This is a genomic window from Spirillospora sp. NPDC047418, assembly GCF_040643275.1.
Classification (GTDB): Bacteria; Actinomycetota; Actinomycetes; order Streptosporangiales; family Streptosporangiaceae; genus Spirillospora.
Genome location: NZ_JBEYTW010000015.1, coordinates 1 through 56,458 on the forward strand (window position 1 = coordinate 1; position 56,458 = coordinate 56,458).

The 56,458-nt window shown below is 72.4% G+C and carries 51 protein-coding genes (1 of these 51 cut by a window edge); 20 read left to right on the forward strand and 31 right to left on the reverse strand.

The features are described from left to right. The 4 genes from ABZ806_RS12125 to guaB form a co-directional block, all read right to left on the reverse strand. A partial coding sequence (locus ABZ806_RS12125) for a serine/threonine-protein kinase (RefSeq protein WP_500216924.1) occupies positions 1 to 1,062 on the reverse strand: 1,062 nt, incomplete at its 3' end. 89 nt (positions 1,063 to 1,151) lie between these two features. After that, on the reverse strand, positions 1,152 to 2,891 hold the full coding sequence (gene glpD / locus ABZ806_RS12130) for a glycerol-3-phosphate dehydrogenase (RefSeq protein ID WP_500216925.1): 1,740 nt from the start codon (positions 2,889 to 2,891) through the stop codon (positions 1,152 to 1,154). A 98-nt stretch (positions 2,892 to 2,989) separates the two neighbouring features. Further along, positions 2,990 to 4,105: a GuaB3 family IMP dehydrogenase-related protein gene (locus ABZ806_RS12135; RefSeq protein WP_500217070.1), complete on the reverse strand. Its 1,116-nt coding sequence runs from the start codon at positions 4,103 to 4,105 to the stop codon at positions 2,990 to 2,992. 239 nt (positions 4,106 to 4,344) lie between these two features. Then, positions 4,345 to 5,841: an IMP dehydrogenase gene (gene guaB / locus ABZ806_RS12140; protein WP_500216926.1), complete on the reverse strand. Its 1,497-nt coding sequence runs from the start codon at positions 5,839 to 5,841 to the stop codon at positions 4,345 to 4,347. Between the two features lie 243 nt (positions 5,842 to 6,084). On the opposite strand from guaB, the gene ABZ806_RS12145 reads away from it, so the two are divergent. Beyond that, a complete protein-coding gene (locus ABZ806_RS12145; RefSeq protein ID WP_500216927.1) occupies positions 6,085 to 6,474 on the forward strand; it encodes a DUF5319 domain-containing protein in 390 nt (129 codons plus the stop codon). 43 nt (positions 6,475 to 6,517) lie between these two features. On the opposite strand, the gene ABZ806_RS12150 is transcribed toward ABZ806_RS12145, so the two are convergent. From ABZ806_RS12150 to groES, 4 genes are all read right to left on the reverse strand, one after another. Continuing rightward, complete coding sequence (locus ABZ806_RS12150) at positions 6,518 to 7,378, reverse strand: hypothetical protein (protein WP_500216928.1); 861 nt, start codon at positions 7,376 to 7,378, stop codon at positions 6,518 to 6,520. Next, complete coding sequence (locus ABZ806_RS12155) at positions 7,375 to 8,058, reverse strand: sigma-70 family RNA polymerase sigma factor (protein ID WP_500216929.1); 684 nt, start codon at positions 8,056 to 8,058, stop codon at positions 7,375 to 7,377. The genes ABZ806_RS12150 and ABZ806_RS12155 overlap by 4 nt, the downstream gene beginning before the upstream one ends. Before the next feature lie 227 nt (positions 8,059 to 8,285). Next, complete coding sequence (gene groL / locus ABZ806_RS12160; protein ID WP_500216930.1) at positions 8,286 to 9,911, reverse strand: chaperonin GroEL; 1,626 nt, start codon at positions 9,909 to 9,911, stop codon at positions 8,286 to 8,288. A gap of 84 nt (positions 9,912 to 9,995) precedes the next feature. Beyond that, entirely contained in the window at positions 9,996 to 10,304 is a 309-nt protein-coding gene (gene groES, locus ABZ806_RS12165) for a co-chaperone GroES (RefSeq protein ID WP_067629509.1), read from the reverse strand. 235 nt (positions 10,305 to 10,539) lie between these two features. Between groES and ABZ806_RS12170 the strand changes: the two genes are divergently transcribed. The 3 genes from ABZ806_RS12170 to ABZ806_RS12180 all read left to right on the forward strand — a co-directional run bounded on the left by ABZ806_RS12170 (position 10,540) and on the right by ABZ806_RS12180 (position 15,266). Continuing rightward, positions 10,540 to 11,772, forward strand: a complete 1,233-nt coding sequence (locus tag ABZ806_RS12170) for a THUMP-like domain-containing protein (RefSeq protein ID WP_500216931.1) — start codon at positions 10,540 to 10,542, stop codon at positions 11,770 to 11,772. Positions 11,773 to 12,413: 641 nt separating this feature from the next. Further along, positions 12,414 to 14,063, forward strand: a complete 1,650-nt coding sequence (locus ABZ806_RS12175; protein WP_500216932.1) for an apolipoprotein A1/A4/E domain-containing protein — start codon at positions 12,414 to 12,416, stop codon at positions 14,061 to 14,063. A 276-nt stretch (positions 14,064 to 14,339) separates the two neighbouring features. Continuing rightward, positions 14,340 to 15,266 (forward strand): phosphotransferase family protein, encoded by a 927-nt coding sequence (locus tag ABZ806_RS12180; RefSeq protein ID WP_500216933.1) that lies wholly within the window; start codon positions 14,340 to 14,342, stop codon positions 15,264 to 15,266. A 58-nt stretch (positions 15,267 to 15,324) separates the two neighbouring features. Here the strand turns inward: ABZ806_RS12180 and tsaD are convergent, their stop codons facing one another. The 8 genes from tsaD to ABZ806_RS12220 form a co-directional block, all read right to left on the reverse strand. Further along, positions 15,325 to 16,359: a tRNA (adenosine(37)-N6)-threonylcarbamoyltransferase complex transferase subunit TsaD gene (gene tsaD / locus ABZ806_RS12185; RefSeq protein ID WP_500216934.1), complete on the reverse strand. Its 1,035-nt coding sequence runs from the start codon at positions 16,357 to 16,359 to the stop codon at positions 15,325 to 15,327. Beyond that, positions 16,359 to 16,850, reverse strand: coding sequence for a ribosomal protein S18-alanine N-acetyltransferase (rimI, locus tag ABZ806_RS12190; RefSeq protein WP_500216935.1), 492 nt, complete (start codon positions 16,848 to 16,850; stop codon positions 16,359 to 16,361). Before rimI ends, tsaD begins: the two co-directional genes overlap by 1 nt. Further along, positions 16,847 to 17,515 carry a tRNA (adenosine(37)-N6)-threonylcarbamoyltransferase complex dimerization subunit type 1 TsaB gene (tsaB, locus tag ABZ806_RS12195; RefSeq protein ID WP_500216936.1) on the reverse strand — a complete coding sequence of 223 codons (669 nt, stop codon included), beginning with the start codon at positions 17,513 to 17,515 and terminating at the stop codon, positions 16,847 to 16,849. The genes rimI and tsaB overlap by 4 nt, the downstream gene beginning before the upstream one ends. A gap of 59 nt (positions 17,516 to 17,574) precedes the next feature. Continuing rightward, entirely contained in the window at positions 17,575 to 19,044 is a 1,470-nt protein-coding gene (locus tag ABZ806_RS12200; RefSeq protein ID WP_500216937.1) for a hypothetical protein, read from the reverse strand. A gap of 129 nt (positions 19,045 to 19,173) precedes the next feature. Beyond that, complete coding sequence (tsaE, locus tag ABZ806_RS12205) at positions 19,174 to 19,635, reverse strand: tRNA (adenosine(37)-N6)-threonylcarbamoyltransferase complex ATPase subunit type 1 TsaE (protein ID WP_500217072.1); 462 nt, start codon at positions 19,633 to 19,635, stop codon at positions 19,174 to 19,176. 5 nt (positions 19,636 to 19,640) lie between these two features. After that, on the reverse strand, positions 19,641 to 20,726 hold the full coding sequence (locus ABZ806_RS12210; RefSeq protein WP_500216938.1) for an alpha/beta fold hydrolase: 1,086 nt from the start codon (positions 20,724 to 20,726) through the stop codon (positions 19,641 to 19,643). Between the two features lie 11 nt (positions 20,727 to 20,737). Then, entirely contained in the window at positions 20,738 to 21,862 is a 1,125-nt protein-coding gene (alr, locus tag ABZ806_RS12215) for an alanine racemase (RefSeq protein WP_500216939.1), read from the reverse strand. A gap of 206 nt (positions 21,863 to 22,068) precedes the next feature. Next, positions 22,069 to 23,544 carry an NAD(P)H-hydrate dehydratase gene (locus ABZ806_RS12220; RefSeq protein ID WP_500216940.1) on the reverse strand — a complete coding sequence of 492 codons (1,476 nt, stop codon included), beginning with the start codon at positions 23,542 to 23,544 and terminating at the stop codon, positions 22,069 to 22,071. Positions 23,545 to 23,769: 225 nt separating this feature from the next. On the opposite strand from ABZ806_RS12220, the gene ABZ806_RS12225 reads away from it, so the two are divergent. The 3 genes from ABZ806_RS12225 (at position 23,770) to ABZ806_RS12235 (ending at position 25,356) form a co-directional block, all read left to right on the forward strand. Further along, entirely contained in the window at positions 23,770 to 24,630 is an 861-nt protein-coding gene (locus tag ABZ806_RS12225; protein ID WP_500216941.1) for a helix-turn-helix domain-containing protein, read from the forward strand. Beyond that, positions 24,521 to 24,892, forward strand: coding sequence for a DUF397 domain-containing protein (locus ABZ806_RS12230; RefSeq protein WP_500216942.1), 372 nt, complete (start codon positions 24,521 to 24,523; stop codon positions 24,890 to 24,892). Before ABZ806_RS12225 ends, ABZ806_RS12230 begins: the two co-directional genes overlap by 110 nt. Positions 24,893 to 25,149: 257 nt before the next feature. Continuing rightward, the gene (locus ABZ806_RS12235; RefSeq protein ID WP_500216943.1) at positions 25,150 to 25,356 is read left to right on the forward strand and encodes a DUF397 domain-containing protein; all 207 of its coding nucleotides are present in this window, start codon (positions 25,150 to 25,152) and stop codon (positions 25,354 to 25,356) included. Between the two features lie 141 nt (positions 25,357 to 25,497). On the opposite strand, the gene glmS is transcribed toward ABZ806_RS12235, so the two are convergent. Then, positions 25,498 to 27,342 (reverse strand): glutamine--fructose-6-phosphate transaminase (isomerizing), encoded by a 1,845-nt coding sequence (gene glmS / locus ABZ806_RS12240; RefSeq protein WP_500216944.1) that lies wholly within the window; start codon positions 27,340 to 27,342, stop codon positions 25,498 to 25,500. 121 nt (positions 27,343 to 27,463) lie between these two features. On the opposite strand from glmS, the gene coaA reads away from it, so the two are divergent. Then, positions 27,464 to 28,405, forward strand: a complete 942-nt coding sequence (coaA, locus tag ABZ806_RS12245) for a type I pantothenate kinase (protein ID WP_500216945.1) — start codon at positions 27,464 to 27,466, stop codon at positions 28,403 to 28,405. Positions 28,406 to 28,482: 77 nt separating this feature from the next. Here the strand turns inward: coaA and ABZ806_RS12250 are convergent, their stop codons facing one another. Both ABZ806_RS12250 and ABZ806_RS12255 read right to left on the reverse strand, forming a co-directional pair. Then, positions 28,483 to 29,862, reverse strand: coding sequence for an alkaline phosphatase PhoX (locus ABZ806_RS12250; protein ID WP_500216946.1), 1,380 nt, complete (start codon positions 29,860 to 29,862; stop codon positions 28,483 to 28,485). A 103-nt stretch (positions 29,863 to 29,965) separates the two neighbouring features. Then, on the reverse strand, positions 29,966 to 30,931 hold the full coding sequence (locus ABZ806_RS12255) for a tyrosine-type recombinase/integrase (RefSeq protein WP_500216947.1): 966 nt from the start codon (positions 30,929 to 30,931) through the stop codon (positions 29,966 to 29,968). A 480-nt stretch (positions 30,932 to 31,411) separates the two neighbouring features. Here ABZ806_RS12255 and ABZ806_RS12260 point away from each other — a divergent pair, with 480 nt between their 5' ends. From ABZ806_RS12260 to ABZ806_RS12270, 3 genes are all read left to right on the forward strand, one after another. Next, positions 31,412 to 32,101, forward strand: a complete 690-nt coding sequence (locus ABZ806_RS12260; protein ID WP_500216948.1) for a RhiA family protein — start codon at positions 31,412 to 31,414, stop codon at positions 32,099 to 32,101. Positions 32,102 to 32,284: 183 nt separating this feature from the next. Continuing rightward, on the forward strand, positions 32,285 to 32,677 hold the full coding sequence (locus ABZ806_RS12265; protein ID WP_500216949.1) for a hypothetical protein: 393 nt from the start codon (positions 32,285 to 32,287) through the stop codon (positions 32,675 to 32,677). Positions 32,678 to 32,734: 57 nt separating this feature from the next. Beyond that, positions 32,735 to 33,853 carry a hypothetical protein gene (locus ABZ806_RS12270; protein WP_500216950.1) on the forward strand — a complete coding sequence of 373 codons (1,119 nt, stop codon included), beginning with the start codon at positions 32,735 to 32,737 and terminating at the stop codon, positions 33,851 to 33,853. A gap of 96 nt (positions 33,854 to 33,949) precedes the next feature. Here the strand turns inward: ABZ806_RS12270 and ABZ806_RS12275 are convergent, their stop codons facing one another. Beyond that, positions 33,950 to 34,600: a DUF4328 domain-containing protein gene (locus ABZ806_RS12275; protein WP_500216951.1), complete on the reverse strand. Its 651-nt coding sequence runs from the start codon at positions 34,598 to 34,600 to the stop codon at positions 33,950 to 33,952. A gap of 108 nt (positions 34,601 to 34,708) precedes the next feature. Here ABZ806_RS12275 and ABZ806_RS12280 point away from each other — a divergent pair, with 108 nt between their 5' ends. The 4 genes from ABZ806_RS12280 to ABZ806_RS12295 all read left to right on the forward strand — a co-directional run bounded on the left by ABZ806_RS12280 (position 34,709) and on the right by ABZ806_RS12295 (position 40,988). Then, positions 34,709 to 36,928 (forward strand): DUF4132 domain-containing protein, encoded by a 2,220-nt coding sequence (locus tag ABZ806_RS12280; protein WP_500216952.1) that lies wholly within the window; start codon positions 34,709 to 34,711, stop codon positions 36,926 to 36,928. Positions 36,929 to 37,016: 88 nt separating this feature from the next. Further along, positions 37,017 to 39,173: an MMPL family transporter gene (locus tag ABZ806_RS12285; RefSeq protein WP_500216953.1), complete on the forward strand. Its 2,157-nt coding sequence runs from the start codon at positions 37,017 to 37,019 to the stop codon at positions 39,171 to 39,173. A 5-nt stretch (positions 39,174 to 39,178) separates the two neighbouring features. Next, positions 39,179 to 40,354 (forward strand): sensor histidine kinase, encoded by a 1,176-nt coding sequence (locus ABZ806_RS12290; RefSeq protein ID WP_500216954.1) that lies wholly within the window; start codon positions 39,179 to 39,181, stop codon positions 40,352 to 40,354. A gap of 1 nt (position 40,355) precedes the next feature. Beyond that, complete coding sequence (locus ABZ806_RS12295; RefSeq protein WP_500216955.1) at positions 40,356 to 40,988, forward strand: response regulator; 633 nt, start codon at positions 40,356 to 40,358, stop codon at positions 40,986 to 40,988. Here the strand turns inward: ABZ806_RS12295 and ABZ806_RS12300 are convergent. From ABZ806_RS12300 to ABZ806_RS12320, 5 genes are all read right to left on the reverse strand, one after another. Continuing rightward, the gene (locus ABZ806_RS12300) at positions 40,985 to 41,701 is read right to left on the reverse strand and encodes an ABC transporter permease (protein WP_500216956.1); all 717 of its coding nucleotides are present in this window, start codon (positions 41,699 to 41,701) and stop codon (positions 40,985 to 40,987) included. The two genes, ABZ806_RS12295 and ABZ806_RS12300, sit on opposite strands and share 4 nt — an antisense overlap. After that, on the reverse strand, positions 41,698 to 42,540 hold the full coding sequence (locus ABZ806_RS12305; protein WP_500216957.1) for an ABC transporter ATP-binding protein: 843 nt from the start codon (positions 42,538 to 42,540) through the stop codon (positions 41,698 to 41,700). Before ABZ806_RS12305 ends, ABZ806_RS12300 begins: the two co-directional genes overlap by 4 nt. Positions 42,541 to 42,659: 119 nt before the next feature. Then, positions 42,660 to 43,538 carry an ABC transporter permease gene (locus tag ABZ806_RS12310; RefSeq protein ID WP_500216958.1) on the reverse strand — a complete coding sequence of 293 codons (879 nt, stop codon included), beginning with the start codon at positions 43,536 to 43,538 and terminating at the stop codon, positions 42,660 to 42,662. After that, complete coding sequence (locus tag ABZ806_RS12315) at positions 43,535 to 44,482, reverse strand: ABC transporter ATP-binding protein (protein ID WP_500216959.1); 948 nt, start codon at positions 44,480 to 44,482, stop codon at positions 43,535 to 43,537. Before ABZ806_RS12315 ends, ABZ806_RS12310 begins: the two co-directional genes overlap by 4 nt. Before the next feature lie 84 nt (positions 44,483 to 44,566). Beyond that, the gene (locus ABZ806_RS12320) at positions 44,567 to 45,523 is read right to left on the reverse strand and encodes a DUF389 domain-containing protein (protein WP_500216960.1); all 957 of its coding nucleotides are present in this window, start codon (positions 45,521 to 45,523) and stop codon (positions 44,567 to 44,569) included. A gap of 122 nt (positions 45,524 to 45,645) precedes the next feature. On the opposite strand from ABZ806_RS12320, the gene ABZ806_RS12325 reads away from it, so the two are divergent. Beyond that, positions 45,646 to 46,479, forward strand: coding sequence for an HNH endonuclease family protein (locus ABZ806_RS12325; protein WP_500216961.1), 834 nt, complete (start codon positions 45,646 to 45,648; stop codon positions 46,477 to 46,479). A gap of 55 nt (positions 46,480 to 46,534) precedes the next feature. Then, positions 46,535 to 46,858 (forward strand): hypothetical protein, encoded by a 324-nt coding sequence (locus tag ABZ806_RS12330; protein ID WP_500216962.1) that lies wholly within the window; start codon positions 46,535 to 46,537, stop codon positions 46,856 to 46,858. On the opposite strand, the gene glmM is transcribed toward ABZ806_RS12330, so the two are convergent. From glmM to rplM, 3 genes are all read right to left on the reverse strand, one after another. Beyond that, complete coding sequence (gene glmM, locus ABZ806_RS12335) at positions 46,855 to 48,198, reverse strand: phosphoglucosamine mutase (RefSeq protein WP_500216963.1); 1,344 nt, start codon at positions 48,196 to 48,198, stop codon at positions 46,855 to 46,857. The two genes, ABZ806_RS12330 and glmM, sit on opposite strands and share 4 nt — an antisense overlap. A gap of 119 nt (positions 48,199 to 48,317) precedes the next feature. Next, positions 48,318 to 48,830 (reverse strand): 30S ribosomal protein S9, encoded by a 513-nt coding sequence (rpsI, locus tag ABZ806_RS12340; RefSeq protein ID WP_500216964.1) that lies wholly within the window; start codon positions 48,828 to 48,830, stop codon positions 48,318 to 48,320. A gap of 112 nt (positions 48,831 to 48,942) precedes the next feature. Next, positions 48,943 to 49,395 (reverse strand): 50S ribosomal protein L13, encoded by a 453-nt coding sequence (rplM, locus tag ABZ806_RS12345; RefSeq protein WP_500216965.1) that lies wholly within the window; start codon positions 49,393 to 49,395, stop codon positions 48,943 to 48,945. Between the two features lie 600 nt (positions 49,396 to 49,995). On the opposite strand from rplM, the gene ABZ806_RS12350 reads away from it, so the two are divergent. From ABZ806_RS12350 to ABZ806_RS12360, 3 genes are read left to right on the forward strand one after another with little or no spacing between them, the layout of a single operon-like run. Further along, a complete protein-coding gene (locus ABZ806_RS12350; protein WP_500216966.1) occupies positions 49,996 to 50,946 on the forward strand; it encodes a CAP domain-containing protein in 951 nt (316 codons plus the stop codon). 41 nt (positions 50,947 to 50,987) lie between these two features. Then, positions 50,988 to 52,061, forward strand: a complete 1,074-nt coding sequence (locus ABZ806_RS12355) for a hypothetical protein (protein ID WP_500216967.1) — start codon at positions 50,988 to 50,990, stop codon at positions 52,059 to 52,061. Between the two features lie 24 nt (positions 52,062 to 52,085). Continuing rightward, positions 52,086 to 53,750, forward strand: a complete 1,665-nt coding sequence (locus ABZ806_RS12360; RefSeq protein ID WP_500216968.1) for a hypothetical protein — start codon at positions 52,086 to 52,088, stop codon at positions 53,748 to 53,750. A gap of 162 nt (positions 53,751 to 53,912) precedes the next feature. On the opposite strand, the gene truA is transcribed toward ABZ806_RS12360, so the two are convergent. The 3 genes from truA to ABZ806_RS12375 all read right to left on the reverse strand — a co-directional run. Then, positions 53,913 to 54,794 (reverse strand): tRNA pseudouridine(38-40) synthase TruA, encoded by an 882-nt coding sequence (truA, locus tag ABZ806_RS12365; RefSeq protein ID WP_500216969.1) that lies wholly within the window; start codon positions 54,792 to 54,794, stop codon positions 53,913 to 53,915. 212 nt (positions 54,795 to 55,006) lie between these two features. Beyond that, complete coding sequence (gene rplQ / locus ABZ806_RS12370) at positions 55,007 to 55,537, reverse strand: 50S ribosomal protein L17 (protein WP_500216970.1); 531 nt, start codon at positions 55,535 to 55,537, stop codon at positions 55,007 to 55,009. 96 nt (positions 55,538 to 55,633) lie between these two features. Further along, a protein-coding gene (locus ABZ806_RS12375) for a DNA-directed RNA polymerase subunit alpha (protein WP_131741171.1) crosses the window boundary here: on the reverse strand, positions 55,634 to 56,458 show its 3' portion. 189 nt of this gene lie beyond the right edge of the window; the window shows 825 of its 1,014 coding nt (coding positions 190-1,014); the start codon falls outside the window, past its right edge; it ends in the stop codon at positions 55,634 to 55,636.

A 56,458-nucleotide genomic window follows, 5' to 3' on the forward strand; every position in this document is an offset into this window, starting at 1 on the left:
GGCGGTCTCTCCCGCTGTGCCAGAGGCGGTCGCGCCCGCAGTGGCCGGCGCGGACGCGGAGGCCGGCGCGGACGCGGAGGCCGGCGCGGCCGTGGAGGCCGGCGCGGCCGTGGAGGCCGGCGCGGCCGTGGAGGCCGGCGCGGCCGTGGAGGCCGGCGCGGAAGCGGGCGCGGGGGTGGAGCCGGACGCAGAGGCCGGCGCGGGCACGGAGGCCGGCGCGGGCGTTGGCGTGGGGGTGGAGGCCGGGGTGGGGGGTGGGGACAGGTGGGTTCGGGTTTTGTTTAGGGGTGGGCGCTTTGTTGGGTCCTTGTGGAGTAGGTCGCGGATCACGGGTGCTAGCGGGCCCGCGTGTGTCGCGGGGGCGGGCTCCTGTGTCGCCATGGCGATTAGGACGGCTCCGGTGGCTGGGCCGGTGAAGGGTGGGGTGCCTTCCACCATGGTGTGCAGCGTTGCTCCGAGCGCCCACAGGTCTGATGCCGCGGTGGCGGGCAGGCCGCGGACCTGCTCGGGGGACATGTACGCGGGGGTGCCCAGCAGGGCGCCCGAGCGCGTCAGGGTCGCGTCGCCGTCGACGGCGGCGATGCCGAAGTCGGTCAGCACGACGCGGTCGCCTTCCAGCAGGATGTTGGCCGGTTTGACGTCGCGGTGGACGATCCCCGCCGCGTGGGCCTCGCCCAGCGCGTCCAGGACCTGCAGGCCGAGGGCGGCAGCACGCGCGGGCGGGAGCGGCCCCTGTTCGGCGAGCAGGTCGGCGAGGGACCGGCCGGGCACCAGGTCCATGATGATCCAGGGCTGCCCGTCGCCGGTGGTGACCAGGTCGTGGACGGTGACGATGCCCGGGTGCCGCAGCCGGGCCGCCGCGCGCGCCTCCCGGTCGAGGCGCGCCGTCCAGGCGGCCCGCCCGCCGGCGTCCAGGTCATCGGGCAGGCGCAGCTCCTTGACCGCGACCTCGCGGCCGAGCCGCTCGTCGTGCGCGCGCCAGACGGTCCCCATGCCGCCGCGTCCGAGCGGTTCCAGGAACCGGTAGCGGTCCAGCAGTAGTCGCGCGGGAGCCTCAGTCACTCGGGGACCGTAGCGCTCGCCCTGCACTGCCCGTCAAACAGACGGCTATGTACGGGTGACTTGCGGGCGACCGCCGGGTGAACGGCCGGCTAGGGCTTGGCGGTGGGGACGATCTCGGGGGCGCCCTTGCGGTGGGCGTCCGCCTCCTGGTCGTCCTCCTTGGTCTGGGAGGCGCGTTCGGCCTCGACGCGCTTGCGGTAGTACTCGATCTCCCGGTCGCGCTGCTTCTTGGACCAGCCGAGGACGGGGGCGAGCAGGTCGGCGGCCTCCTGGGCGGCGCCGACGCCGCGGTCCCAGGCCTCGATGGAGACGCGGGTGCGGCGGGACAGGACGTCGTTGAGGTGGCGGGCGCCCTCGTGGGTGGCGGCGTAGACGACCTCGGCGCGGAGGTAGTCCTCGGCGCCGGTCAGCGGCTTGGCCAGGTCGGGCTTGTCGGCGACCAGTTCGAGCAGGTCGTCCACGAGGGTGCCGTAGCGGCGCAGCAGGTGCTCGATGCGGGCGACGTGCAGGCCGGAGCGGGACGCGAGGCGCTGACGGGCGTTCCACATGGCCTGGAAGCCGTCACCGCCGACGAGCGGGATGCGATCCGTGCAGGACTCGGCGACCTTGCCGTCGAGGCCGTGGGCGACGGCGTCGATGGCGTCCTTCGCCATGACGCGGTAGGTGGTGTACTTGCCGCCCGCCACGAGGACCAGGCCGGGGACGGGGTGCGCGACCACGTGCTCGCGGGAGAGTTTCGAGGTTTCGTCCGTCTCGCCGGTGAGGAGTGGGCGCAGCCCCGCGTAGACGCCCTCGACGTCGTCGTGGGTGAGCGGGGTCGTGAGGACGGAGTTGACGTGGTCCAGGATGTAGTCGATGTCCGCCTTGGACGCGGCGGGATGGACCTTGTCGAGGTCCCAGGCGGTGTCGGTGGTGCCGATGATCCAGTGCCGTCCCCACGGGATCACGAACAGGACGGACTTCTCCGTCCGCAGGATGATGCCCGTCGACGAGTGGATGCGGTCCTTCGGAACGACCAGGTGAATGCCCTTGGACGCCTTCACGTGGATCTGGCCGCGCCCGCCGACGAGTTCCTGGATGTCGTCCGTCCACACGCCGGTGGCGTTCACGACCTGCTTCGCGCGGACCTCGCTGGTCGTGTTCCCCTCGAGGTCGCGGATGCGCAGCCCGGTGACGCGCTCCCCCTCCCGCAGGAAGCCGACGCACTGCGTCCGGGACGCGACCTGCGCACCGTACTGCGCGGCCGTCCGCAGCGCCGTCATCACGAAGCGGGCGTCGTCGACCTGCGCGTCCCAGTACTGGATCGCGCCGGTGAAGGAGTCCTTGCGCAGGGACGGCGCGAGCCGCAGCGCGCCGCGCCGCGTCAGGTGCCGGTGGTGCGGGACGCCGCGGGTGCTGCCCATCTGGAAGGACAGCACGTCGTAGAGCGCCACGCCCGCGCCGAGGTACGCGCGCTCCCACACGCGGTGCGTGGTCGGCAGCAGGAACGGGACGGGCCGCACCAGGTGCGGCGCGATCTGCTGCAGCAGCAGGCTGCGCTCGGTCAGCGCCTCCCGGACGAGGTCGAAGTTGTACTGCTCCAGGTAGCGCAGCCCGCCGTGGATCAGCTTGGACGAGCGCGACGACGTCCCGGACGCGAAGTCGCGGGCCTCGACCACCGCGACCGACAGCCCCCGGGTGGCCGCGTCCAGCGCCGCGCCCGCCCCGACGATGCCGCCGCCGACCACGACGACGTCGAACTCCTCGCGGGCCATACGGTCGAGTGCCGCGGCCCGCTCGGCCGGCCCGAGACGGGAGCTTCCAAGGCCGGTCACCGGTGATGCCGTCATCGCGTATCCCCCCACAGCGTTCGGTTTCCGAGCAGTACCTACCCAAGAGTAAGGACAGGCCCACCCCGGAAATTTCACCAACGAGCGTGGGTTCCCTCTCAGTCGGTGGACCGGCGCGGAGCCACCACGACCTGTACCCTCTGGAACTCCTTCAACTCCGTGTAACCGGAGGTCGCCATCGCGCGGCGCAGGGCCCCGATCAGGTTCATGGAGCCGTCCGCGACATGGGACGGGCCGTACAGGATCTGCTCCATCGTCCCGATCGTCCCGAGTTCGAGGCGGGTGCCGCGCGGGACGTCGCCGTGGTGCGCCTCGCTGCCCCAGTGGTAGCCGCGCCCCGGCGCCTCGGTGGAGCGGGCGAACGGGGAGCCAACCATCACCGCGTCGGAACCGCACGCGAACGCCTTGGCGATGTCGCCGCTGTTGACCATGCCGCCGTCGGCGATGACGTGGACGTACCGGCCGCCGGACTCGTCCATGTAGTCGCGGCGGGCGGCGGCGACGTCCGCGACCGCGGTGGCCATGGGGACGGCGACGCCGAGGACGGTCCGCGTGGTGTGCCCGGAGCCGCCGCCGAACCCGACCAGCACACCGGCGGCGCCGGTCCGCATCAGGTGCAGCGCGGCCGTGTAGGTGGAGCAGCCGCCGACGATCACGGGGACGTCGAGGTCGTAGATGAACTGCTTGAGGTTCAGCGGCTCGGCCCGTCCCGACACGTGCTCGGCGGACACGGTCGTCCCGCGGATGACGAACAGGTCGACGCCCGCGTCGATGACGGCCTTGTGGAACTGGGCGGTGCGCTGCGGCGACAGCCGCGCGGCGACGGTGACGCCCGCGTCCCGGACCTCGGCGATCCGGCGGCCGATCAGCTCGTCCTTGATCGGCTCGGTGTAGATCTCCTGGAGCCGCTGGGTGGCGCGCACGTCGTCCAGCGAGGCGATCTCGGCGAGCAGCGGCCCAGGGTCCTCGTACCGCGTCCAGAGCCCTTCGAGGTCGAGGACGGCGAGCCCGCCGAGCCGCCCGACGGCGATCGCGGTGGCGGGACTGACGACGCTGTCCATCGGCGCGACGACGAGCGGCATCTCGAACCGGTAGGCGTCGATCTGCCAGGCGACGCTGACCTCCTCGGGATCGCGCGTCCGGCGGGACGGCACGATGCCGATGTCGTCGAAGGCGTACGCCCGGCGGCCGCTCTTGCCCCGGCCGATCTCCACCTCAGCAGCCACTGCGCCCCTCTTCCTCGCCCCGGCGCCGTGCCGGTCATCGCCTGATCACCGTTCCCGCCGACCGCGGGAACAAGCCCCGAAGAGCTTACGTCAGGCCGCGACACGACCGAGATCCGCCCAGACGCCGCCGCCCCGGAAAGGCATGATCAGCATGGGCCGGGGCAGGGCGCGACGGGGCGGGGCGGGGCGCGTCCGGGCGGGGCGGGGCAGGTCTGTCGGTCGTGGGGTCAGCGGCCCTGGTAGTTGGGGGCCTCGACGGTCATCTGGATGTCGTGAGGGTGGCTCTCGCGGAGGCCGGCGGCGCTGATGCGCATGAGCTGGCCGCGCTCCTGCAGCTCGGGGACCGTGCGGGTGCCCGCGTACCACATGGACTGGTGCAGACCGCCGACGAGCTGGTGCGCGACGTTGGCGAGCGGGCCGCGGTAGGGCACCTGGCCCTCGACGCCCTCGGGGATCAGCTTCTCCTCGGCGCTGACGTCGGCCTGCGCGTAGCGGTCCTTGGAGTAGGACGCGCCGCGCTCGCGGTTGCGCATCGCGCCGAGCGAGCCCATCCCCCGGTACGACTTGTACTGCTTGCCGTGGACGAAGATCAGCTCGCCCGGGGACTCCTCGACGCCGGCGAGCAGGCTGCCGAGCATCACGGTGTCGGCACCCGCGACCAGGGCCTTGGCGATGTCGCCGGAGTACTGCAGGCCGCCGTCCCCGATCACCGGGACGCCGGCCGCCTTCGCCGCACGGGCCGCCTCGGAGATCGCGGTGATCTGCGGGACGCCGACGCCGGCGACGATGCGGGTCGTACAGATCGAGCCGGGGCCGACGCCGACCTTGACCGCATCGGCGCCCGCGTCGACCAGGACCTGTGCGCCGGCCTTGGTGGCGATGTTGCCGCCGATGACCTCGACGCCCGAGTTGCCCTTGATCGTGGCGATCGTGTCGGCGACGCCCTTGGAGTGGCCGTGCGCGGTGTCCACGATGACGACGTCGGTACCGGCCTCGATGAGGGCCTTGGCGCGGCGGACCGCGTCCTCGCCGACCCCGACGGCCGCGGCGACGAGCAGCCGGCCGTCGGCGTCCTTGGTCGCGTCCGGGTACTGCTCGCTCTTGGTGAAGTCCTTGGTGGTGATGAGGCCCTTGAGCCGGCCGTCGGCGTCCACGAGCGGGAGCTTCTCGACCTTGTTGCCCGCCAGCAGCCGGAACGCCTCGTCCCGCGACACGCCGACCGGCGCCGTCACCAGCGGCATCGGCGTCATGACCTCGCGGACCGAACGGGACAGGTCCGACTCGAAGCGCATGTCGCGGTTGGTCACGATGCCGACCAGCACGCCCCGCACATCGGTGACCGGTACACCGGAGATCCGGTAGCGCGCGCAGAGCTCCTCGACGTCGGCGAGGGTCGCGTCCGGCAGGCAGGTGATCGGGTTCGTGATCATCCCGGACTCGGACCGCTTGACCCGGTCGGCCTCCTCGGCCTGGTCCTCGATCGACATGTTGCGGTGCAGGACGCCGATACCGCCCTGGCGCGCCATCGCGATCGCCGTCCGCGCCTCGGTCACCGTGTCCATGGCCGCCGAGACGAGCGGGATGCGCAGCGAGATCCGGCGGGTGAGCCGGGTCGTGGTGTCGGCCTCGCCCGGCTGCAGGTCGGAGTACCCGGGGAGCAGGAGCACGTCGTCGAAGGTCAGGCCCTGGGGGAGGAACTTCTCGGGCTCGGCGGCGGGGTTCATGACAACCTTCCCGTAATGGTGGCGGCATCGGGCCAGGTCACGCGGGACCCTGTTCCCATGGTAGGGCGTCCGGCCATGCCGGGACCGGCTCTTGCGGACGGCGGGCACGTGGTCTTCGTGACATCGAAAAACATCGGGGACGGTCTCCCGCATTCCCGGCGAACGTGCACGCAGCGCGATTGTTCGCGCACGGAGAAGCGCGGGGGGTGCACCTTTCGGTCCGTCCGGCAGTAGCGTGGTGGTGTGCACGACGACGCTCCGCTCGACCCGTTCGCCGGAGACCCGGAGGATCCCGCGGCGGCGCTCGGCGACCCCGGCGACGAGACCGCTCCGCTCAGCGTGACGGAGCGGGAGGACGTGCTGGCCGACCTCGCCGACCTGGAGGTCTTCCGCGCGCTGCTGGAACCGCTCGGCGTGCGCGGCCTCACCGTCGACTGCGGCGACTGCGGCAAGCTCCACTACATCGACTGGGAGCTGCTGCACGGCAACCTGCGCCACCTGCTGGACGCGGGCCTGCCCCGCGTCCACGAACCCGCCCTCTCCCCCGACCCCGTCGACTACGTCAGCTGGGAGTACGCCCGCGGCTATGTCGACGGCGTGATCGACAGCGAAGAGGGCCACGACGAGACCTAGCCCGCCGCACCCGCCCGCCACGGCGCTCGTGCGGCCGCGGGCGTCAGTCGTCCCAGCGGGGTTCCTGGTAGGTGCGGGCTCGTTTTTCGGCTTCGCGGCGCAGGGCGTCCAGGCGGCGGAGGGCCTCTTCGGGTGAGGCGGCGTCGGGTGGGGCCGCGCCGGGCTCGGCGGCCTCCGGGCGGGGGGCCGGGGCCGACTTCGTGGTCATGGCGGGGCCGTCCGGGCGGCCGCGGTGGTGCCGGGGCGGGAACAAGTGCTCCAAGCGCCGCTTGAGGCGTTCGATGTCCGCGCGCTCCGGATCGCGGGACGGTTTGCGGGCCGTGACCGGTTCCGGCGCCGGGCGGACGGGGGGCCGGGCGCGGTCGTGCGTCGCGGCCTCGACGTCGTCGGCGGCGGGCTGGGCGGCCTGCTCCGTGATCCCCGACGGTCTCGGGGCCGGGGCGGCGGAGGGGTGGCCGGTGACGCCGCCGCCCGCGGCCGCGACGCCAGTGCTGGCGAGGACGGCGCCGGCCACGCCGAGCGCGACGATGGTGCGCGACCCGCGGCGGCGCGGGCCGGGGCCGGACGGGGCCGGCGGGGCGGGGTCCGCGGTCTGGTCGTCCACGTCGGTGATCAGCGCGTGCAGCAGCCGCACCGCCGGGTCGGTGTCGTCGGCCGGCCGCACCGGCCCGGCCGCGCACCGCGCCGCCAGCGCCTCGACCAGGGCATCGGTGCCGCGAACGGCGGACAGGTCGACGGTCGGCGAAACGACGACCGACGAAGCGACCGTGGGTGGGACGACGGTCGGTGGCCGGGCTGAGGGGGGGCGGGGTGAGGGGGGTGGGGCCGGGGCATCACCGGGGTGCGAGGGGTCGGCCGGATTCGGGGTGCCCCCGATGCCGGTGCGGGGGCCTCGCTCCGTCAAGCGATCGACTCCTCTCTGGCCATCGCCCGCAGCCGGGTCAGGGCCCGGTGCTGCGCGACCCGGACCGCGCCCGCGGACATGCCGAGCACGTTGCCGGTCTCCTCGGCCGACAGGCCCGCGACGACGCGCAGCAGGACCAGTTCGCGCTGGTGCTCGGGCAGCCGGGTGAGCAGGTCGCGGGCGCGCTGCGCCTCGATGTAGCGGACCACCGTCTCCTCGGGCCCCGGACCGTCGTCGGGGCCGTCCGGCAGGTCCTCGGTGGGGACGGCGGCGCGCACCGCGCTGCGCAGCGCGTCGGCGATCTTGTGCGCGGCGATGCCGAACACGAAGGAGGCGAAGGGGCGGCCCATGTCCCGGTAGCGGGGCAGGGCCGACAGGACGGCGATGCAGACCTCCTGGGCCACGTCGTCGGCGATGTGGTACTGCCCGGAGACGCGGCCGAGCCGGGCCCGGCAGTACCGGACGATCATCGGGCGCACCTCGGCGATGAGGACCTCGATGGCGCCCGGGTCGCCCTGGACGGCGAGGTTCGTCAGCTCCTTGAGGTCGCCGTCGCCCGCGTCCGCCGCGCGCAGCGCCCGCGCCGCGCGGCCGGTATCGCGGGGCGGTGGAGGGGAATGCCCTCCCGAGGGTTCGGCAGCGCGCGCGGTCATGGTCCCGGCGAAGCATCCCTCGGTCACGCCTTGCATGATGCCCAGCACCGCCGGGCGTGTCTGCCCCGTCGTTGACAACGGAATGGTCACAGTGCTGGAACGAACCTGGTAATACTACACCCTGCGTTCATTCCGCTGCCCGGTGTCACGAAATGTTCAATGCCCCATTGAGCGACAAACAGCCCTTTACCCGATAAAAGACAAAACCCCCGCCCGGAACGGACGGGGGTCTGTCGGTGCGGCTTCCGGACGGCTCAGTGGCCGTGCCCGTGGCCGTGCCCGTGACCGCCGGCGGCCGGCTCCTCTTCCTCCGGCTTGTCGACGACGAGCACCTCGGTGGTGAGCAGCATGCCCGCGATCGAGGCGGCGTTGGTGACCGCCGAACGGGTGACCTTCACCGGGTCGATGACGCCCTGGGCGATCAGGTCGCCGTACTCGTCGGTCGCGGCGTTGTAGCCGTGCCCGGCCTGCAGCGCCTGCACCTTGGAGACGACGACGTAGCCCTCCTGGCCGGCGTTCTCGGAGATCCAGCGCAGCGGCTCGGCCAGCGCGCGGCGGACGGCCTCGGCACCGGTGGCCTCGTCGCCGGACAGCCCGAGCGTGTCGAAGCCCTCCTTGGCGACGTGCACCAGCGCGCTGCCGCCGCCGGAGACGATGCCCTCCTCGATGGCCGCGCGGGTCGCCGAGATGGCGTCCTCCAGGCGGTGCTTCTTCTCCTTCAGCTCCACCTCGGTGGCGGCGCCGACGCGCAGCACGCAGACCCCGCCGGCCAGCTTGGCCAGGCGCTCCTGCAGCTTCTCGCGGTCCCAGTCGGAGTCGGAGTTCTCGATCTCGACCTTGATCTGGTTGACCCGCGCGGTGATCTCGTCCGCGGAGCCCTCACCGTCGACGACGGTGGTGGCGTCCTTGGTGACGGTGATGCGGCGGGCGCGGCCGAGGTCCTCCAGCCCGATGGAGTCGAGCTTCAGGCCGATGGCCTCGCTGACGACCTGGCCGCCGGTGAGGGTGGCCATGTCGCCGAGCATCGCCTTGCGGCGGTCGCCGAAGCCGGGCGCCTTCACCGCGACGGACGTGAACGTCCCGCGGATCTTGTTGGCGACCAGCAGCGCCAGGGCCTCGCCCTCGACGTCCTCGGCCACCACGAGCAGCGGCTTCTTGGTCTGCGCGACCTTCTCGGCCAGCGGCAGGAACTCCTGCACGTTGGAGATCTTGCCGTCCACGATGAGCACGTAGGCGTCCTCCAGGACGGCCTCCATGCGCTCGTGGTCGGTGACCATGTGCGGCGACAGGTAGCCCTTGTCGAACTGGAGGCCCTCGGTGAACTCCAGCTCGAGGCCCATGGTGTGGGCCTCCTCGACGGTGATGACGCCGTCCTTGCCGACCTTCTCGAACGCCTCGGCGATCAGCTCGCCGATCTGCGCGTCCTGCGCGGAGATGGTCGCGACGTGCGCGATCTCGCTCTTCTCCTCGACCTCGCGGGCCGACTTCAGCAGCTGGTCGGACACGTACTGGGCGGCCGCGTCGATGCCGCGCTTCAGCGCGAGCGGGGACGCGCCGGCCGCCACGTTGCGGGTGCCCTCCCGGACCAGCGCCTGCGCGAGGACGGTCGCCGTGGTGGTGCCGTCGCCCGCGATGTCGTTGGTCTTCGTCGCCACTTCCTTGGCGAGCTGGGCCCCGAGGTTCTCGTAGGGGTCCTCCAGCTCCACCTCGCGGGCGATGGTGACACCGTCGTTGGTGATCGTCGGCGCACCGAACTTCTTGTCGATGACGACGTTGCGGCCGCGCGGGCCGATCGTCACCTTGACGGCGTCCGCGAGAGCGTTGACGCCGCGCTCAAGAGCCCGGCGAGCGTCCTCCTCGAACTCCAGGATCTTCGCCATGCGGATACTCCTCTTTACGCGATCCGCCCCGGCCGCCCCGCCGAAGGCGGCGCCGACCGGGGCGGGTGCATCACGTCTCGGTGATTACTTCTCGATGACCGCGAGCACGTCGCGGGCCGAGAGGACGAGGTACTCCTCGTTGTTGTACTTGACCTCGGTGCCGCCGTACTTGCTGTAGAGCACGACCTCGCCGACCTTGACGTCGACCGGGACGCGCTCGCCCTTGTCGTCGACACGGCCCGGGCCCACCGCGATGACGGTGCCCTCCTGGGGCTTCTCCTTCGCGGTGTCCGGGATAACCAGACCCGACGCGGTGGTGGTCTCGGCCTCAAGCGGCTGGACGACGATACGGTCCTCAAGCGGCTTGAGAACAACCTTGGTGGCGGTCGTCACGATCTGACCTCCCCTTCGATTGGTCCTCGGCCGGCCACGGATGACCGGCCAGCACATGTGACAGAAGAGGCGACCCTGGACCGGCCTGCCGTCGCGGGTGCCAGACCGACCTTCGTCGCTGTGTTGGCACTCTCGCTACGAGAGTGCCAGTCATGGAGACTATTCCGTGCCCGGGAGCCCGTCAACACGGACACGGGCGCACCGGGCAGTGTTCACCGACCGCTAACTTCGCCCCATGGACATCGCGTCGTTCCGCGCCCTGCGCACCACGCCGGGCCAGGCACTCCTCGACGAGGTGGCCGCCGCGGACGTGCGCGAGGACGCCCTGCTCGCGACGGCGACGCGGCTGCGCGAACGGCACGATCCCGCGCTCGTCGCGGCGGCGCTCACGGAGGTGCGGCTCCGTGCACGGGCGCGGGCCAAGTTCGGGCAGGACGCCGACCGCATGTACTTCACGCAGGCCGGTCTTGAGCAGTCGACCCGGGCGAGCGTGGCGGCGCATCGTGCACAGCGGTTCGCCACCCGGCTGGACGGCGCGCGCGTGCTGGAACTGGGGTGCGGGATAGGGGCCGACCTCATCGCACGGGGGCACGCGGGCCTCTCCGGGGAGGGCGTCGAACTCGACCCGTTGACCGCCGAGGTGGCGCAGGCGAACGTGACCGTCTTCGGGCTGGACGCTCCCATACGCGTTGGCGATGCGACCAAAGTCACGGTGGACGGTTACGACGCCGTGTTCGCCGACCCGGGGCGTCGTACCGCGCGCGGCAGGGTCTTCGATCCCCGCTCTTATGAACCGCCGCTCAACGTCGTCCTGGATATGGCGGGGAAGGTGCCCGGCGCTTGCGTCAAAGTGGCGCCCGGCATTCCGCATGAGGCCGTCCCGGACGGCGCGGAGGCCGAGTGGGTGTCGGTCCACGGCGACGTCAAAGAGGCCGCGCTCTGGCTGGGGTCGCTCGCAGGGGACGTGGGGCGCCGGGCCACGCTGCTCTCGTCCGACACCGAGTTCTCGTCCGACACCGACCCGGAGGTCTGGACGCTGACCCCGCATGGGCTGGACGTCCCGGAAGTGCGCGCGTGGGGTCGTTACCTGTACGAGCCCGACGGAGCGGTGATCCGCGCCCATCTGGTGGGTGAGGTCGCAGGGCTGGTCGGCGGCGGGCTCGCGGACGAGCACATCGCGTACATCACGTCCGATCGGCTGTGCCCGACACCGTTCGCGTCCGCGTACGAGGTCGAGGACGTGCTGCCGTTCTCCGTGAAGCGGCTGCGAGCGGAGTTGCGGCGCCGCGAGGTCGGCGTGCTGACCGTCAAGAAGCGCGGCTCGGCCGTCGACGTCGACCGGCTGCGGCGCGACCTCGGCTTCGGCGGACGGCGGGCGGGCCGGGGCGGCGCGGAGCTGACGCTGGTGGTGACGCGGGTCGGCCGCGACCCGGTCGCCCTCCTCGTCCGCCCCGTCCCCACGGCTTGACGGACCCGCCGGACCAGGCCCCGGACCCGCGCAAAGCGGGCGCCCGCCGGCAACCGTGCCCAAAGATCTTCCGGCCGCCGGGCAACACCAAGCCGGGCCGGGCGACGCGCCACGGCGGTGCAAATCATCGGCGTTTTGCGGCATCGCGTTCACCAGGGATTGCGGGCGCCCGGCAAGGGCGCGGCGCCGCCCGGAAATCGGCGTGCCGAGACCAACGCACCCGAAAACGCCAAGGCAGGTTCAGCGGCCGGGACTTCGGCGCCATGAAATACCCTCCGAAATAGGGCCCGCGCCCGCCGGACGGGTTCGCGTTCCCGCAGCCGCGGGCCGGTCGCCGGCGACCACCGGCGGTTCGGGAACTGCGGATGTTGGACGAGATGTACGGACAGCGCACCACCGCGCCCCACCGCCCAGCACCGTCCACATCCCCACGATCACCGCGCTTGCCGCGAAGCGGAAAATAGCCCTGCGCCCGGCTATTTCTCGCTATTCACCCCAGCCGGATAACAGGCGCATTCCGCAGAACTCGCAATCTTCTCTGCTACCCGTTTTAGCGGCCCCTCACACGCACTACAGTGGCCACCTCAGAGATTCATTTGCCGTGCGTCATTTCGTCGCGCCGGCACACGAAGGAGCATCGGGTGGAAACGAATCACAACTTCCTGCAGACGGGGGGTCAACCGGTCTCGGATCGGATGCGGGAGTTGCTCGCCCGTGCGGCGCAGGACCACGTCTACGAACAGCGCTCACAGGGTCAGGTCCTCGACGAGATTCGGCAGCGGCTGGAAGGCATGGAGTGGCTGCTCCGCGAGGTCCGCGAGCGGGAGCTCAGCGGGCTGACCGGGCAGATCGAGAGCGTCCGCGGGCAGGTCGACGAACTGTCCGGCAAGCCCCCGGAATGGGCCGAAGGACTGGCCGAGCACATCGAGTCGTTCGGCGAGCGGGTCAAGCCCGTCGCCGAGCTGCCCGCGCTGTGGGCCGACGTCGGCGTCGTCGCGGAGAACGTCGACGAGGGCCTGACCCGGATCCAGGCCGTCCTCGACTCGGCGCAGCAGATCACCGACGCCACGCAGCAGGCGTCGCAGCGCATGGACGAGATGACCAAGCGGCTGGACAAGCTCCAGGGCAGCATGGAGGCCGCGTCCGTCCGCTTCAACCGGCTGGACAAGTCGCTCGCGGAGCTGGGCCACCGCTCCGAGCGGCTCGAGCATTCGATCAACGGGGTCACGGCGCGGGTCGATCAGGCGCTCGGCGAGATGGCCGAGCGGATGGAGCAGGGCCTGGAGGCGGTCAGCGGCCGGGTCGAGGGCGTCGGCGGCCGGCTCGACGGGCTGGACGGGCGGCTGGACGGCGTCGACGGCCGGCTCGAAGGGCTGTCCGGCAAGCTGGAGGGCGTGGACGGACGGTTCGAGAGCCTTGACGGCCGCATCGACGGGGTCGGCGAGCGGATCGGCCGGCTCCCCGCCACGCTGGAGATCGCCGAGCTGCACCGCACGCTGCGCGACCTCGCCGAGCGTCCCGCGGCCGAGTACGGCGACCGGTTCGACGCGCTGGAGAAGCACCTCGCCGAGGCGGTCGACCCGCTGATCGAGGAGCTGCGCGCCCGGCCGGACCGCGACGAGGTCAAGGCGACCATGTCGCAGATCGCCGAGACCGCCTACAGCGACGTCGCCAAGCGGATGGACGAGTTCTCCCGCCGGTTCGAGGACGTGCACGACGACGTCCGCAAGCGCATCGAGAACATCCACGAGGAGGTCGCCAAGCGGGTCGACGGCGCGCTGGAGGAGTTCACCGCGCAGGTCGACCTCGTGTCCCGCCGCGTCGAGTCGGTGCACGCCGACGTCGCCAAGCAGGTCGAGTCCGTGCACACCGAGGTGGCGCGCCAGGTCAGCGGCGTGCACGACGACTTCGGCAAGCGGATCGGCGACATCCACGAGGACGTCACCCGGCAGGTCGGCGGCATCCACGACGACGTCGTCAAGCAGGTCGGCAACATGCAGGAGGACGTCGCGCGGCAGGTCGGCGGCGTCCAGGCCGAGTTCGCGCGGCGCGTGGAGGGCATGCAGGACGAGGCCGGGCGGCGCGCCGACGCCGCGCAGGCCGAGTTCGCCAAGCGCTTCCTGCACGTCGAGGACGAGGTCGGCCGCAAGGTCGAGGGCGTCCACGACGAGGTCTCCAAGCAGGTCAACGCGGTACACGAGGACGTGCTGAAGCGGCTGTCCACGCTGGAGGAGACGATGCTCGCCCTGGCCGAGGCGCTGCTGCGCCCCCGCCGCGACCCCAAGGACTGACCACCGTCCTGAACACGGCGGGGGGCGGCTTCCCGCCGCCCTCGCGGGGGGCGGGGTCGCCCTCCGCGAGGGCGGCCGGACGCCGAGCGAGAATCCGGGCGGGGCCTGCTCGCGGCCCCGCCCGGGCGCGTACGGATACTCAACGGAATCCGCGGCGTTTGTCCGGCAAACGGCCGTGGCGACCGAAAGGGTTCCGGCCAGTCGCCCCGCTGACGTGCGTTCTGTTACTTTCCGTCTTCGTAAAATCACTCCCAATACCCTTCGGAATCCGTTTTCATGGATCAGGTGACTCGCACACCGGCTCCCTGCCTGCCGACCGGCGCCCCACCCGGCCACCCGACCCTGCGCTGGGTCGAGGAGTGCCTCGGCAAGGGCGCCGAGGTCCGCATGGTGCGGCCGCTCGCCGGCGGCACCGCGCACGCCAACCACGCCCTGCTCGTGGAGAGCGGCTCCGGCAGCGCCCACCGGCTCGTCCTGCGCCGCTGGACGCGCCGCGACCCGGTGCGCGGCAACGCCGACTTCTCCCCCGAACGGGAGATCGCCGCGCTCGCGCTCCTCGCCGGCTGCGAACTCCCCACCCCGGCCCTCGTCGCCGCCGACCCCGCCGGGGCCTACTGCGACGTCCCGGCCCTGCTCATCACCCGGCTCCCCGGGCACCCGCCCCGGCCGTCCCCCGACGACCTGCCCGAATACCTCATCCAGCTGGCCGCCGCGCTGCTGGCGGTACACGGGCTGAACGGCGCGTCCACGATGCCCCCGTACGTCCCCTACAACCGGCTCGACCTGCGGCGCCCGCCCAAGCACGCGCTCCGCCCCGCCCTGTGGGAGCGCGCCTACGAGGTCGCCGCCCGGCCCGCCCCCGAGGCGCGGGCCCGCTTCATCCACCGCGACTACCACGCCGACAACACGCTGTGGTCCTACGGCAAGCTCACCGGCGTCGTCGACTGGTCGGACGCCTCGTCCGGCCCCGTCGCCGTCGACATCGCCCGTATGCGCCGCGGCCTGGCGCTCCACTACGGCACGTCCGTCGCCGACCGCTTCCTGTCCGTCTTCGACCAGGTCTCCGGCGGCCACGCCCACGACCCGTACTGGGACGTCCGCTGCCTCCTGGACCTGCTCCCGGAGAACCCGGACACCACGATGGACGAGGCCGTGGTCCCCCTCTACGAGGACTACCTGGCCGCTCTCCTGGCGGAGTGCTGACGTACCCGGCGGCGGCGCCTGGCGTGGGCGGCCAGAGGGTGCGGCCAGAGGGTGCGGGTTAGAGGGTGATGGTCTCGATGGGGAGGCTGGAGTCCGCCGGTAGTTCCAGGTCGGACGGGGGGCGGCCGGTGGCGACCAGCTCCGAGCCCAGGGCGGCGACCATCGCGCCGTTGTCGGTGCAGAGCTTCGGGCGGGGGACGCGCAGGCGGACGCCCGCCGCTTCGCAGCGTTCGGCGGCGAGGGCCCGGAGGCGGGAGTTCGCCGCGACGCCGCCGCCGATGAGCAGGTCGTGAACGCCGTTGTCCTTGCAGACCTTCAGCGCCTTCCGTGTCAGGACGTCGACGACGGCCTCCTGGAAGGACGCGGACACGTCGGAGACGGGGACGGGCTCGCCGGCCCGCTCCTTGGCCTCCACCCAGCGGGCCACCGCCGTCTTCAGGCCGGAGAACGAGAAGTCGTAGGTGCCGTCGTTGTACTTGCCGCGCGGGAACGCGATCGCGGCGGGGTCGCCCTCGCGGGCCAGGCGGTCGATGACCGGGCCGCCGGGGAAGCCGAGGTCGAGGACCCGCGCGACCTTGTCGAACGCCTCGCCGGCCGCGTCGTCCACCGTGCTGCCGAGCGCGCGGACGTCGCCCGCCACGTCCGGGACGAGCAGGATCGAGGAGTGGCCGCCCGACACCAGCAGCGCCACGCACGGCTTGGGCAGCGGGCCGTGTTCGAGCTGGTCGACGCACACGTGCGCGGCCAGATGGTTGACGCCGTAGAGGGGTCTGCCGAGGGACAGCGCGTACGCCTTGGCGGCGGCGACGCCGACCATCAGCGCGCCCGGCAGGCCGGGGCCGGCGGTGACGGCGAACGCGTCCACGTTGGCGAAGGACACGCCGGCGTCCGCGAGCGCGCGTTCGATGGTCGGCCCCATCGCCTCCAGGTGCGCGCGCGAGGCGACCTCCGGCACGACGCCGCCGAACCGGGCGTGCTGGTCGACGCTGGAGGCGATGGCGTCCGCCAGCAGCGTGTGTCCGCGCACGATCCCGACCCCTGTCTCGTCGCACGAGGTCTCGATCCCGAGCACGAGCGGCTCGTCCCGAATCATTACGTCTCCCGGTTGAAGCCCATGGCCGGACGGCGGGTGAGCGGGCGGCTCATCACGATCGCGTCCACGTCGGAGGGCTGGTAGTAGCGCTTGCGGAGGCCGACCCTGACGAAGCCGAACCGCTCGTACAGGCGGTGCGCGGCGTCGTTGTCGGCACGGACCTCCAGGAACACCGCCTCGCTGTTGCGGTGGACGGCCTCGTTCAGCAGCGCCGTGAGCAGCGCCGCGCCGACGCCGCTCTTGCGCCGGTCGGCGCGGACCCCGATGGTCTGCACGTCGGCCTGCCCGCCCGCCGCCGCGAGGCCCGCGTAGCCGACGATCTCACCGTCCGGCTCCTCCGCGACGACGTAGTGCCGGGTGCGGGGCTGCTCGGCGAGCTCGCCGCGGAGCATCTCCTCGCTCCAGGCGTCCTCGGGGAACAGGGCCCGTTCCAGGCGGTGGACGGCCGGGAGATCCTCGTCCGTCATGGGACGCAGGGCGACACCGGTCATGCCGGAGTCACCTTCTTGCGGGGGCCGGGCTCCTTGGCGTCCGGCCTGCGCAGGTAGAGCGGCTCCGGTGGGAGGAGCTCGGGGACCTTCAGGCCCGCCAGGCGGGAGACGGTCAGCTCCGCGAGGGCGGCGGCGCTCGGCAGCAGGGGTTCGTGGCCGGAGTCGCCGAGGATCTCCGGGTAGAGGGCCCCGCCCTCACCGACGACGGGCAGCCCTTGCGGGACGTCCGACGGTGGGCCCACTGCGGGCTCGGTGGCGCGCGCGCGGGCCGAGTCGTACCGCGCCCAGTAGACCTCCTTGCGGCGGGCATCGGTGGCGACGACGAACGGCTCGTCCCTGCCGGTGGCCCAGGCGATGATGTCGAGCGTGCAGACACCGTGTACGGGGACGCTCAGGACCTCGCCCATGGAGCGGGCGGTGACGAGCCCGACGCGCAGCCCCGTGTACGGGCCGGGACCGACGCCCACGGCGATCGCGCTCAGGTCGTCCGGCGCGGCACCGGCCTCCGCCATCACCCGCGCGATGGACGGTGTGAGCAGCTCGGTATGCCTGCGACGGTCGACGGCCTCGGCCACGCCGCGCGGCACGGCGCCCTCACCCGGGATCCACTCGTACAGCGCCACGGTGATCGCGGCGGTCGCGGTATCAAAAGCCAAGACCAGCACGGGTTGTAAGCCTACCGGTCAGGCGGGGGGAACTGGTTCGGCTCCCGGCTTGTTCGGTTTCACCCCTGGTTGAGGACCTCGACCACGGCCTTCGCCACCTCGGTGGTGCCGTCGGTCGCGGCCTTGGACGAGAGCGGGTCGCCGTCGTCGGAGCCCGAGTAGTGGATCGTGATCAGGACGTTCACCAGCCGCACGTTGCCGACGGCCTCCCCGGCCCCCTGCTTGCCGTCCACGCTGTAGACGATGTACCCGTCGTCGCCGACGTCCTTGAGGCGGATCTTGTCGGTGAGCTTCTGGCCGGGCAGCAGCGCCTTGCCGGACTCGTCGGCGGTGCGCTCGGACGTGAACGTCGCGGTCGCGGTGTCGGTGGGCGTCTCGGTGGAGCTGCCGGCGATCGCGCGCAGCTCGACGGTGAGCTGCCGTTTGGTCTCACCCGCGTAGGCGCCCCACACGCACTGGTTCTGCCGCTCGTTGCTCTGGTAGTTGTCGGCCTGGGTGCGCTCGGAGCCGGGCGCGAGCCTGTCGACGAGGGCCTGGGCGACGATCGTGCAGGAGTCGGGGACGAGGGCCCGCTCGCCCTTGGCCGTCGGGGAGCTCTCGGCGGCGCCGCTGCCGACGATGTCGCCGCCGTCCTTGTCGCCGCTCGCGCCGACGCCGCCGAGGATGACGACCACCGCGAGGACGCAGACGCCGATACCGGCGACGATGCCGCCGAGGATGACGCCCCAGCGCCGCCCGCCGCCGCGTCCGCGCGCCACCCGGTGGCTGCCGGTCCGGTAGCCACCGCTGTCGGACCGGTACCCACCAGGGTCGGACCGGTACCCGCCGGTGTCGGACCGGTACCCGCCGGACCCGGTGCGGCGGCCGCCCTCGCCGGTGCGGTAGCCGCCGGTGTCGGTCCCATATCCGCCGCTCGCGGAGCGGTAGCCGCCGCTCGCGGCCTCGTACGGGCCGGTCTCGCGCTGGTAAGGCCCGCTGTCGCGCTGGTAGGGGTCGTCGTCCCGCTGGTAGGGGCTCGCCTCACGCCGGTACGGAGCGGACTCCCGCTGGTACGAGCCCGGCTCCGACGGATACTGGCCGGACGCCGGCTGCTGGTACGGGCCGGAGTCGCGCTGATAGGGGCCGCTGTCCCTCTGGTAGGGCCCGCTACCCGATTGCCCGGACGCGTAGCCGCCCGATCCGTAACCGCCGGTCTCATAACCGCCGGTCCCGGTCCCGCCAGTACCGGTCCCGCCAGTACCGGTCCCGCCGGTTCCGGTCCCGTAGGCACCGGTCTGGCCAGTCCCGGTCTCGTAGGCACCGGTGCTGTACTTGCCGGTCTCGTACGAGCCGGTGCTGTACTTGCCGGTCTCGTAACCGCTCGTTGCCGAGGTGCTGCCGCCTGGGTCCCGGCCCGGGTACGGCTCGTTCTCGTCGCGGCCCGTGCCGTATCCACCGCCGTCCGGCCGGTAACCACCGCCTGGCCCTTGGCCATCGCCCGAACCGCGGTAGCTGTCGCGGTCACTACCGCTGCGATGGCTACCACTCACCGGTTCCCACTCCTGTTGAGGAAATCGATATGTCGCGTAGGTGAGGCTTGTTCCGGCAAAGAGTACGACATGTAGCCGTAAAGTGGTCCATCCTGGATGGCAAAAAACGGCGAAGTTGCCCGCGGGCCCTCAGCGGGCGCGGAGTTCCAGGTCGGACCAGCGATGACCGACCCCGACGATCCTTACTTCACGATCTTCACCGGGCCCGTCCCCGCGCGAAATGATCACTTCCAGGCGGTCGTCCGCGAGGCCCTCCGCGAGCCCTTCTCCCCATTCCACGATCGTCACCGATTCGTCCACGGACGCGTCGAGATCGAGATCGTCCAGTTCCGCGAAACCGCCCAGCCGGTAGGCGTCCACGTGCACCAGCGGCGGGCCGCCCGCGAGCGAGGGATGCACCCGCGCGATAACGAACGTCGGCGAGGTGATCGGCCCCCGCACCTTCAGGCCCTCGCCGATCCCCTGGGTCAGGGTCGTCTTGCCCGCGCCGAGATGCCCGGTCATCACGAGCAGGTCGCCCGCCCCGAGCACGGCGGCGAGCCGCAGCCCCAACTCGTGCATGTCCGCCGCGGTCGGGACGTTGACGGTGATCGCGTTCACGCGGTGCGCTCCTCCTCCTGCTCGTGGTTGCGCCGGACCCGGGCGATCAGCCGCCGCAGGCCGCCGGTCACCACCCCCGGATACTCCAGCGGCAGCACGTGCCCGGCCACCTCCACCTCTACCAGTTCCGCCTCCGGCAGCGCCGCCGCGATGCGCCGGCCGTGCTCGGGCGGGGTCAGCCGGTCCCGCCCGCCGACCAGCACCACCGCGGGCACCTTGCCGAGGACGCCCAGGCAGCCGGCCTTGTCGTGGCCCAGCAGCGCCGGATAGAACTCCGCGATCACGTCGATCGGCGTCGCTCTGATCATCTGCTCCAGGAAGTCGACGACGGACGGGCTGACGTACTTGTCGGCGAACGCCATCTTGCGGGTGACGACGAACGCGAGGTCGGCGCCGAGCCCGCGGGCCCGCTCCACGAGGTCGGCGCGGCGGCCGAGGCCGCGCAGCGTCCCGGGCGCCAGCGGCCGGACGACCTTGGCCAGCACCAGCGGCAGCCCCAGCGTCATCTCCGCCAGATCGCCGCAGGACGTGTTGACCAGCGCGACGCCCACGACCTGCCGGTCGAACAGCTCCGGATGCCGGTCGGCCAGCGCCATGATCGACATCCCGCCCATGGAATGCCCGACGAGCACCACGGGGTCGTCCGGGCCGACCGTCGCCGCCAGCACCGCGACCAGGTCGTCGCCGGTCTGCTCGATCGTCGCGTGCTCCAGGTCCCCGCGCCCGGACCGGCCGTGGCTGCGCTGGTCCCAGAACACCATCCGCAGCGCGCCCTGCAGATCGCGGCGCTGGTAGTGCCACGAGTCCTGGTTGAGGGTGTAGCCGTGGCAGAAGACGAGGGTGAGGGGGGCGTCGTCGGGGCCGTCGACCTCCACGTGCAGCGGGACACCGTCATCGGCCAGGACGGTCAGCTCCCGGCCGCGCAGCCCGCCGAACGGCTCGCCCGCGTCCGGATCGGGCCGCAGCCGCACCCGGCCGACGGCGAAGTGCCTCAGCCCGACGGCCGCGCCCACCCCCGCCGCGCCCGCACCGGCCACGACGCCGGCGACGCCGAGCCGGCGCCGCCTGCTGCTGCTCTCCATGCACGTGCCCCCTACAAGGCCCGTCCCGGATACGCCCTCGGCACCCGGGACCCGATGCGGGTGACGATCTCATAGGAGATCGTGCCCAGGGCGTCCGCCCATTCCTGCGCGGTCGGCTCGCCCCGGTCGCCCGGCCCGAACAGGATGATCTCGTCACCCGCCGACAACCGGTCGTCGCCGAGGTCGATGACGAACTGGTCCATGCAGACCCGTCCGGCGATCGTCCTGCGGCGCCCACCCGCGAGGACCTCCAGGAGGTTGGACCCGTGCCTGGGGATCCCGTCGCCGTACCCCACGGGCACCACGGCCAGGTTGGTGGCCTCTCGCGTGGTGTACGTGTGACCGTATGACACTCCGCGACCTGCCGGGACCCGCTTGACCAGCGCCGCGTCCGCCACGAGCGTCATCGCGGGCCGCAGCCCGAACGTGCCGAGCCGCGGCACCGGCGTCAGCCCGTACGTCGCGATCCCGGGCCGGACGAGGTCGAACCGCGCCTCCGGAAGCGTCAGCGTCGCCGCCGAGTTCGCCAGGTGCCGGACCTCGAACCGCGCCCCCGCCTTCTCCGCGTAGGCGACCATCTCGGTGAACGCGCCGAGCTGCGCCGCGATCGACGGGTGGCCCGGCTCGTCCGCGCAGGCGAAGTGCGACATGACCCCGGCCACCCGCACCGGCCCGGCGGCCTCCGCCTTCAGCGCCGCGTCGACCAGCGCCTCCCACTCGGCGCCGCTCACGCCGCCCCGCGACATGCCCGTGTCGGCCTTGAGGTGCACCCGGGCCTGCCGCCCGGTCCGCTCCGCCGCCCGGACGATCTCGTCCAGCAGCCAGACCGCGCCCACGGTCAGGTCGACGTCCCGCGCGACGGCCACGTCGTACGGCTCGCCCGGCACGCCGAGCGTCACCAGCGTCCGGACGGTGAGCCCGGCGTCCCGCAGCCGCAGCGCCTCGGCCAGTTTCGCGACCCCGAGCCAGGACGCCCCGCCGGCGAGCGCGGCCCGCGCCGCCTCCACCAGCCCGTGCCCGTACGCCTCGGCCTTCACCATGGCCATGACCTCGGCGCCCCCGGCCCGCTCGCGCAGCACCCCGATGTTGTCGCCGATGGCGCCCAGGTCTACGCGCGCCTCCGCAGGAACCTTCATGACACCAAGTGTGCCGCTCCGATCCCCATGTCCGCGCGTTATCGCCAGGTCATGGGCGGGACGCCCCCGTCCGCCGAGCCCTCCACGCCCGATAAGACGCGAATGCCCGGCCCTGGTCTCCATCGCATCGCCCTCGGCGGTCAGGCGCTCACGCCCCCTTCCCCCATCGGGCGAATGCGGTGGCCGAGGTCCGCGCGCCCGTTCCCTCAGTGGGCGAGGGCGCGGAAGGCGGCCGGGAGGGCCTCTACGACGTCGTAGGCGCTGATGGGCGCCTCCGCGCCGGGTGCCGGGGCGGAGGCCAGGCGGGCGGCCAGGCCGTGGATGTAGGCGCCTGCCGTGGCCGCGTCCAAGGCGGGGAGGCCGCCGGCCAGGAGGGCGCCGATCAGGCCCGACAGGACGTCCCCCGTGCCGGCGGTCGCCAGGCGGGGGGTGCCGGTCGGGTTGACGCGGACGGGGCGGTCCGCCTCCGCCACCAGGGTCGTCGACCCCTTGAGGAGGACGGTCGCCCCGAGTTCGGCGGCGGCGCGGCGGGCGTGGTCCAGGCGGGCCGCCTCGATGTCGGCGCGGTCGGTCGGGATCAGCCGGGAGAGTTCGCCCGCGTGCGGGGTGAGGACGGTCGGGGCGGCGCGGTTCAGCAGGTCGCGGCGGCGGGACAGGACGGTGAGCCCGTCGGCGTCCACCAGCGCGGGCAGGTCGGTGGTCAGGACGGCTTCGAGCAGGGACTCGGCGGCGTCGCCGGTGCCGAGGCCGGGGCCGACGACCCACGCCTGGACCTGCCCGATGCGTTCCAGGACCCCGGCGCCCTGCGGGCCGGGCTCGATGACCGTGGTGACGGCCTCCGGCCAGCGGTGCCGGACGAGTTCCACCGGGTGCGCGACGGAGGCGAAGCGGACCATGCCCGCGCCGCCGTGGACCGCGCCCCCGGTGCACAGGATGGCCGCGCCCGTGAACGCGTCCCCGCCCGCGAGGATGCCGACGACGCCGCGCCGGTACTTGTCGGATTCGGAACCCGGCTCGGGCGGCCGGACGTCCGCGGGGCGGGGCGCGACGACGTCCGGGTCGGGCAGGTCGGGGCCGAGGCCGATGTCGACCAGTTCGACCACTCCGCAGTAGGACGCGCCGGGGTCGATGAGAAGGCCCGGCTTGTGCGTCCCGAACGTGACGGTGACGTCGGCGTGGACGGCGGCGCCCTCGACGCGTCCGGTGCTCGCGTCCACGCCGCTCGGCACGTCGCAGGCGACGACGAGGGCGGCGGACGCGGAGGCGAGCGCGGCGTAGCGGGCGTGCGGTTCGCGGAGCCCGCCGGTGCCGCCGATGCCGGTGAGGCCGTCGATGACCAGGTCGGCGCCGGCGATGGCGGCCTCCTCGCCGTCCGGCAGGAGGCGCCCTCCGGCGGCACGCAGGGCGGCCAGGCCGCCTTCGTGGATCGTGGAGCCGGCCTGGACGGCGTGCACGCGGGCGCCGCGCCGGGCGAGCCGGGCCCCGGCGTAGAGGGCGTCGCCGCCGTTGTCGCCGCCGCCGGCGAGCAGGACGACCCGCGATCCGTAGACCGCGGGCAGGAGCCGGGCGCAGACGGAGGCGAGGCCGGCGGCGGCGCGCTGCATGAGCGCGCCCTCCGGGAGCCTGGCCATCAGCGCGCCCTCCGCCGCCCGCACCTTGCCGACCTCGTGCGCGTACCTCATGCCCGGCTCCCCAAGTCGATCACCTGCACAGCGTGCCACGGGAATGCGCCGCACAACCCGCCGCAGATCCGATTTGTACCTTGCACTGCAAGTTTCGGTGTCATGTGCGCAAAAGAATCATCGGCCGTAGAATCTTCCTCATCCGCTCCGATGTATTCGCACTGCGGCACCCCGGTGCGGCAGAATGCGCCCAGATCAGTCCGCCGGGACTGGAGAGGCCCGAGCATGAGCACTTCCCGAGGTCCCTCCGTCCGGCAGCGCCGGCTGGCCGCCGAGCTCCGGAGGCTGCGCGAGCGCAGGGGTCTCACCGGGGACGACGTCGCCGACCGGCTCACCTGGTCCACCGCCAAGGTCAGCCGCATCGAGAACGCGCGGACCGGCGCGAAGATCGACGATGTGCGGCGCCTGCTGGAGCTGTACGAGGTCGACGGCGCCCGGCACGCGGACCTGGTCTCGCTGGCCCATGACGCGGCACAGCGAGGCTGGTGGGAGGAGTACCGCGACCTGCCGAGCCCGCTCGCGGATTTCATCGCCCTGGAGTCCGAGGCGACGGCCGCCAGGGAATGGGGCAGCACCGTCCTTCCCGGGCTGCTGCAGACGGAGAACTACGCGCGGCACGTGATCGGGGGCTGGAGCGACCTCGCCACGCTGCCGCCGCAGGAACTGGAACGCCGGCTGGACGTGCGAATGCGGCGGCGCGGGCTGCTGGACGGCCCGCGCCCGCTGGAACTGTCGGCGGTGCTCGACGAGGCGGTTCTGCAGCGCCTGATCGGCGACCAGAAGGTCATGCGCGAGCAGCTCGAACATCTGTACCGGATGACCGAGCTGCCGAACGTGAGCGTGCAGATCCTGCCCTTGGGGATCGCACACTCGGTGTTGGCCGAATCGTTTATCCTTCTGGAATTCTCACCTGTGCACGACATCCTTTTCCCTGATATCGTGCACGTGGAATCCCTGACAATCAGCCACTTTGCGGATGAGGCTGTTACCTATATGTACAGGCTCGCCTATTCAAGCCTGGCGGGCCAGGCGCTGGACGCCGACGAATCGCGGCGCCGCATCGCCGCGGCCAAAGACGCCTGGTGACGGGTCCGCGGAGGGGCTCAATCCTTGTGAAAGGCACCGAGTGTCCCCTTTCGCCACTACTGCTCCGCAATGGAGGAGAAGCGCCCACTGCGGGGCGAGTAACACGTGCGTCGAAATCGCCGCACTGTTCGGTTCGTCCCATTCCATCGGCGCGCGCGACGCCAAGCACGGCGCGCACAGCCCGGTCCTGTCGTTCTCGCACGGAGCGTGGCAGGACTTCCTCGCACGAGCCAAGAAGGGCGAATTCGACCTGCGCCGATGAGGCGGCGCTGACGCGCCGCTGAGCCCCTTCGCCGCCTCACGAGGGCGGGGCGGGGCCACGCCGAACGAGCCGGGTCTCCACGACCGACCCGGCTCTTCGCCGCCCCACCGGAAACTCTGCGCCTTCCTCGCCGCGCCTGTCACACGGGTACCGCGCCACCCGTTCGTGATCAGGCGTTTTTTGCGATCTTGTTACCGTGTGCTTGACGCACCGGCAGCGCGGCCGAGTTCAAGGCAACTTTCATGCAGGGAGCCGGAATGAGTTTCCACGCGACACCGCCCGGACAGTGGAGAAGGAGCACCCGATGCGGCGCCAGCAACGGCTGTGTCGAGGTCGCCCGACTGGACGGCGGCACCGTATCCGTACGCGACACCGAGGACGTCTCCGCACGTCTCGCCTTCGGCCCGGCCGAATGGCGCGCGTTCACCCGGGCGGCCAAGGCCGGCCGTTTCGACCGGCGCTGAGGCGGCCGCGGCGGCATTGGCGAAAGCGGCGCTGAAAGCAGCACCGAGACTGGCACTGCAAATTACACCGGACTGAGATTCTCACAACGGCGCGAGAATTGCTCAATCTCGTGGGAGCCGCTCCTCGCCGGAAGACCTCGCTTACTCGACGGTGACGGATTTGGCGAGGTTTCGGGGCTGGTCGACGTCGTGGCCCTTCGCGGTGGCCAGTTCGCACGCGAACACCTGCAGCGGAACGGTCGTCACCAGCGGTTGCAGCAGCGTCGGAACGGCCGGCACGCGGATCAGCGTGTCCGCGTACGGCTCGACCGACTCGTCGCCCTCCTCGGCGATGACGATCGTCCGGGCGCCGCGGGCCCTGATCTCCTGGATGTTCGACACGATCTTGTCGTGCAGGACGTCCCGCGCGCGCGGCGGCACCACGACGACGACCGGCAGGTTCTCCTCGATGAGCGCGATCGGGCCGTGCTTCAGCTCGCCGGCGGCGAAGCCCTCGGCGTGCATGTAGGCGAGCTCCTTGAGCTTCAGCGCGCCCTCCAGGGCGACCGGGAAGCCCACGTGGCGGCCGAGGAACAGCACGCAGTGCTCGCCCGCCAGCGACCGGGCCAGCTCGCGGACCGGCTCCATCGTCTCCAGGACCTTGTCGACCTTCTCCGGCATCCGCTCCAGGAGCTGCACCATGGCGAACACCTCGTCCCCCCACTTGGTGCCGCGCACCTGCGCCAGGTACAGCGCGATGAGGTAGACGGCGACGAGCTGCGTGAGGAACGCCTTGGTGGACGCGACCGCGATCTCCGGCCCGGCGTGCGTGTAGAGGACGCCGTCGCACTCGCGCGGCAGCGTGGAGCCGTTGACGTTGCAGATGCCGAGCAGCTTGGCCTTCTGCTCGCGCGCGTGCCGGACGGCCATCAGCGCGTCCATCGTCTCGCCCGACTGGGAGATCGCGATGACCAGCGTCGACGGCGACAGGATCGGGTCGCGGTAGCGGAACTCGCTCGCCAGCTCCACCTCGCAGGGCAGCCCGGCCCAGTGCTCGATCGCGTACTTGGCGATCAGGCCCGCGTGGTAGGACGTGCCGCACGCCACGATGATGATCTTGTCGACCTCGCGGAGCTCCCGGTCGGAGATGCGCATCTCGTCCAGGTGCAGCCGGCCGTCGGAGCCGATCCGGCCGAGCAGCGTGTCGGCGACCGCGCGCGGCTGCTCGGCGATCTCCTTGAGCATGAAGTAGTCGTAGCCGCCCTTCTCGGCGGCGGACACGTCCCAGTCGACGTGGTAGTGCTTCACCTCGGCGGGGCGTCCCTCGAAGTCGGTGACCGTCACGCCCTCGGCGCGCAGCTCGACGACCTGGTCCTGGCCCAGCTCGATCGCGTCCCGGGTGTGCGCGATGAACGCGGCGACGTCGCTGGCGAGGAAGTTCTCACCGTCCCCGGTGCCGACGACGAGCGGCGAGTTGCGGCGCGCCCCGACGACCAGGTCGGGATTGCCGGTGTGCACCGCGACCAGCGTGAACGCGCCCTCCAGCCGCAGGCAGACGCGGCGCATGGCGTCGGCGAGGCCGCCGCCCGCCTTCAGCTCGTCCTCCAGCAGGTGCGCGACGGCCTCGGTGTCGGTGTCGGACGCGAGGCCGTGCCCGCTCTCCTCCAGCTCGGCGCGCAGCTCGGCGAAGTTCTCGATGATCCCGTTGTGGATCACCGCGACGGAGCCGGTGCAGTCGACGTGCGGGTGCGCGTTCCGGTCGTTCGGCGGGCCGTGCGTCGCCCACCGGGTGTGCCCCATGCCGAGCGTCCCGGCGGGCGGCGGCTCCTCCTCCAGCGCCCCCCGCAGGTTCACGAGCTTGCCCGCGCGCTTCGCCGTCGCCAGCTTCCCGTCGGCCAGCACGGCCACTCCGGCCGAGTCGTAGCCGCGGTACTCCAGCCTCGCCAGCCCCTCGACGACGACGTCGAGCGCCGGCCGGCCGCCTACGTACCCCACGATTCCGCACATGGCGGCAACTCTATTCGGTGTCCCCGCCGGGACCTACCCGCAGGCGGCGCGGCGCGGCCCGCTAGCGTGAACGGCCGGTGAAAACCCGGTGACCCGCGGGCCTGGCCCGTAGTGTTCAGCCATGACGGACGGATGGGACAGCGTGCCGAGCCCCTACGTGGAACTCTCCCGCGACTCCTGGCGCGGCCTGCGGGAGAGCACGCCGCTGCCGCTCACGCCCGGTGAGCTGCAGGCCCTGCGCGGCCTGAAGGACCCGATCGACATCACCGAGGTCGAGGAGGTCTACCTGCCGCTGTCCCGCCTGCTCAACCTGTTCTTCCTCGGGGACGGACGGCTCCGCGACACCGTCAGCGGGTTCCTCGGCGGCGCGGTGGCGCCCACCCCGTTCATCATCGGGGTGGCGGGCAGCGTCGCGGTCGGCAAGTCGACGACGTCGCGGCTGCTGCGCACGCTGCTGGCCCGCTGGCCGGAGCACCCGAGCGTGGAGCTGGTGACGACCGACAGCTTCCTGTACCCGAACGCCGTCCTGTCCGAGCGCGGGCTCATGGACCGCAAGGGGTTCCCCGAGTCCTACGACCGGCGCGCCCTCGTCCGGTTCGTGTCCGAGATCAAGGCGGGCGCGGCGCAGGCGTCGATCCCGGTGTACTCGCACCTGGAGTACGACATCGTGCCGGACGCGGCGCAGACCGTCCGGCGGCCCGACATCCTGATCGTCGAGGGGCTGAACGTGCTGCAGCCGCCGCCCGCCGGCACCCTCGGCGTGTCCGACTTCTTCGACTTCTCCATCTACGTGGACGCGCGGGTCGAGGACATCCGGCAGTGGTACATCGACCGGCTGTTCGCGCTGCGCCGTACCGCGTTCACCGACCCGCGCTCCTACTTCCACAAGTACGCGCACGAGCTGGACGAGGACGAGACCGCCGCGTTCGCGCAGCGCGTGTGGCGGGACGTCAACGAGATCAACCTCGTCTCCAACATCCTGCCGACCCGCGCCCGCGCCACCCTCGTCCTGCACAAGGACCGCGACCACTGCGTCCAGCGCGTCCGCCTCCGCCGCATCTGACGACGGACCGCATCTGACGGCGCACCATGTACGGCGGCGCATCGCCTCTGACGCACACCGCGTCTGACGGGGCGGGGTCAGCGCCAGGGGCCGGTCACCGCGAAGGTCGTGCCGGGCGTGTAGACGTTGACGAACATCGTCCGGGCGTCCGGGGAGAAGGTGACGCCGGCGAACTCGCCCCATTCGGGCTCGTCCTCCGTGCCGATGTTCTGCCTGTTGCGCGCCATCGCGTAGACCTTGCGGCGGCGGGACACGCCGAACACGTGCTGCGCGCCGTTGCCGTCCTCGCAGACCATCAGCCCGCCCTGCGGCGCCAGGCAGATGTTGTCGGGCGACTCGCCGGGCTTGCGGACGTCGGTGCCGGGCCCGAACACGATGACGAGGGTGAGGCGGCGGTGGCGCGGCTCGTACGACCACACCTGCCCGAAGTGGTCGGCGCGCGAGCCGTCCGCCGTCTTGGCGAAGCTCGACACGAAGTAGACGCGGTCGCCGCCCCAGTAGCAGCCCTCCAGCTTCTGCGCGTGCGTGATGCCGCCGGACCCGAAGTCCTGGAACCGGATCGCGGTCCCCTCCGCCAGAGGGTCGGGCACCTCCTTCCACTCGACGCGGTCGAACACGGTGCCGGGCTCTTGAATGACCGACAGGTCGGGGACGTCGGGGACGCGGAGCGCTTCGAGGCGTCCGCCGGCCCGCAGGCTGCCGAACCCGCCGCGCGGCTTCTCCGGCAGGAACCGGTAGAAGAGCCCGAACGGCTTCTCGAACGCGTCCTCGGTCTCGTAGACGGTGCCGTCGCGCGGGTCGACGGCGATCGCCTCGTGCTGGAACCGGCCCATCGCGGTCAGCGGCTCGGGAACGGTCCGGTCCTGCCGGTACGGGTCGACCTCGAAGATGAACCCGTGGTCCTTGGTGTAGTTCCCGGTGCCGGCCCTGTCCTCGGTCTCCTCACAGGTCAGCCACGTGCGCCACGGGGTCGGGCCGCCGGCGCAGTTGACGGCCGTCCCGGCGATGGCGACCCGCTCGGTGCGCACGCGCCCGGCGGGGTCGACCTCCAGCGCGGTGCAGCCGCCGAGACCGCCGGGGTCGTAGGTGACGCCCTCGACCGGCGGCACACGGTGCGCGGCGTCCGGGCGGTTCTCGTGGTTGCGGACGAGCCACGTCCGGCCGCGTCCGGGGAAGGCCGCCATGCCGTCGCAGTGGCTCGGCACGGCGCCCTCCCCCGAGCGCAGCGGCTCGCCCTCCCGGGACAGGACGGTGTACCGGAACCCGCGCGGCAGGTCCAGCAGGCCGTCCGGGTCGGGCACGAGCGGCCCGTACCCGTCGTGGCGGCCGGCGGGCGCGGCGGCGGCGCTCCCGGCGAACAGCTGCTCGACGGCACCGGCGAAGGCGATCCCCGCCCCCGCCGCGCCCGTCCCCGCCAGGAGCCGGCGGCGCGTGACCGACCCTCGCATGACTGACATGGGTGCACACTCCCTGGTCTGGACGATCGACGGCCTTCCAGCCGTTGTAACACGGGTCACAGCGGCGGGGTACGGCACACGTCGACAGACCGCGGATCCGCAATCATCCGAGCGGCCCCGGGTCGTCCACCGTGCCCGGGTCGGTGTAGCCGGGCGGCCGCGGTTCGGTCTCCGCGTCCGGATCGGCGTAGTCGGCGCCCGGGGCGGCGTAGCCGGTCAGGGTCCGGATGCTGTCGTGGCCGGACAGGCTCATGAGCATCGGGGCCGTCCACCCGTCCTCGCCGAGATGGGTCAGCCGGGAGTGGCGCAGCTGGTGCAGGGTGTAGCCGTGCCCGGCCGGGTCGACGTCCCGCGTGGCCCGTTTGAAGAGGTACTGCGCGCGCTCGTAGGAGAGCCGGCCGCGGCCCGTCACCGGGCACAGGTCGGACGCGGCGGGCATCCGCGCCGGGGCCGGCCGCCGGTCGGCGAGGAAGACCGGCCCGCGGCGGCGCCCGCCGACCAGGGTGCCGAGCCGGCGCGTGGTGCCGGCCTGCCAGCGGATCCAGCGGCCTGCGCCGTCCCGGACGAGGCGGCCGCGGTCGTTCGCGAGGTCCAGGTCCTCGACGTCGAGCGACAGCACCCAGTCGGCGCTGGCCGCCGATTCGTACAGCAGCCGCCATAACGTCGCCTCCCGGTGCGGGACGCCGCCGCGCTCCAGCAGGTCCGCGATGGTCGCGCGGTCGAGGACGCGGGTGCGGCCGCGGGGTTCGGGCCGCCGCTCGATGCCGGCGGCCAGGTCGCCGACCGTCCACCCGCGCCGGGCGGCCCATGTCGTGAACGACCGCAGCGTGGCGCGGTGGCGGTTCCAGGTGCGGGCCGCGGATCCGTCCCAGGCCGGGGTGAACGCCGCGGCGACGCGTGCGGAGGTCAGCACGGTGAGCGGCGTGCCGTCCCCGAACTCCCGGCGCAGCCACCGCATCGTCTGCCCGTAGGACCGGACGGTGTCGGCGTCCAGGTCCCGCCGGACGAGAAATGCCCCCGCCGCCCGTCCCAGCGGAACATCGGCCGTCAAGATCATTTCTGTGGTCATGATCATTTCTCCGCCCGGCCGGCCGACAAAGGATTCGGCGGGGTACCGGTCGTCGTGCTGTCCAAGGCGTCCACTTCCTTGTGGTTGCTGATATTAGGTCGCCGCGAGCGACCGCGGTCGCCGGCTCCAAGCCTTCCCCGGAGGCCGAGCATTGGAAACCTCGACAGCCGGAGAATTGTTATCGAGCAGCAAAGGACTAACCGCGCGGATATCCCCTCGCCCCTCATGACAGGGAATGGAATATTCCCTGTCCTACCAGGCCGGCGGCGCACTCGCATGCGAATGCCATGGGCATTGCTTTACCGTCCGCTGGTTCTCATCAATGACATTGCTGCGTAGCGTGAGGACCGGTCGAAGAGCATCGCGAATTCGCTGTTCATTGGAAATAACGACGGCGAGTGAGCGGCAGACCGGGCGCGGCGATTAAACGACAGTGCCATCGGGGCACTCGATCGCCGCCCCTTTCAGAAAGGCGGAGGCATGACCACCTATTCGATGTCGGTCACCAACTACTCGGAACTCGCGCTGGGCAGCCCGACGGTCTCGATCGTGGCGGAGCTGCCCGAGGCGCGCAACGGCGGCGCCCTCAGCACCGCGTGGCTGAGCCAGGTCATCCACCCCAAGAACACCTACACGTTCACCTGGAACATGACGTGGGGGTTCGCGTGGTCGGCGAGCGCCGCGCTGCCGAACTACCAGTGGAGCGCGCACGGTTCCCTCGACGCCGATCCGACCTCGGGGACCCTCTGCGCCGCCGAGTTCGACTACGTGAAGGGGGATTTCCTGCTCCGGCCGGTGGCCCAGGCCCCCGACCCGGCGCACGACAAGCTGTGGATCCGCAACACCGGCGCCGTCCCGCCGCCCAGCGTCCAGCCGAGTTCGCTCGCCATCACGCTCGACGGGGAGCCGGCGTGCGTGATCGAGGCGGGGCCCAACCTCACGGAGCGCGGCACCCTGCACCCTCGGTTCTACATCATCGCCGGGCAGCTGAAGAAGGCCCAGATGCTGGACATGGCGCAGTACACCAACGCCCAGCTCATCTCCTACGACAACGGGGTCCAGGCGAAGACCGTGGTCCTGGACGACAGGAACAACTGGCACGTCGCCAACGGCGAGTCGGTCGACCCCATGGCGGTGCTGAACACCCCGCCGATGCCGGTCGGCGGCTGACCGGCGCGACCGGCTGACGGCGCGACCGGCGCGAGCCGGCTGATCTCTGTACGTGCCCGGTGCCCCTCGGACGGCCTGCCCGGCCCGTCCGCACACCGTTCCTTCACACCGGGGCACCGGGCACCTCCACCGGGCACGACACGGCATTAACGGGACCGAAGAGCACGGAAGAGGAGAAAGTAAATGGTGCAATTGCTGCAAGGCAGGCCGCGCACGCTCGACCAGACCAATCGAACCGTCCGCAGGCAGATCGGCGACCAGGCCGACGGCATCGGTTTCGCGGACCTGTGGTGCGCGGGACGCACCATCATTTCCTCCACCGGGCGCAATCCCGTCCGCATTGACAACCAGGGCCTCGGGTTCGATGTCATCGACAACACCGGCCATTCCTACGGGCGAGGCCAGGAGATCAGCGCGAAGGGAGGGAACGCGACATACGCGGTGATCTGCCTGGCGGACAGCCTGCAGATTCCGCGGGACCCGCATCACGCCGACACGGTGACGGCGGCGGTGCAGAACGCATTGAAGCTCAGCGCGGGCAGTGATCCCGGCTGCGTCTACGTGGTCGTCCCCTGACCCCGCGCCGGGGTCGCGCGCCTTGACGCGCGCTGCTATCGAATTGAGGTATTGATCATGAGCACGAATAATCCGAACGAGAACTCTTCCATCCCTTCCGGCGACGCACTGGCCGGCGCGGGACCGGCGCGCGGCTTCACGGCACCGGCCGCGCCGGCGACCGGGCCGGTCGACGTTCCGCACCGGGTGCTGGCCGCGCGGGACGAGATCGCCGCGGCCGTCCAGCGGAGCGTCACCGAGCAGGCGGCGTCCGGGGCCGAACCCGGCGTCGAGGGGCCGGACAATGTGCAGGGCGTGGCCATCGGGCTGAGCGGCGACGGGATCAGGAGCGGGCGCGGCGAGCAGGTCCTCACCGTCTACATCGCCGAACCGGCGACCCATGACGACGTGCGGGCCGCGATCGTGGACGGCATGGCGGCCCGCTCGGCGGCGGACGTGCCCATCCGGGTCGTGACGACCGGGGTCTTCAAGCCACTGGCGAACACCTCGCGCGTCCGGCCGGCGCCGGGCGGTTTCTCCGCGAGCCATTTCCAGGTGGGTTCGGGGACGCTCGGCTGCCTGGCGAAGGGCCGGAGCGGGGAGCGCCGGAACAGGACGCTCGGGGTGAGCTGCGCCCATGTCTTCGCCAATCCGAACACCACCGGGGTCGGGGGCTGCGTCGTCCAGCCCGGGACGACCGACGGCGGGACCTGCCAGAACGACGAGATCGCGCTCCTGGAGTACTACGTCCCGCTCGACTTCACCGGCGCCGCCAACGCCGTCGACTGCGCCACCGCGTGGTGCTGGCCCGACCGGGTGAGGCCCGAGATCGGCTTCGAGACCGACGAGGGCGTCAGGCTGTTCAACATCAGCGACCAGATCGTCGCGGCCACGCCCGGGATGCCGGTGCGGAAGTCCGGCCGGACCACCGGGCTGACGCAGGGAGTCGTCACGGGGACGCGCTTCTCGCACCGGTTCCAGTACCCGAACGGAGTCGCGTACTTCGCCGACCAGATCGCCATCGAGAACCCGGGCGGGCCGCCGTTCGCCGATCGCGGGGACTCCGGCTCCTGCATCTACACCTGGGACACCATGAATCCCACGGGCCTGCTCTTCGGCGGCGCGGGCGGAGTCGTCGCGGCCAACCCGATGGCATGGGTCGTCGCCGCCCTCGACATCGACCTGTACACCCACTGACGCGGCCGGGAGGCGGGCCGAGAGGAACGCTCTGAAACCTGCGGCGCCGGGCGATGCCCGGCGCCGCTTCCGCGCGTCGGGCGGGCAGGTCGTCGGTCAGGCGAGCTGGGGGCCGGGCGGGGGTGCGGCGATCGCCTCGCGGATCCGGACGGCCTGCGCCTGCTGGAAGTCGGTGATCCGCCAGATGACCAGCATCGCGAGCAGCGCCGCGACGGCCCCGGTCTCGGCGATGACCGGGAACAGGACGCTGCCGTCGCCGCCGCCGTCCCGCAGGCCCAGGACCCGCGACCCGATCAGGTACACGAGCCAGGTCGCCCACCACGCGTTCACCGGCCAGGCCGAGCGGCCGGACGGCGCGCTCGCGTACCAGACGCCGCCAACGATGTTGCGCGGCACCCAGAAGCTGATGATCGGCACGATCCAGCCGAGGATGATCCAGGGCCGTCCCCACGTGTCGGGCAGTTCGTTGATGGCGTCGGCGTTCGTGCGGGCCTGCCACAGCCACACGATCACGGCGACGGCGGCCGTCAGGAGCGGCAGCAGCTGCAGGAGGCCCACGGCCGCGAAGGCGTCCTCCGACAGCCCCCCGTCGTCGCGGATCAGGCCGGCCGCCACCACCACAGCGACGACGTTGAGCACCAGCGCGTTGGCGCCGAGCGCGGTGAGCGCGACGATCGCCGCGACGCGCGGCGGCCGGACGACGTCGGGCGCTAACGGCGCGTAGGGCTGGTAGGGAGGGTTGGCCATGTCTGCTCCAGTACGGCTCCGGGGGTGCGCCCGAATCCTGACGCCCCGGACCGTCTCCGGGAAAGGGCATCATGATCACAACATCGTGACGACCCCCGGACGGGAGCCATGACCGACGCCCCCCGCATCGAGGACGCCGCCGAGAGCGACCTCCCCCGCCTGCTCGTCGAACCGCCGTGGACCCGCCGGACGCCCCGGAGCACGGAACCGGTCGTCGTCAAAGGGCTGAAGCGCCCCAAGACCCCGGCCGCCGAGTCGTGGCCGCCCGGGGTCCGCGAGGAGTGGCTGAAGGCGGCGGACGGCTTCCAGAAGGCGTACGAGCCGCTCCCCGGCGACACCGACTGGGCGGCGGTCGCCGAGCACTACCGCAGCGGCGCCGCGCTGGAGGACCCGCGCGGCGGGACCCGGGGCCGCAGGTACTACCGGCTGGTCATGGACGGCCCCGCCGACCTGGCGGACGAGCTCCTCGCCGACGAGCGCTACCACGACGACTGGGCCGGGTGGGCGTACCGGGTCCCGCTGCGGCACTTCGCCGCCCGGCGCGGGCTCGCCGCCCACCGGCTGATCCTGCACGCCGCCAGGAAGCACGGTTCCTGCGCGGACGCCCTCGTCCCGTTCGTGGACGACGCCACCGCGCAGCTGATGATCAACGAGCTCGGCCGGAGCGACGAGTCCGCGCGGCTCTGGTTCTCCTGGCACGGCCCGGCCGCGGCCCCGTTCGTCGTCCCGGAGGCGCTGCGCAAGCCCGGCCCCAAGCGCACGAAGGCCGAGCAGGGTCTCGCGCTGATCGCCCGCGAGCACGGCGCCGGCCGCCTGATGGAGGCGGCGCGGCAGTACGGCGAGGAGGCCGCCGCGGCGATCGCGGCACTCGGCGTGGACCCGCTCGACCAGTACCCCGGCGAGCTGCCGGAATGGGACGAGGAGCAGGTCCGCGAGCAGCTTCCCCGGCTGCTGCTGCGCGGCCGGGAGCGGGCCCTGCCGGTCTCGGCCGCCCGGCATTTCGTGACAATGCTGCTGATCTCCACGCCCAAGGACCCGTACCCGGGCTGCGAGCAGGTCATCGAGATCTGCGACCCCGCCTCCCTCGCCGAGTTCGCGTGGGCGCTCTACGCGGCCGACCGCGGCGGCGGGCTGTGGGCCGCGCCCGGCGTCCAGTACGCGCTGCGGCGGCTCGGCGACGCCGGGACGGCCGCGCGGCTGGCCGCCCGGATGGCCCGCTGGGACAACTACTACACCTGGACGTTCAAGGGCCTCTCGGCACTCGACGTGCTCATGGACATCGACGCGCCCGCCGACGACGGGCTCCGCCACCTGGACCGCATCGCCCGCCGCGGTGCCGACGCCAAGCATCTGCGGCCGCGGGCGCAGGCCCGGCTGAACGCCGCCGCCCGCGAGCGCGGGCTCGCCCCCGAGCAGCTCGCGGACCGGCTCGTCCCCGACCTCGGCCTCGACGCGGACGGCTCGCTGCTCCTGGACTACGGCCGGCGCCGGTTCCGCGTCGGGTTCGACGAGCAGCTCAAGCCCTTCGTGACCGACGAGGACGGCAAGCCGCGCAAGACGCTGCCGAAGCCGGGCGCCAAGGACGACGCAACGCTCGCACCGGCCGCCCACGCGCGGTTCGCCGGACTGAAGAAGGAGGCCCGCGCGACCGCCGCCGACCAGATCAGGCGGCTGGAGGCGGCGATGGTGGCCGGACGCTCCTGGTCGTCCGAGGAGTTCGGCCCGCTCCTCGCCGGGCACCCGCTGATGCGGCACATCGTCCGGCGGCTGGTGTGGTCGGCGGGCGAGACGGCGTTCCGGGTCGCGGAGGACGGCACGCTCGCCGACGTCCACGACGACGCGTACGACCTGCCGCCGGACGCCCGCGTGACGCTCCCGCACCCCGTCCTCCTCGGGGAGAAGTCCGTCGCGGCATGGGCGGAGGTCGTCGCCGACTACGAGATCCTGCAGCCGTTCCCGCAGCTCGGCCGCCCCGTCCACACCCTTGTGGACGACGAGCGCATCGCGAGCCGCCTCACCCGCTTCGAGGGCGGCACCGCCCATTTCGGCAGGTTCCTCGACATGACGTCCCGCGGCTGGAAACTGGGCGAGAAGGAGACCGGCGGGTTCCGCCGCCAGGTGAACCTCATGACGCCGGAAGGACCCCACGTCATGGTCGCGTTCGAGCCGGGCATCCGTGTCATCGCGCCCGAGGAGTTCGCCGAGCAGACGATCGAGCGGGTCATGCTCATGACGGGCCCCTACTCCGGGAAGCGGCTCCCGTTCGGCGAGCTCGCCCCGGTCATCGCGTCGGAGACGCTCGCCGAACTGACCCGCCTCACCGCCTGACCGGCCCCGCCGTCCACCGACCGGTGGACGGAAGGTTCAACCGGTCGAGCCTCATGCGGCCAGGGGACCGGCGGCCAGGGTTTTTCGCATGACGAACCTCCTGGTACGCATGGCCCGGTGGAGCGCCGGGCATCCCCGGCGCGGCATCGCCGCCTGGTTCCTGTTCGTGGCGCTGTGCCTCGGCGTCGGGGCCTCGGTCGGCGGGCACGCCGCGACGACCGAGGACTTCTGGATCGGCGAGGCCGGGCGCGCGGAGGCCATGGCCACCGAGGGCGGGCTCCAGCAGAGGCCCGTCGAGCACGTTCTGATCACCGGACGAGGGGCCGCGGCCGAGGCGGCGGCGCAGGACGCCGCCGCGCGGATGAAGGCCCTCCCGGAGGTCCAGTCGGTGTCCGCGCCGGTGCGTTCGGCCGACGGGACGGCCGTCCGGGTCGACGTGACCTTGAAGGGGCCCGAACTCGAAGGCAAGGACCACGTCGACCCGCTGCTCGCGCAGACGGCGGCGGTGCGGGCGGCCCATCCGGACGTGCGGGTGGAGGAGACCGGCGGCCCGTCCATCGGCAAGGGCACCGGCGAGCTGCGCGGCGACGACCTCGCCCGCACCGAGGTGATCGCGATACCGATCACGCTGGTCACGCTGCTGGCGGTGTTCGGTTCCTTCGCGGTCGCCGTGGTTCCGGTGGTGCTCGCGCTCTCCTCGATCGCGGCGGCGATCGGCCTGTCGATGCTCGCCTCGCACGTGTTCCCGGACGCCGGGATCGGCGCCAGCATCATCCTGCTGATCGGCATGGCCGTCGGCGTCGACTACACGCTGTTCTACCTGAAGCGGGAGCGGGAGGAGCGGGCGCGCTCCGGCGGCCGGGTCGGCGCGCGGGCGGCGGTGGAGATCGCCGCGGCGACGTCCGGGCGGGCCGTGGTGGTGTCCGGCCTGGCGGTCGCCGTGTCCAGCGCGACGCTGTACCTGGCGGACGACGTCATCTTCTCCTCCATCGCGACCGCCGCGATCGTCGTCACGCTGGTCGCCGTGGTCAGCTCGCTGACCGTCCTGCCCGCAGTGCTGGCGCAGCTCGGCGGCTGGGCGGAGCGGCGGGCGGTCCGGCGCGGCCGGACGCCGAAGGCGCCGCGGACCGGCACCGGCCGGATCACGCGGGCGATGCTGCGCCCCACGGGCCGGCACCCGGCCGCGACGCTGGCCGTGTCGGTGCTGGCCATGCTCGCGCTGACCACCCCGCTGCTGACCCTCAACCTGACGGACATGGGCCGCGATAGCCATCCCCGCGAGATCCCCGCCATGCGCGTGTACGACCGGCTGAACGCGGCGTTCCCCGAGCTGAAGGCCACCCATCAGATCGTCGTGAAGGCGGGCGCGGCGGACGCGGACGAGGTGCGCGCCGCCCTGACCGGCCTGGCGCGGCGGGCCGAGCGCGACCCGCTGCTCGCCGGGACGTCCGAGCTGCGCACCTCGCCGGACGGCCGGATCAGCGTGCTCGAACTCGCGGTGCCGCACTACCCGAGCACCGGCGAGGCGAAGCGGTCCCTGGACCGGGTCCGGGACGAGTACGTGCCGGCGGCGGTCGGGCACGTGGACGCCGAGACCGCCGTGACCGGTGACGTGGCCCGCTACGCCGACTACCCCGAGCACCAGAAGCGGAAGCTGCCGATCATCATCGGGGCCCTCCTGCTGGTCACGTTCGCGATGACGGTATGGGCGTTCCGCTCGGTGGTCCTCGGCCTGGTCGGGGTGCTGCTGAACCTGCTGTCGGCGGGGGCGGCACTCGGCCTGCTGACCGCGGTGTTCCAGGGGACGTGGGCGGAGGGCCTGCTCGGCTTCACCTCCACCGGCTCGATCGGCTCCCGCGTGCCGCTGCTGCTGCTGGTGATCCTGTTCGGCCTGTCGATGGACTACCAGGTGTTCGTGATCAGCCGGATCCGGGAGGCGGTACTGCGCGGCGTCCCGACCCGGCAGGCCGTCCTGGACGGGGTCGGCGGCTCGGCGAGCGTGGTGACCAGCGCCGCGTTCGTGATGGTGACGGTGTTCGCCAGCTTCATCGCGCTGCACATCATGGAGATGAAGCAGATGGGCTTCGCACTGGCGGTGGCCGTGCTGCTGGACGCCGCCGTCATCCGCATCATGGTGCTGCCCGCGCTGATGCTGCTGCTCGGCGACCGCTGCTGGTGGCCGGCGCGCGGCACACGGCCGGCGCGGGACGGCGGCGCCGGGCGGATTCGGCAGGTCGTAGGCTGATCGCCATGCCGATGCCGAGCCCCGGTGAGCGTCCCCAGGTGCGGGCACTCCGCCGCTGGTACGTCGCCGCCTGGGTGCTCCTCGGGCTGGTCCCCTCCGGCATCGCCGTGTGGGACCAGGCCGAGGGGACGCGGTCCACGACGCTGGCGCTGCTGTCGGTGCTCGCCCTCTGCTACCCCCTCACCGGGAACGTTCCCGGCGACCCCGTGGTCCGCCGGACCGCGTTCCTGGGCGTGCTCGCCGCCGGGATCGGCGCCGTCTCCTACGCGATGGACGGCGCCGCGTCCCTGCTCATCGTGTCGCTCCCGCACTTCTGGATCTTCGCGGGGAGCCCGCGGCGCGCGGTCGTCCTCAGCGGCGCCGCCGCCGCGGCGACGGTGGCGGGCGACGCCGCCCGGTCGGCCCCGGACGGGCCGCCGCTGTCCGGCAACTCGGTCGCCGCGCTCATCGGGTACGCGGCCGGGGTGCTGTTCGGGCTGTGGATGCACCGGGTCGTCGGGCGGCACGACGAACGCGCCCGCCTCCTCGCCGCCGACCTGGCCGACGCCGAGCGGCGGCTCGCCGAGGCGCAGCGCCGGCAGGGGGCCGCCGACGAGCGCGAACGCCTCGCCCGGGAGATCCATGACACCCTCGCGCAGGGGCTGGCGTCCATCGTCGTCCTCGCGGAGGCGGCGCGCAACGGCCTGCGCACCGACCCGGACCGGAGCGCGCAGCAGCTCACCTCCATCGAGCGGACCGCGCGGGAGAACCTCACCGAGGCGCGCGTCCTCGTCGGGTCGGCGTCGCAGGGCAGCGTGGCACCCGCGTCCATCGCCCGGACGCTGCGCCGCATCCTCGACCGGTTCGCCGAGGACACCGGGCTCACCGTCAGCGCCGAACTCCCGGACGTCGAATGCGACCAGACGACCCGGATCGCGCTGCTGCGCTGCACCCAGGAGTCGCTCGCGAACGTCCGCAAGCACGCCGCCGCGTCCACGGTCGGCATCGTCCTCGAACGGCATCCGCACGGCGTGGAACTGGAGATCACCGACGACGGTCGCGGCTTCACCGCCGGCGCGGCCCGGGGCTTCGGCCTGGCCGGCATGCGCGGGCGGCTCGCCGAACTCGGCGGCGAGCTGACCGTCACCAGCTCACCCGGCGACGGCACCCGCGTCTTCGCCATGATCCCCCTGAAGGCATGACATGAGCGGCAACCTGCGCATCATCCTGGTGGACGACCACACGGTCATGCGCGCGGGGGTCGCCGCGCTGCTGGCCGCCGAGCCCGGCATCGAGATCGTCGGCGAGGCGGGCGACGGCCGCGAGGCGATCGCGCTCGCCGAGCGGCTCCGGCCCGACGTCGCGCTCCTCGACCTGCGGATGCCCGTGCTGGACGGCACCGCCGCCACCGCCGAGATCGTCGCCGGCCCGTCCGGGACCCGCGTCCTCGTCCTCACCACCTACGACACCGACAGCGAGATCGAGCGGGCGATCGAGGCCGGCGCCGTCGGCTACCTGCTGAAGGACACCACCCGCGACCAGCTCGTCCACGCCCTGCACGCCGCCGCGCGGGGCGAGACGGTGCTCGCCCCGCGCGTCGCGGAGAAGCTCGTCGCCCGGATGCGCCGGCCCGAACCGGCCGCGCTGACCGCCCGGGAGATCGACGTGCTCCGGGCGGTCGCCGACGGCCTGTCCAACGCCGAGATCGGCAAGCGCCTCGTCATCGCGGAGGCGACGGTCAAGACCCACCTCCTGCGCATCTTCGCGAAACTGGACGTCAGCGACCGCACCCACGCCGTCGTCGTCGCCATGGACCGCGGCCTCCTCGCGCGCTAGTCGGCGCTGGCGACGGGGAGGGAGCGGAGGCGGAAGGTCGCCAGCAGCGTTCCCGCGGCGGTGACCAGGACGAGCAGCGTGATCGCCAGCGGCAGGTCGACCGTCGAGGTGACCGGCGAGGCGTCCGTCAGCGCGTCCGTGACGGACAGGCACCACTGCTGGATGGACGCCGACTTGGCGCCCGGCGCGAAGCTGCCGAGCAGCGACTCCCAGACCAGCGCGTACAGCAGGCCGATCGTGACCGCGTTGCGGCTCGCGACGGCGAGCGCGACGAACACCGCGCTGTAGGCGACGCCGCCGACCAGGACGCCGACCGTGAACGCGGGCGTCAACTGCGCCGTCGTCCCGGTGAGGATGAGGCCGGCGAACAGCGTCGGGACGGTCGCGAACGCCGTCGTCAGGACGATCGCCACGACGAGCTTCGTCAGCACGATCACCTCACGCGGGATCGGCTTCGTCAGCACGTACATGATCTGGCCGTCGTCGATCTCCGGCCCGATCACCCCGGTGCCCGCGATCAGCGCGAGCAGCGGCAGCAGCGTCGCGAGCCCGAACTGCTGGATGACGTCGGCGGAGACGTCCAGGTCGTTCTGCCCGGCCGCGCGCAGCACGACCGACAGGATCAGCAGGATCAGCGGCAGCCCCAGCAGGAGCAGCGCGCGCTTGCGCCCGAGCATCGCCCGGAACGTGATCATCGCAATCGTCGGGTTCATCGGGCCACCAGGTAGGAGAAGACGCTTTCCAGGGACTCGTCCGCCGGGGAGACCTCCCACAGCCGCACGTCGGCGTCGCGGGCGACCTGCGGCAGCAGCAGCGTAAAGCGCTGGAAGTCGACCGCCTCGATCCGCAGCCCCTTGTCGGTGAGCTGGACGCTGCGGGCCGAGCCGTCCGCGATGATCGAGGCCGCGAGCCGGCGGTCGTCGGACGAGCGGACGAGGAAGATGTGCGGCCGGTCGGTCATCAGCCGGCGGATCTTGCGGAAGTCGCCGGACGCCGCGTGCCGGCCCGCGACGATCACCTCGATATGGCTGGCGAGCCGCTCCACCTCCTCCAGGATGTGCGAGGAGAACAGGATCGTGCGCCCCTCCTCGGCCATCCGGGTGATGAGGTCCATGAGCTGGAGCCGCTGCCGCGGATCCATGCCGTTGAACGGCTCGTCCAGCAGCAGGACGGGCGGGTCGTGCACGAGCGCCGACGCCATCTTGATGCGCTGCTTCATGCCCTTGGAGTAGTTGCCGATCGGGCGCTGCGCGGCGTACTCCATCTCCACGAGGCCGATGGCGCGGCGCGCGGCGGCGGCCGCGTCGGGCAGCTTGTGCAGCTTCGCCATCGCGACGATGAACTGCTCGCCGGTGAGGAAGTCGTACGCCGACTCCCGCTCCGGGACGAGCCCCAGCTTGCGGTAGACGCCCGGGTTCCGCCAGATCGGCTCCCCGTCCAGCGTGACGCTCCCCGACGACGGTGCGAGGAACCCGCCCATCATGTGGATCAGCGTCGACTTGCCCGCGCCGTTCGGGCCGAGGAGCCCGGTCACACCCGGCCCGACCTTCATCGACACGCCATTGACCGCGACAACGTTCCCGTACCACCGGGACACGTTCTCCAGAACCACCTCGGTCCCACGCCCTGTGGGGGGGCGACCCCCCACACCCCCCGTCTCGCTTCGCTCACTCATGAAAGGCCCGCCTTTCGGAAACGGCGGTACAGGACCGCGATCGAGCCGGCGATGATCACGGCGCACACCGCGAGCGCGACGGCGCCGCCGGCGATGCCCGGGGCGATACCGGGCGAGGACGACTGCGCGCCGAGCAGCCGGACCTGGACGATGTCCACCAGGTTGAACGGCGTCCCCAGGCCGATCCAGCCCTGCAGGGTGAAGTTGGTCTGCGCGTCGGCGATGCCCTGCACGGCGCCGACGAACGCGGCGCTGATCATGTAGACGGCGATGACCGCGGCGACGCCGAAGCCGCGGCGCGGCGTGAACGCGGCGACCACCATCCCGATCGCGGCGAGCACCAGCGCGTACAGCACGCAGCCGACGAGGGCGCCGAGGAACTTCAGCAACTGCTCGCCCGAATCGGGCATCTTGGTGATCAGGCCGCCGACGTACAGGACGGTGACGGGCACCGCCATCAGCGCGAACAGCGCGGTCGTCAGCGCGGCGCCCTTCGCCAGGACGAAGTCGAGATGGCCGACCGGGCGGGAGAAGTACAGCGGGATGACGTGGAAGCGCACCTCCCGCGAGGCCAGCACCGGCGCCTGCGTGGCCAGGAAGATCGCCACGATGACCTGCATGATGTTCGCGTAGGAGGAGTAGCGGAACAGCGCGTCCGGCTGCTTGCTGAACGCGAACGCCGCGACCGACCCGGCGGCCGGCAGCAGCATGATCCCCGCCAGCAGGAACGGCATGATCTTGGCCCGCGCGGGGCGTCCGAGCCCGAACGCGGCGCGCAGGTTGTGCACGTACAGCGACCGCAGCACGTACGCGCGGCCGCTGCGGCGCCCGTCGTAGTGGCGGTAGCCGATGTCGTGGATGGTGCTCGTGCTCATCGCGGCGCTCCCTGCTGGACGGTCCCGGCGGGGGCCTGCGGCGCGGGCGGCCCGGTCTGGAAGACCTCCTCGATGTGGTGGCGGCGCTGCTCCATCCGGATGAGCCGCAGCCCGAGGCCCGCGACGCCGTCGCGGACCTGGTCGTAGGTCGTCTCGCCGGCGATGTCGACGATGAGGAACCGGCCCTCGGGGTGGACGGACACGCCCTGGTCGAACAGGTGCCGCCCCAGCGCGTCCCGCCCCTCGTCGACCTCGACGGTCAGCACGCCGCTCGCGGCGGTGTACGCCTCGACGGCCTGGGACCGCAGCAGCTTCCCGCCGTCGATGATGACGACGTGGTCGCAGACCCGCTCCAGCTCGCCGAGCAGGTGGGAGGTGACCAGGACGCTGATCCCGAACTCGGCGCCGATGCGGCGGATCAGGTCGAGCATCTCGTCGCGTCCGGCCGGGTCGAGGCCGTTGGTCGGCTCGTCCAGGAACACGAGCTTCGGGTCGTGGACGAGGGCCTGCGCGAGCTTCACCCGCTGGCGCATCCCGGTCGAGTAGCCGCCGATCGGACGGTAGCGCTCCTCGTACAGGCCGACGTGCCGGAGCGTGTCGGCGGCGCGCTCGCGGGCGGCGGTCGGGGGGAGCCCGCACATGCGGGCCATGTGCACGACGAACTCGGTCGCGGACACGTCCGGCGGCAGGCAGTCGTACTCGGGCATGAATCCGACGCTCTCCCGGATCCGCAGGCCCTCGCGCGCGATGTCGAGCCCCAGCACGGTCGCCGTGCCGGACGTCGGCGGCAGCAGCCCGAGCAGGATCTTGATGAGCGTCGACTTGCCGGCGCCGTTGGCTCCGACCAGCCCGACGACACCCGGTTCGACGGCCACGTTGAGGTCGTCCAAGGCGGTCACCCGGGGGAACCTCATCGTCAGGCCCTGGGTGGCGATTATCGGCATGGTCCGAACCTAGCGGCCCCCGCGATGCCGCACGTCACCCTCAAGTGCTACGCGGGTTGGCCTTTCGTCGGGTCTTGCGGCGACCTAAGTACGACCTCCGGCCGCCGGACGTCGCCCCCGCCGCAGGACCAGGCCCCACAGCGCCTTCTGGACGAGCAGCGTCAGCGCCCCCGCGATGATCATCCCGGCGAAGTTGACGGCGAGCTGGAGCAGCGAGCCGGTGATCTCGCTGCCGTGCTCCAGCGCCAGCGCGACCGCGAGGTTCCCCGCGGCGGGCACGGTGGTGACGGAGATGAACACCCCGACCAGCGCCGACGACTTGCCCGCCGTGAGCGACAGCACTCCGGCGGCGCCCGCGAGCAGCGCGACGATGAACGACCAGCGGTCCGGGCTGTAGATGAACGCGGTGAGCGGGCGCTGCTCGGGCAGCCGGTCCAGCTCGATGACCCCGAGCCACCGGCTGGCCAGCGCGCACACGTAGGTGATCACGATCGCGACGGCGAACCCGACGAGCAGCGCCCGCACGGCCTGCACGATGTGCTCCGGCTGCCACCGGACGAGCCCGTAGCAGATCGCCGCGACCGCGCCGAACTCCGGCCCGAGGACCATCGCGCCGACCACCAGCACCGGCGAGTCGATCAGCGCGGCGATCCCGGCCAGCTGCGTGGCGAGCGCCAGGAACGCGATGAACGACCAGGTCAGCGCCGTCCCTTCGCTGACGCTGCGGTCGAGCTCCTCCCAGACGACGGCGTCGTCGCCGTGCCCGGGCGCCCGTTCCTTGGCCTCCTCGGCGGTCTCCGAGAGCGTCAGGTCGACCTTGTCGAGCGCGATCGAGCCGTCCCGGTGGACGTCCATGGCGCGCAGCGCGTCCAGCACCTCGTTGGCGGACTCGCGGGCGATGTCGGCCGTCACGAGGTCGCCGCGCGGTGACCGGGCGGCACCGGCGATGACGACGACGTTGGCCGCGCCGGCGCAGTCCTCCAGCGCCGCGCAGACCGCGTCCGTACGGTCCGCCGGGACGATCGCTCTCAGATGAAGCACTGGCCAATCGTGCCGTAAACGGAGGGGTCGTGTGACCGGGACGGTAGGACATGCGCTTTGATCGACTATTTGCATGCCTGTTGGTGAAAAATGATGACAGTGACCCCCAGGACGGTGACGGTATGACCCGACGCGCCCGGCTTCGGCGTGACCCCGGCCTCCGGCGTGCCCCCGGCCATCGGCGTGCACCCGGCCGCAGGCTGCTGGCCTCGGCCGCGCTCGCGCTCGCCGTGCCGCTGGCGGTGTCCGGCTGCGAGGGGAACCTGAGCATCGGCGACCCGTCCGGCTCGCCCAGCGGCGCCGCGTCCGGCCGGAGCGACGGCGACGCCGCCAGCCCGCTCGACAACCCCGACGGCACCAAGCCGGGCCTGGCCGCCATCACCTCCGGCGGCGACCGGGACGAGGCGCGCACGCTCATCGCGAAGGTCGCCACCAAGGGGCGCGGCCCGAAGACCGGCTACGACCGCGACAAGTTCGGCTACGCGTGGAAGGACAACGCACCCGGCGTCCCGTTCGCGCGCAACGGCTGCGACACCCGCAACGACCTGCTGAAGCGCGACGGCAAGGACCTGCGCTACCGGTCCGGGTCCGACTGCGTGCTCATCTCGCTCACGCTGCACGACCCGTACTCCGGCAAGACGATCCACTGGAAGAAGGCGAAAGCGACCACCGTGCAGATCGACCACGTGATCCCGCTGTCGTACAGCTGGCAGATGGGCTCGTCGCGGTGGACGAAGGACAAGCGCGAATCCCTCGCCAACGACCCGCTGAACCTCATCCCGGTGGACGGCCCGCTCAACGGCGCCAAGAGCGACTCCGGCCCGGCGTCGTGGCTGCCGCCGAACAAGCGCATCCGCTGCTCCTACAGCGTCCGCTTCGCGCAGGTGGCGGTGAAGTACGACCTGGCGGTCACGAGCGCCGACAAGAAGATCATGCTCGACCTGTGCGGCGGCTGACGACCGGCCCGCCGTCCGGCCGCCGGGTCACCGCACGGCCGAATATGCTCGTCCGATGAGCGACGAAGCGGGCGAGCAGGGCAGGGCGGACGGCCAGGGCACGGCGGACGAGCGGCCGAGGGTCCGGACGGAACGGGGCGTCGGCGCGCGGGCGACCGGGGCCGAGGTGACCGGCGCGTCCGCGACCGGGCTCACGCTGCGGGTCGGCAACGGGCTCGGGTCGCTGGCGGTGGGCTCGATGGCGCTCGGCGCGCTGGCGATCGGCGCCGTCGCGATCGGCAAGCTCGTCGTGAAGCGCGCCGTCATCGCCCACCTCGAAGCCGGGACCGTCGAGATCAAGCACCTCAAGGTGGGACGGCTGGAGATCGACGAGCGCTAGCCGAGCGCGGTCTTCACCACGCCGGCGAGGTGCTCGGCGACGGACTTGGCCTGGTCCTCGGAGGCCGCCTCCACCATCACGCGGACCATCGGCTCGGTGCCGCTCGGCCGGATGAGGACACGGCCCGTCTCGCCGAGGTCGGCCTCGGCCGCGGCGACGGCCGCGGCCAGTTCCGCGGACGTCTTCGCACGGGTCTTGTCGACGTCTTTGACGTTGACGAGCACCTGCGGCAGCCGCGTCATCACCTTCGTCAGCTCGTCCAGCGGACGGCCCCGGCGGACCATCGCGGCCGCCAGGTGCAGGCCCGTCAGGACGCCGTCGCCGGTCGTCGCGTGGTCGAGCATGATCACGTGGCCGGACTGCTCGCCGCCGAACCCGAAGCCGCCGGTCTTCATCGCCTCCAGGACGTACCGGTCGCCGACCGCGGTCTCCACCACGCTGATCCCGGCCTCCCGCATCGCGAGCTTGAAGCCGAGGTTCGACATCACGGTCGCGACGACGGTGTCGGACGGCAGCGCGCCCGCCTCCCGCAGGTCGAGGGCGAGGATCGCCATGATCTGGTCGCCGTCCACGACCTCGCCGGACGCCGTCACGGCCAGGCAGCGGTCGGCGTCGCCGTCGTTGGCGATGCCGACGTCCGCGCCCTGCTCCCGGACGGCCCGGCGCAGCGCCTCCAGGTGCGTGGAGCCGCAGCCGGCGTTGATGTTCAGGCCGTCCGGCGCCGTCCCGATCGTGAAGACCTCGGCGCCCGCCCGGCGCAGCGCCTCCGGCGCGACATCGCAGGACGCGCCGTTCGCGCAGTCGACCACGACGCGCAGGCCGTCCAGCGACACCGTGACCGTGGACACCAGGTGCGCGACGTACTGCTCGACGGCGCCGTGCGCCTCCCGGACGCGGCCGACGGCGGCGCCGGTCGGCGGGTTCCACGCCTCGCCGAGCCGCGCCTCGATCCGGTCCTCGATCTCGTCCGGCAGCTTGTAGCCGCTGCGGTCGAAGAACTTGATGCCGTTGTCGGGGGCCGGGTTGTGCGACGCCGACAGCATCACGCCGAGGTCGGCGTCCAGCGTGTGCGTCAGGTACGCCACCGCCGGGGTCGGCAGGACGCCGAGGCGCAGCACGTCCACCCCGGAACTGGCGAGGCCCGCCACGACGGCGGCCTCCAGGAACTCACCGGAGGCCCGCGGGTCGCGGCCGACCACGGCGAGCGGCCGGTGGCCTTTGAACTCGCCCTCCTCGCCGAGCACCCGCGCCGCCGCGACGGACAGGTCCATGGCGAGCGGGGCGGTCAGGTCGCGGTTGGCGAGCCCGCGCACGCCGTCGGTCCCGAACAGACGAGCCACAGTTCAACTCCCGATGAGACTGGATGACCCCGGAAAAGCGGACGAGCCGCCGCACCCGCCGCGCCGCCCGCGCGGAACTGCCGCGTGGGAGCACGGGGTGCGACGGCTCGTACCGTCGATCAACGCTTGCTGTACTGCGGAGCCTTGCGGGCCTTCTTGAGACCGGCCTTCTTGCGCTCGGGCACCCGCGCGTCGCGGGTCAGGAAGCCGGCCTTCTTCAGCGCCGGGCGGTGCTCGATGTTCGCGAACTGCAGCGCGCGGGAGATGCCGAGGCGCAGCGCACCGGCCTGGCCGGTGGTGCCGCCGCCGTTGACGCGCGCGAGCACGTCGAACTGCCCCTCCAGGCCCAGCAGCACGAACGGCTCGTTCACGATCTGCTGGTGCACCTTGTTCGGGAAGTACTGGTCCAGGGTGCGGCCGTTGATCTTCCACTGGCCGCTGCCGGGGACGATGCGGACCCGCGCGATGGCCTGCTTGCGGCGGCCGGTGCCGGCGGCCGGGCCGGTCGCGACCGGCTGGCCGAGCAGGCCCTCGCCGGCGGTCTCGGGGGTCTCGGTGCTGTACTCGGACGGAGCGTCCTCGTACGAGTCGAGTTCGGCGCCCGCCTCGGGGGCGCCGGTGGTGTCGTCCACGGTTCTCCTCAGGGTGTTCTAGCCGGGGCGGCTGGCCCGTCTGCGCGGGTGCCCCGGCGGCCTCGTGTTCCTCGTGCCGCGGTGTCACCGGTCGCGCCCGAAGGCGCGGGTGTCACTTCGCGATCTGGCTGATCTGGGTGATCTCGAACGGGACCGGCTTCTGCGCCTGGTGCGGGTGCTCGGGGCCGGCGTAGACCTTCACCTTGCCGAACATCTTCCGGCCGAGGGAGGTCTTGGGCAGCATGCCCTTGATCGCCTTCTCGACCGCCCGCTCGGGGTTCTTCGCCAGCAGCTCGGTGTAGGTCACCGAGCGGAGGCCGCCCGGGTAACCGGAGTGCCGGTAGGCCTTCTTGCGCTCCGCCTTGTTGCCCGACAGCGACACCTTGTCGGCGTTCACGATGACGACGAAGTCACCGGTGTCGAGGTGCGGCGCGTAGATCGGCTTGTGCTTGCCCCGAAGCAGCTGCGCGACCTGACTGGCGAGACGGCCCAGCACGACATCGGTCGCGTCGATGACGTACCACTGACGCTGGACGTCAGCGGGCTTAGGGGTGTACGTGCGCACGGTCGTCAGCCTTCGTTTCTCGTCGACTTTCAGGGTTTCGATCCTCCGCTCCCCCTCGCGGGCGAGCGCCACGTATCAGCGGAATCCTGCTCGCGCCGACCAGAGGATCATCCGACCCGGCGCTCCGGGAGGCCGGGGCCCACATCCGCGGCAGTTGACACGAACGCTCCGGGACGCACCGGCTCGCTGCGGCGTCACCTCGCCCAGAGGGCAGGCGTCACGCACACAACAAATACGCAGGATACACGAATGACAAAGAGGTTGCGCAATCCGTCTGACACCTGCGACGCCGCCGGAACCCCAGGGTAGACGCGGCGCCGAGGCCCTCCAAAAGGGAGAACGCAGGAGAACAGGGACACAGTCCAGCTGCCGTGGCGCGCTCTGGACGGTGCGCACCGTCCAGATGACGGTGAGTAGTAACAGTGAGGTTTCTTGCGAGATTCTCGTAACTGGGGGTGCATATAGGGATATCGTGCCGGGCGACCGAGTCCACGCCGGCTCGTGCCGGCCCGCACCCGGGAGCCCCCGCTGTCCACTCCCCGCAGACCCGGCGATCCCGCCGGGGGCCGCCAGCCCAGGCACGACGGGCGGAGCGGCGCCATGCCCCGCCCCCATGCCGGGCCGCCCCGCGACGAACTCGTCGCCGGCGGCCCGCGGCGCGGCGCGCCCCGGCCGGGGCCGTCGCACGGTGGACGCCGCCCGGACGATGGACGTCGCCCGGACAGTGGTGCCCCGCGCGGCGGACGCCCGCAGGGCCGGGGACGCAAGAAGTCCCGGATGAAGAGCGCGACCGGGCTGGTCGTGGTCGTCACCGCGTCCGGCCTCGCGATCGGCATCGGCGTCGCGATCGACCGGCTCGTGCTCCCCGGGCTGCGCTCGGAGAAGACCGCCGCGGCCGGGCCGGAGGACAGCCCGTCCGCCGTGATCCCGCCGGGGCCGCAGAGCGAGGTGCCGGCCGCGGCCGGCACGGAGTCCGGGACGCCCGCGGGCGGCCGGACCGCTTCGCCCAGCGCCTCCCCCGCGCCCACGGCGGAGCAGACCCCGCCGCTGAAGCCGATCCATCCGCGCAGCACCGCCTCGGCCGAGCCGTCGAAGTCCGCGAAGCGGCCCGCGCCGGACACCCCGCCGTCGACCGGCGGGGGCGGGACGCCGACGGGCGGGAGCGGCGGCTCGTCCGGCAGCGAGGCCACCGTCGTGTCGCTCACCAACGCCGAGCGCGCCAAGCAGGGCTGCAAGCCGCTGCGCATCGACTCCCGGCTCGTCGCCGCGGCCCGCGAGCACTCCGCGGACATGGCGGCCAACGACTACTTCGACCACACGTCCCGCAACGGCGACAGCCCGTGGAAGCGGATGGAGGACGCCGGCTACACGAGCCCCGGCGCGGAGAACATCGCCAAGGGCTACCCGACCGCCGCGGCCGTCGTGAAGGGCTGGATGAACAGCCCCGGCCACCGGGCCAACATCCTGAACTGCGGCCTCCGCGCCATCGGCGTCGGCATGGCCCCGGGATCCGGCGGCCCGCTCTGGACGCAGGACTTCGGCTGGAAGTGACCGGGGCCCGCGCTCGGATGAGGGACGGTACAGTCCAACGCATGGGTTATCCGGGCGATCAAGGCAAACCCGGCGACTGGCCCCCTCGGCAGCCGCCGCCCGGGCCGTACGGACCCGGAGCCGCCGCGCCGCCGTACGGCCATGACAAGGACGAGGCCCCGTTCGCTCCACGCGACGCGGGCAACGCCGGCCCCTCCGCATGGGGCGACCAGGCCGGCGGATGGGACGAGCAGCCCACTGCGGCCTGGGGCGACGAGCCCGTCGCGGGCGACGCGTTCGGCTCCGACTACCACGGCGGCTCCGAGTACCACGGCCACCCCGAGGGCGCGCCGCCTGGGCCGCCCGGTCCGCCTGGGCCGTCCGGCGGGCCGACGCCGCCCGAGCGGCGCCGCAACCTGCCGCTGATCATCGGCGGCTCGGCCGTCGCTGGCATCCTGCTCATCGGCGGTGGCGTCGGGTTGTCGTCGCTGCTGAAGGACGACGCGAAGCCGGCGCCGGCACCGACGCAGGCCGCCTCCGAGCAGGCGCAGCCGACGCCGAGCCCGACCAAGCCCGTCCTCACGCCGGTGAAGCTGCAGAGCCGCACCACCGACCCGAAACCGCTGACCCTCAAGGAGGTCTTCGGCAACGGGAAGTTCACCGCGGACGGCCACAAGTACGTCCGGACGGCCGCGAACGGAAAGCGGAGCTGCACCGCGGTCGTCGGCGGCACCACGCTGGAGAAGGCCCTGAAGAAGGGCGGCTGCACGCAGGCACTGCGCGCCACCTACGCGCTCTCCACCGGCTCGCTCATCGGCACCGTCGGCGTGTTCAACCTCGAGACCGAGTCCGCCGCCAAGACGGCCGTGAAGGCCGCCGCCGCCAAGGACGCCTTCCTGCAGGCCCTGCCGGGCAAGGGCGTCACCAAGAAGAACGGCAAGGGCGAGGCGTTCGGCACCTCGCAGGCGCGCGGCCACTACGTCATCATGACGTGGGTGCAACGCCCGGACGGCAAGAAGATAGCGAGCAAGTACCATGCCGCCGTCCGCGTCTTCGGTGCGCAGATGGTCAAGGGCAGCAACCTCGCCCTGGCCCTGCACTACAGGGAAACCGAAGGCAAGCCCCTCCAAAAGTGATCCCTCCGAATACCCTCACTGCTTATGTCTGGACCTAGAGACACCCGGGAGACCGCCGAGCCGGCGGGGACGTCAGGCGTCCCCGCCGACCCGGCGCCGCCCAGCTTCGGCGGCGCGCCCACCCCGGCCGCCCCGCCGGAGGCGAACGCGGACGCGGACGCGGCACCCCCCGCCACCGGGCCGCCCGCCGAGCCCGAGCCCGCCGCCGAGCCCACCGCTGCGTCGGCCACCGAGCCCGCTGCTGCGTCGGCTACTGAGCCGGCGACCGCCGAGTCGGCCGCCGAGGCCGCCTCCTTCCGGCTGCCCACGTTCGGCCTGGAAGCTCCCTGGTGGGCCGCCGAGTCCCCCGACACCACCCCGCCCGCCGCGGAACCGGCACCGGCCGCCGCGGAATCGGCACCGGCCGCGGCGGAGCCCGAGGGCGGCCGGGACGCTCCGGCCGCAGCCCCCGCGGCCCCACGAGAGATCGCCCCGGTCACCGGGCCGCCGCCCGGGACGCTCGTCGCCGGCACCGGGGTCCCGCCCGTCGACTCCCGCCGGGCCGTTCCCGCCGAGCCCATCGTCAAGCCCCCGGCCTCGGCGGGCGACACCGACCCCGACGGCTTCCAGGCCGTCCACCCGGAGGGCGCAGCCCCCGCGGACGAGACCCCAGAGGACGAGACCACCGTGGACAACTCCGTCGTGAACGAGGCCGCGGAGGACGGTCCCGCGTCGCTCTCCGCCTTCGAGAAGGCGAAGGAGGCCGAGAACGCTGCGGCGCAGACGGCCGTGCTGGTGCCCGACGCGATCCTGCCGCGCGGCGTCGTGCCGCCCACCGGCAGCGGACCGTTCCCGAACCCCGGGCCGGCGGACGGCGCCGCGGTCGGCGCGGGCCAGGCGCCCGTGATCACGCCGGTCTACCACGCCGAAGGCGGCGTCCCCCTCGACACCCCGCCGCCGCCCGGCCCGCCGCCGGGCACGCCGCCGCAGCGGCAGGGCGGCGGCAACAGGCGCCGCACCGTGCTGATCGGCGGCGGCGCGGCCGTCGTCCTCGCCGCCGCCATCGCCCTGTTCGCGATCGGCGGGACGGGTTCGGACGGCAAGGACGAGGCCCGCAAGGCGGCCGAGCCGTCCGCGTCCGCCTCGGCGGCGCCGTCGGCGGCGGCCCCGGCCCCCTCCGCCGGGGCCCCCGCGAACATCGCCGACGAGAAGACCGACCCGAAGGACCTCGCGTTCCGCGACGTGTTCCCCGCCAAGGAGATCAAGCTCGGCGGCAGGATCTACCTCCGCGACCGGTGGTCCCTCAACCGCGACCTCAAGTACGCGGCCCGGGGCGCGATGCTCGGCACGCTGGAACGCGAGCAGTGCCGCAAGATCATCCGCGCGACGTTCATCGACCGGGAGAGCGGGCTCGCCGTCACCTCCGGCATCGCGGTCATGCCGACGAAGGCCGCCGCGATGACGGTGAGCAAGGCCGGCGACCCCGCCAGGTACGAGTGGTTCCGCGGCATGGCGGGCAAGCACTCCCCGGACATCGACCGCGCCGGCGGCTACGCGGCGGCGACCGTCCGCGGCCGGTACGTGGCCTACGCGTACGTGCAGTGGGCGAACGGCAAGAAGGCCAAGCCCGGCGACCCGCTGATCAAGCAGGCCGCGCAGCAGTTCCTCGACTACGACCTCCGCCCCATCGAGGCCCGCACCCACAACTGAACCGCACCCCCCACCGGATGCGCATGCCCGCCGGGCGCACGTCTGCCGGGCGCTCGTCTGCTGGACGCAGGTGCCCGCAGGACGTACCCGTCCGCCGGGCGCACGAGATGGCCACGGGACCCCGAGACGGGTTCCCGCGGCCATGTGGCGTCCAGGACGGGGCTACGGCGTCCCCTGCTGGGACGGGGTGGGCTGCTGTTCGGTGGCGGCGGCCGTGGCGTTCAGGGTTCGGACGCGGCGGGTCTCCTGGGCGCGCCTTGCCAGGCTCTCGTCGCCGGGGTACCTGATCTCCTCCAGCGACAGGCCGTGCGCGGGCGCGACGTTCACACCGGAGTCGCGGACGCGGGCGGCGAGCACCTGCGCGGGCCACTCCACCTCGCGCCGCCCGTCCCCCACCATCAGCAGGGCGCCGACGAGCGCCCGCACCATCGAGTGGCAGAACGCGTCGGCCTGCACGGTCGCGAGCGCCAGATGGGGATCGCGGTCGTCGCGCGCCCACTCGTAGCGCAGCAGTTCCCGGATCGTCGTCGCGCCCTCCCGCTTGCGGCAGTAGGCGGCGAAGTCGTTCTCGCCGACCAGGAGCCGCGCGGCTTCGTTCATGCGGGTCAGGTTCAGCGGACGGGGATGCCACAGCACGTCGTGGCGCCGCAGCGGCTCCACGCCGACCGGGTTGTCGCACACCCGGTACACGTAGCGCCGCGACAGCGCGGAGAACCGGGCGTCGAACCCCTCCGGCGCGATCGAGACCCGCCATACCCGCACGTCCGGCGGCAGCAGGCCCGCGAGCCGGCGCGGCATCGTGCCGTTGATCGCCGAGTAGGCGGCCACCGGCACCACCAGGTGCGCGACCTGGCCGCGCGCGTGCACGCCGGCGTCGGTGCGTCCGGCGACGGTGAGCATGGGCGGCGGATCCAGGCGCAGCATCCGCGCCAGCGCGTCCTCGATGACGCCCTGCACGGTCCGCTGGTTCGGCTGTCTCGCCCAGCCCGCGAAGTCCGACCCGTCGTAGCCGATATCGAGCCGGAGTCGTACCAGAGCGGTCATGTCAGCCGAATTGTCCTTTTGCAACGTTCCTTGTCCGATCCTCCCGATGATCCGCGGTCATCGGGCACTCCCCTGACACGCTCCCCGGTGAATCGTCGCCCTCCCGACCTGACCATGTCTTCAGTCTGGCAAAGATCAAAGCCCACCGCCTGCTTCCAGACGGTGGGCCCTGACGAATGTCGAGCAAACGCTTGCCCAGTTCGCGCGGCGAGTTACTCCTTGCCGCCCTCGTCCTTGGCGTCCGCCGGCGCGGCCTCGGTGTCCTCGGCCTTGGGGGCCTCGGGCTCGTCGGCGTCGGCGGCGGCCTTGCTGAGGGTGACGTCGCCCTCGGCGGGCAGCTCCGCCTCGCTGACCTTCGGCGCCGTCCCGCCGGTGGCGGCCGCCATCGGCTCCCCCACCAGCTCGATGATCGCCATCGGGGCGTTGTCGCCCTTGCGCGGGCCGATCTTGGTGATGCGGGTGTAGCCGCCGGGACGGGTCTCGAAGCTCGGCGCGATCTCGGTGAAGAGCGCGTGCACGACGCTCTTGTCGCGGATCGTGCGGGCGACCAGGCGACGGTTGTGCAGGTCGCCCTTCTTCGCCTTGGTGATCAGCTTCTCGGCCAGCGGGCGCACCCGCCGGGCCTTGGCCTCGGTCGTGGTGATGCGGCCGTGCTCGAACAGCGCCGTCGCCAGGTTCGCCAGGATCAGCTTCTGGTGCGCTGCGCTGCCGCCGAGGCGGGCGCCCTTGGTGGGCTGGGGCATCGTGCTTCCTTCCTGCACCGGCCGTGTCAGGTACCGGCGTCAGCTGGTTCCGGTACGGCCGGGGAACCGTGCCCCCGGCCGTCCGGAATCGGGTTTCTAGTACTGCTCGGTCTCGGCGTAGCTCTGGTCGTCGTCGCCGTAGTTGTCGGCCGCCGCGCTCGGGTCGAACCCGGGCGGGGAGTCCTTCAGCGACAGGCCCATGTCGTTGAGCTTCTGCTTGACCTCTTCGATCGACTTGGCGCCGAAGTTGCGGATGTCGAGCAGGTCCTGCTCGGAGCGGGCGACGAGCTCGCCCACCGAGTGGATGCCCTCGCGCTTCAGGCAGTTGTAGGAGCGGACCGTGAGGTTCAGCTCCTCGATCGGCAGGGCCAGGTCCGCGGCGAGCGCGGCGTCCGTCGGGGACGGGCCCATGTCGATGCCCTCGGCCTCGACGTTGAGCTCCCGGGCCAGGCCGAACAGCTCGACCAGGGTCTTGCCGGCGGACGCGACCGCGTCGCGCGGCAGCATCGCCTGCTTGGTCTCCACGTCCAGGATGAGGCGGTCGAAGTCGGTGCGCTGCTCGACTCGGGTCGCCTCGACCTTGTAGGTGACCTTCAGCACGGGCGAGTAGATGGAGTCGATCGGGATCCGGCCGATCTCCTGGCCCGGCTGCTTGTTCTGCGCGGCGGAGACGTAGCCGCGGCCGCGCTCGACCGTCAGCTCCATCTCCAGCTTGGCCTTGTTGTTCAGCGTGGCGATGTGCAGGTCCGGGTTGTGGACCTCGACACCCGCCGGCGGCGCGATGTCGGCCGCGGTCACCTCGCCCGGGCCCTGCTTGCGCAGGTACATGACCACGGGCTCGTCGTGCTCGGAGGAGACGACGAGCTCCTTGAGGTTCAGGATGATGTCGGTGACATCCTCCTTGACCCCGGGCACGGTGGA

Excerpts from the sequence above, each read along its gene's own strand:
- ABZ806_RS12220 (WP_500216940.1), bottom strand. The coding sequence starts at position 23,544 with ATGAGGTACGCGCACGAGGTCGGCAAGGTGCGGGCGGCGGAGGGCGCG.
- ABZ806_RS12325 (WP_500216961.1), top strand. The coding sequence starts at position 45,646 with ATGACCCGACGCGCCCGGCTTCGGCGTGACCCCGGCCTCCGGCGTGCC.
- ABZ806_RS12255 (WP_500216947.1), bottom strand. The coding sequence starts at position 30,931 with ATGACCACAGAAATGATCTTGACGGCCGATGTTCCGCTGGGACGGGCG.
- ABZ806_RS12265 (WP_500216949.1), top strand. The coding sequence starts at position 32,285 with ATGGTGCAATTGCTGCAAGGCAGGCCGCGCACGCTCGACCAGACCAAT.
- ABZ806_RS12350 (WP_500216966.1), top strand. The coding sequence starts at position 49,996 with ATGCCCCGCCCCCATGCCGGGCCGCCCCGCGACGAACTCGTCGCCGGC.
- ABZ806_RS12355 (WP_500216967.1), top strand. The coding sequence starts at position 50,988 with ATGGGTTATCCGGGCGATCAAGGCAAACCCGGCGACTGGCCCCCTCGG.
- coaA (WP_500216945.1), top strand. The coding sequence starts at position 27,464 with ATGACGGACGGATGGGACAGCGTGCCGAGCCCCTACGTGGAACTCTCC.
- groL (WP_500216930.1), bottom strand. The coding sequence starts at position 9,911 with ATGGCGAAGATCCTGGAGTTCGAGGAGGACGCTCGCCGGGCTCTTGAG.
- rplQ (WP_500216970.1), bottom strand. The coding sequence starts at position 55,537 with ATGCCCCAGCCCACCAAGGGCGCCCGCCTCGGCGGCAGCGCAGCGCAC.
- ABZ806_RS12360 (WP_500216968.1), top strand. The coding sequence starts at position 52,086 with ATGTCTGGACCTAGAGACACCCGGGAGACCGCCGAGCCGGCGGGGACG.
- ABZ806_RS12235 (WP_500216943.1), top strand. The coding sequence starts at position 25,150 with ATGAGTTTCCACGCGACACCGCCCGGACAGTGGAGAAGGAGCACCCGA.
- truA (WP_500216969.1), bottom strand. The coding sequence starts at position 54,794 with ATGACCGCTCTGGTACGACTCCGGCTCGATATCGGCTACGACGGGTCG.
- ABZ806_RS12260 (WP_500216948.1), top strand. The coding sequence starts at position 31,412 with ATGACCACCTATTCGATGTCGGTCACCAACTACTCGGAACTCGCGCTG.
- rimI (WP_500216935.1), bottom strand. The coding sequence starts at position 16,850 with ATGACCGGTGTCGCCCTGCGTCCCATGACGGACGAGGATCTCCCGGCC.
- ABZ806_RS12295 (WP_500216955.1), top strand. The coding sequence starts at position 40,356 with ATGAGCGGCAACCTGCGCATCATCCTGGTGGACGACCACACGGTCATG.
- ABZ806_RS12280 (WP_500216952.1), top strand. The coding sequence starts at position 34,709 with ATGACCGACGCCCCCCGCATCGAGGACGCCGCCGAGAGCGACCTCCCC.
- ABZ806_RS12290 (WP_500216954.1), top strand. The coding sequence starts at position 39,179 with ATGCCGATGCCGAGCCCCGGTGAGCGTCCCCAGGTGCGGGCACTCCGC.
- ABZ806_RS12330 (WP_500216962.1), top strand. The coding sequence starts at position 46,535 with ATGAGCGACGAAGCGGGCGAGCAGGGCAGGGCGGACGGCCAGGGCACG.
- ABZ806_RS12310 (WP_500216958.1), bottom strand. The coding sequence starts at position 43,538 with ATGAGCACGAGCACCATCCACGACATCGGCTACCGCCACTACGACGGG.
- ABZ806_RS12305 (WP_500216957.1), bottom strand. The coding sequence starts at position 42,540 with ATGAAGGTCGGGCCGGGTGTGACCGGGCTCCTCGGCCCGAACGGCGCG.
- guaB (WP_500216926.1), bottom strand. The coding sequence starts at position 5,841 with ATGAACCCCGCCGCCGAGCCCGAGAAGTTCCTCCCCCAGGGCCTGACC.
- ABZ806_RS12250 (WP_500216946.1), bottom strand. The coding sequence starts at position 29,862 with ATGTCAGTCATGCGAGGGTCGGTCACGCGCCGCCGGCTCCTGGCGGGG.
- ABZ806_RS12210 (WP_500216938.1), bottom strand. The coding sequence starts at position 20,726 with ATGGAGAGCAGCAGCAGGCGGCGCCGGCTCGGCGTCGCCGGCGTCGTG.
- glmS (WP_500216944.1), bottom strand. The coding sequence starts at position 27,342 with ATGTGCGGAATCGTGGGGTACGTAGGCGGCCGGCCGGCGCTCGACGTC.
- ABZ806_RS12180 (WP_500216933.1), top strand. The coding sequence starts at position 14,340 with ATGGATCAGGTGACTCGCACACCGGCTCCCTGCCTGCCGACCGGCGCC.
- alr (WP_500216939.1), bottom strand. The coding sequence starts at position 21,862 with ATGAAGGTTCCTGCGGAGGCGCGCGTAGACCTGGGCGCCATCGGCGAC.
- tsaD (WP_500216934.1), bottom strand. The coding sequence starts at position 16,359 with ATGATTCGGGACGAGCCGCTCGTGCTCGGGATCGAGACCTCGTGCGAC.
- ABZ806_RS12225 (WP_500216941.1), top strand. The coding sequence starts at position 23,770 with ATGAGCACTTCCCGAGGTCCCTCCGTCCGGCAGCGCCGGCTGGCCGCC.
- ABZ806_RS12230 (WP_500216942.1), top strand. The coding sequence starts at position 24,521 with ATGAGGCTGTTACCTATATGTACAGGCTCGCCTATTCAAGCCTGGCGG.
- ABZ806_RS12285 (WP_500216953.1), top strand. The coding sequence starts at position 37,017 with ATGACGAACCTCCTGGTACGCATGGCCCGGTGGAGCGCCGGGCATCCC.
- glpD (WP_500216925.1), bottom strand. The coding sequence starts at position 2,891 with ATGACGGCATCACCGGTGACCGGCCTTGGAAGCTCCCGTCTCGGGCCG.
- ABZ806_RS12270 (WP_500216950.1), top strand. The coding sequence starts at position 32,735 with ATGAGCACGAATAATCCGAACGAGAACTCTTCCATCCCTTCCGGCGAC.
- ABZ806_RS12300 (WP_500216956.1), bottom strand. The coding sequence starts at position 41,701 with ATGAACCCGACGATTGCGATGATCACGTTCCGGGCGATGCTCGGGCGC.
- ABZ806_RS12170 (WP_500216931.1), top strand. The coding sequence starts at position 10,540 with ATGGACATCGCGTCGTTCCGCGCCCTGCGCACCACGCCGGGCCAGGCA.
- ABZ806_RS12275 (WP_500216951.1), bottom strand. The coding sequence starts at position 34,600 with ATGGCCAACCCTCCCTACCAGCCCTACGCGCCGTTAGCGCCCGACGTC.
- ABZ806_RS12315 (WP_500216959.1), bottom strand. The coding sequence starts at position 44,482 with ATGCCGATAATCGCCACCCAGGGCCTGACGATGAGGTTCCCCCGGGTG.